54 protein-coding genes, 2 tRNA genes, 1 other RNA gene and 2 pseudogenes (1 of these 59 cut by a window edge) are annotated in these 55882 nt (G+C 71.0%); 33 read left to right on the top strand and 26 right to left on the bottom strand.

All coding sequences use genetic code 11. The features are described 5' to 3' along the window. Positions 1-647 carry the 3' portion of a peptidoglycan recognition protein family protein gene (locus ABD250_RS09755; protein WP_338404192.1) on the top strand. It extends 409 nt beyond the left edge of the window, so the window shows 647 of its 1056 coding nt (coding positions 410-1056); its start codon lies off the left edge, out of view; it ends in the stop codon at positions 645-647. A 138-nt stretch (positions 648-785) separates the two neighbouring features. Here ABD250_RS09755 and ABD250_RS09750 read toward each other — a convergent pair whose 3' ends face one another. The 3 genes from ABD250_RS09750 to ABD250_RS09740 all read right to left on the bottom strand — a co-directional run bounded on the left by ABD250_RS09750 (position 786) and on the right by ABD250_RS09740 (position 3640). After that, positions 786-1217 (bottom strand): phage holin family protein, encoded by a 432-nt coding sequence (locus ABD250_RS09750; RefSeq protein ID WP_182658785.1) that lies wholly within the window; start codon positions 1215-1217, stop codon positions 786-788. A gap of 6 nt (positions 1218-1223) precedes the next feature. Further along, complete coding sequence (locus tag ABD250_RS09745) at positions 1224-2585, bottom strand: aminotransferase class III-fold pyridoxal phosphate-dependent enzyme (RefSeq protein WP_182658786.1); 1362 nt, start codon at positions 2583-2585, stop codon at positions 1224-1226. 113 nt (positions 2586-2698) lie between these two features. Next, positions 2699-3640: an exonuclease domain-containing protein gene (locus ABD250_RS09740; RefSeq protein WP_182658787.1), complete on the bottom strand. Its 942-nt coding sequence runs from the start codon at positions 3638-3640 to the stop codon at positions 2699-2701. Between the two features lie 212 nt (positions 3641-3852). Between ABD250_RS09740 and ABD250_RS09735 the strand changes: the two genes are divergently transcribed. The 3 genes from ABD250_RS09735 to ABD250_RS09725 are packed head-to-tail and all read left to right on the top strand — an operon-like array spanning position 3853 to position 7049. Further along, a complete protein-coding gene (locus ABD250_RS09735) occupies positions 3853-4923 on the top strand; it encodes a serine hydrolase (protein WP_344391992.1) in 1071 nt (356 codons plus the stop codon). Between the two features lie 27 nt (positions 4924-4950). Then, on the top strand, positions 4951-6243 hold the full coding sequence (locus ABD250_RS09730) for a Mur ligase family protein (protein WP_344391990.1): 1293 nt from the start codon (positions 4951-4953) through the stop codon (positions 6241-6243). Next, positions 6240-7049 (top strand): type 1 glutamine amidotransferase, encoded by an 810-nt coding sequence (locus tag ABD250_RS09725; RefSeq protein WP_344391988.1) that lies wholly within the window; start codon positions 6240-6242, stop codon positions 7047-7049. Before ABD250_RS09730 ends, ABD250_RS09725 begins: the two co-directional genes overlap by 4 nt. A gap of 27 nt (positions 7050-7076) precedes the next feature. Here the strand turns inward: ABD250_RS09725 and ABD250_RS09720 are convergent, their stop codons facing one another. After that, a complete protein-coding gene (locus ABD250_RS09720) occupies positions 7077-7235 on the bottom strand; it encodes a hypothetical protein (protein WP_182658683.1) in 159 nt (52 codons plus the stop codon). 74 nt (positions 7236-7309) lie between these two features. Between ABD250_RS09720 and ABD250_RS09715 the strand changes: the two genes are divergently transcribed. Further along, on the top strand, positions 7310-8239 hold the full coding sequence (locus ABD250_RS09715; protein WP_182658682.1) for an amidohydrolase family protein: 930 nt from the start codon (positions 7310-7312) through the stop codon (positions 8237-8239). A gap of 156 nt (positions 8240-8395) precedes the next feature. On the opposite strand, the pseudogene recR reads toward ABD250_RS09715, so the two are convergent. From recR to ffs, 5 genes and pseudogenes are all read right to left on the bottom strand, one after another. Next, positions 8396-9001: pseudogene (gene recR, locus ABD250_RS09710) on the bottom strand (recombination mediator RecR); the annotation flags it as partial. Positions 9002-9083: 82 nt separating this feature from the next. Further along, positions 9084-9419, bottom strand: coding sequence for a YbaB/EbfC family nucleoid-associated protein (locus ABD250_RS09705; protein ID WP_095717156.1), 336 nt, complete (start codon positions 9417-9419; stop codon positions 9084-9086). A gap of 112 nt (positions 9420-9531) precedes the next feature. Next, positions 9532-12144: a DNA polymerase III subunit gamma and tau gene (locus ABD250_RS09700; RefSeq protein WP_344391984.1), complete on the bottom strand. Its 2613-nt coding sequence runs from the start codon at positions 12142-12144 to the stop codon at positions 9532-9534. Between the two features lie 506 nt (positions 12145-12650). After that, positions 12651-13922 (bottom strand): aspartate aminotransferase type Ic, encoded by a 1272-nt coding sequence (locus ABD250_RS09695; RefSeq protein ID WP_182659495.1) that lies wholly within the window; start codon positions 13920-13922, stop codon positions 12651-12653. 47 nt (positions 13923-13969) lie between these two features. Then, positions 13970-14064: signal recognition particle sRNA small type (gene ffs / locus ABD250_RS09690), an RNA gene on the bottom strand. Between the two features lie 106 nt (positions 14065-14170). Between ffs and ABD250_RS09685 the strand changes: the two genes are divergently transcribed. From ABD250_RS09685 to ABD250_RS09605, 17 genes are all read left to right on the top strand, one after another. After that, positions 14171-14258 (top strand) — tRNA-Ser (locus tag ABD250_RS09685). Positions 14259-14374: 116 nt separating this feature from the next. Further along, on the top strand, positions 14375-14788 hold the full coding sequence (locus ABD250_RS09680; protein ID WP_422110541.1) for an Rv3143 family two-component system response regulator: 414 nt from the start codon (positions 14375-14377) through the stop codon (positions 14786-14788). Between the two features lie 247 nt (positions 14789-15035). Then, the gene (locus ABD250_RS09675; RefSeq protein WP_182639554.1) at positions 15036-15395 is read left to right on the top strand and encodes an NADH-quinone oxidoreductase subunit A; all 360 of its coding nucleotides are present in this window, start codon (positions 15036-15038) and stop codon (positions 15393-15395) included. A 25-nt stretch (positions 15396-15420) separates the two neighbouring features. After that, entirely contained in the window at positions 15421-15975 is a 555-nt protein-coding gene (locus tag ABD250_RS09670; protein ID WP_182659493.1) for a NuoB/complex I 20 kDa subunit family protein, read from the top strand. Positions 15976-16121: 146 nt separating this feature from the next. After that, entirely contained in the window at positions 16122-16775 is a 654-nt protein-coding gene (locus tag ABD250_RS09665; protein ID WP_425551893.1) for an NADH-quinone oxidoreductase subunit C, read from the top strand. Further along, positions 16775-18079 (top strand): NADH dehydrogenase (quinone) subunit D, encoded by a 1305-nt coding sequence (gene nuoD, locus ABD250_RS09660; protein WP_182658019.1) that lies wholly within the window; start codon positions 16775-16777, stop codon positions 18077-18079. Before ABD250_RS09665 ends, nuoD begins: the two co-directional genes overlap by 1 nt. Next, complete coding sequence (gene nuoE / locus ABD250_RS09655) at positions 18076-18849, top strand: NADH-quinone oxidoreductase subunit NuoE (RefSeq protein ID WP_344391976.1); 774 nt, start codon at positions 18076-18078, stop codon at positions 18847-18849. Before nuoD ends, nuoE begins: the two co-directional genes overlap by 4 nt. Before the next feature lies 1 nt (position 18850). Further along, positions 18851-20197, top strand: a complete 1347-nt coding sequence (gene nuoF / locus ABD250_RS09650) for an NADH-quinone oxidoreductase subunit NuoF (RefSeq protein WP_182658024.1) — start codon at positions 18851-18853, stop codon at positions 20195-20197. Next, positions 20194-22839, top strand: a complete 2646-nt coding sequence (locus tag ABD250_RS09645; protein ID WP_344391974.1) for an NADH-quinone oxidoreductase subunit G — start codon at positions 20194-20196, stop codon at positions 22837-22839. Before nuoF ends, ABD250_RS09645 begins: the two co-directional genes overlap by 4 nt. Next, positions 22836-24167 carry an NADH-quinone oxidoreductase subunit NuoH gene (gene nuoH, locus ABD250_RS09640; protein WP_182658042.1) on the top strand — a complete coding sequence of 444 codons (1332 nt, stop codon included), beginning with the start codon at positions 22836-22838 and terminating at the stop codon, positions 24165-24167. Before ABD250_RS09645 ends, nuoH begins: the two co-directional genes overlap by 4 nt. Then, positions 24160-24759: an NADH-quinone oxidoreductase subunit NuoI gene (gene nuoI, locus ABD250_RS09635; protein WP_182658043.1), complete on the top strand. Its 600-nt coding sequence runs from the start codon at positions 24160-24162 to the stop codon at positions 24757-24759. Before nuoH ends, nuoI begins: the two co-directional genes overlap by 8 nt. Next, positions 24759-25547, top strand: a complete 789-nt coding sequence (locus ABD250_RS09630) for an NADH-quinone oxidoreductase subunit J (protein ID WP_182658044.1) — start codon at positions 24759-24761, stop codon at positions 25545-25547. Before nuoI ends, ABD250_RS09630 begins: the two co-directional genes overlap by 1 nt. After that, positions 25544-25843: an NADH-quinone oxidoreductase subunit NuoK gene (nuoK, locus tag ABD250_RS09625; protein ID WP_095717142.1), complete on the top strand. Its 300-nt coding sequence runs from the start codon at positions 25544-25546 to the stop codon at positions 25841-25843. Before ABD250_RS09630 ends, nuoK begins: the two co-directional genes overlap by 4 nt. Before the next feature lie 10 nt (positions 25844-25853). Then, the gene (nuoL, locus tag ABD250_RS09620; protein ID WP_344391969.1) at positions 25854-27770 is read left to right on the top strand and encodes an NADH-quinone oxidoreductase subunit L; all 1917 of its coding nucleotides are present in this window, start codon (positions 25854-25856) and stop codon (positions 27768-27770) included. Then, positions 27767-29311 carry an NADH-quinone oxidoreductase subunit M gene (locus ABD250_RS09615; protein WP_182658665.1) on the top strand — a complete coding sequence of 515 codons (1545 nt, stop codon included), beginning with the start codon at positions 27767-27769 and terminating at the stop codon, positions 29309-29311. The genes nuoL and ABD250_RS09615 overlap by 4 nt, the downstream gene beginning before the upstream one ends. Then, positions 29308-30930: an NADH-quinone oxidoreductase subunit NuoN gene (gene nuoN, locus ABD250_RS09610; RefSeq protein WP_182658666.1), complete on the top strand. Its 1623-nt coding sequence runs from the start codon at positions 29308-29310 to the stop codon at positions 30928-30930. Before ABD250_RS09615 ends, nuoN begins: the two co-directional genes overlap by 4 nt. Positions 30931-31022: 92 nt before the next feature. After that, positions 31023-32258: an IS30 family transposase gene (locus ABD250_RS09605; protein ID WP_425551892.1), complete on the top strand. Its 1236-nt coding sequence runs from the start codon at positions 31023-31025 to the stop codon at positions 32256-32258. Between the two features lie 47 nt (positions 32259-32305). Here ABD250_RS09605 and ABD250_RS09600 read toward each other — a convergent pair whose 3' ends face one another. After that, positions 32306-32659: a 4a-hydroxytetrahydrobiopterin dehydratase gene (locus ABD250_RS09600; RefSeq protein WP_344391965.1), complete on the bottom strand. Its 354-nt coding sequence runs from the start codon at positions 32657-32659 to the stop codon at positions 32306-32308. A gap of 83 nt (positions 32660-32742) precedes the next feature. Here ABD250_RS09600 and gluQRS point away from each other — a divergent pair, with 83 nt between their 5' ends. From gluQRS to ABD250_RS09585, 3 genes are all read left to right on the top strand, one after another. Further along, positions 32743-33666, top strand: coding sequence for a tRNA glutamyl-Q(34) synthetase GluQRS (gene gluQRS, locus ABD250_RS09595; protein ID WP_344391963.1), 924 nt, complete (start codon positions 32743-32745; stop codon positions 33664-33666). A 192-nt stretch (positions 33667-33858) separates the two neighbouring features. Next, positions 33859-34668, top strand: a complete 810-nt coding sequence (locus ABD250_RS09590) for a queuosine precursor transporter (RefSeq protein ID WP_095717136.1) — start codon at positions 33859-33861, stop codon at positions 34666-34668. Next, positions 34665-35045: a CHY zinc finger protein gene (locus tag ABD250_RS09585; protein ID WP_017836326.1), complete on the top strand. Its 381-nt coding sequence runs from the start codon at positions 34665-34667 to the stop codon at positions 35043-35045. The genes ABD250_RS09590 and ABD250_RS09585 overlap by 4 nt, the downstream gene beginning before the upstream one ends. A gap of 16 nt (positions 35046-35061) precedes the next feature. Here ABD250_RS09585 and ABD250_RS09580 read toward each other — a convergent pair whose 3' ends face one another. Both ABD250_RS09580 and tgt read right to left on the bottom strand, forming a co-directional pair. Continuing rightward, positions 35062-35685 carry a hypothetical protein gene (locus tag ABD250_RS09580; protein ID WP_179524314.1) on the bottom strand — a complete coding sequence of 208 codons (624 nt, stop codon included), beginning with the start codon at positions 35683-35685 and terminating at the stop codon, positions 35062-35064. A 264-nt stretch (positions 35686-35949) separates the two neighbouring features. Then, complete coding sequence (gene tgt, locus ABD250_RS09575) at positions 35950-37230, bottom strand: tRNA guanosine(34) transglycosylase Tgt (protein ID WP_182657983.1); 1281 nt, start codon at positions 37228-37230, stop codon at positions 35950-35952. A 96-nt stretch (positions 37231-37326) separates the two neighbouring features. Between tgt and ABD250_RS09570 the strand changes: the two genes are divergently transcribed. Continuing rightward, a complete protein-coding gene (locus ABD250_RS09570) occupies positions 37327-37941 on the top strand; it encodes a TetR/AcrR family transcriptional regulator (protein ID WP_182657984.1) in 615 nt (204 codons plus the stop codon). 91 nt (positions 37942-38032) lie between these two features. Here the strand turns inward: ABD250_RS09570 and ABD250_RS09565 are convergent. The 4 genes from ABD250_RS09565 to ABD250_RS09550 form a co-directional block, all read right to left on the bottom strand. Beyond that, positions 38033-38123 (bottom strand) — tRNA-Ser (locus ABD250_RS09565). 59 nt (positions 38124-38182) lie between these two features. Then, positions 38183-38389 (bottom strand): CsbD family protein, encoded by a 207-nt coding sequence (locus tag ABD250_RS09560; RefSeq protein WP_017838254.1) that lies wholly within the window; start codon positions 38387-38389, stop codon positions 38183-38185. Between the two features lie 101 nt (positions 38390-38490). Further along, positions 38491-38961: a nucleoside deaminase gene (locus ABD250_RS09555; protein WP_344391956.1), complete on the bottom strand. Its 471-nt coding sequence runs from the start codon at positions 38959-38961 to the stop codon at positions 38491-38493. Between the two features lie 25 nt (positions 38962-38986). Continuing rightward, complete coding sequence (locus ABD250_RS09550; protein WP_017838256.1) at positions 38987-39511, bottom strand: tRNA adenosine deaminase-associated protein; 525 nt, start codon at positions 39509-39511, stop codon at positions 38987-38989. Positions 39512-39547: 36 nt separating this feature from the next. Here ABD250_RS09550 and ABD250_RS09545 point away from each other — a divergent pair, with 36 nt between their 5' ends. Further along, entirely contained in the window at positions 39548-40495 is a 948-nt protein-coding gene (locus tag ABD250_RS09545) for a prephenate dehydrogenase (RefSeq protein ID WP_344391953.1), read from the top strand. Here the strand turns inward: ABD250_RS09545 and ABD250_RS09540 are convergent. Both ABD250_RS09540 and ABD250_RS09535 read right to left on the bottom strand, forming a co-directional pair. Further along, positions 40479-41090, bottom strand: a complete 612-nt coding sequence (locus ABD250_RS09540; protein WP_344391951.1) for a putative glycolipid-binding domain-containing protein — start codon at positions 41088-41090, stop codon at positions 40479-40481. The genes ABD250_RS09545 and ABD250_RS09540 overlap by 17 nt on opposite strands. Positions 41091-41154: 64 nt before the next feature. Then, positions 41155-42459: a cytochrome P450 gene (locus tag ABD250_RS09535; protein ID WP_338404116.1), complete on the bottom strand. Its 1305-nt coding sequence runs from the start codon at positions 42457-42459 to the stop codon at positions 41155-41157. A 140-nt stretch (positions 42460-42599) separates the two neighbouring features. Between ABD250_RS09535 and ABD250_RS09530 the strand changes: the two genes are divergently transcribed. The 3 genes from ABD250_RS09530 to ABD250_RS09520 all read left to right on the top strand — a co-directional run bounded on the left by ABD250_RS09530 (position 42600) and on the right by ABD250_RS09520 (position 44681). Further along, a complete protein-coding gene (locus ABD250_RS09530; protein ID WP_182657766.1) occupies positions 42600-43229 on the top strand; it encodes a hypothetical protein in 630 nt (209 codons plus the stop codon). A gap of 81 nt (positions 43230-43310) precedes the next feature. Further along, the gene (locus ABD250_RS09525; RefSeq protein ID WP_017838261.1) at positions 43311-44033 is read left to right on the top strand and encodes a VIT1/CCC1 transporter family protein; all 723 of its coding nucleotides are present in this window, start codon (positions 43311-43313) and stop codon (positions 44031-44033) included. Between the two features lie 57 nt (positions 44034-44090). Then, the gene (locus ABD250_RS09520) at positions 44091-44681 is read left to right on the top strand and encodes a PGPGW domain-containing protein (protein ID WP_182657765.1); all 591 of its coding nucleotides are present in this window, start codon (positions 44091-44093) and stop codon (positions 44679-44681) included. Positions 44682-44688: 7 nt separating this feature from the next. Here the strand turns inward: ABD250_RS09520 and ABD250_RS09515 are convergent, their stop codons facing one another. Next, entirely contained in the window at positions 44689-47133 is a 2445-nt protein-coding gene (locus ABD250_RS09515; protein ID WP_182657764.1) for a glycosyl hydrolase family 65 domain-containing protein, read from the bottom strand. Between the two features lie 182 nt (positions 47134-47315). Between ABD250_RS09515 and ABD250_RS09510 the strand changes: the two genes are divergently transcribed. Continuing rightward, positions 47316-47771 (top strand): hypothetical protein, encoded by a 456-nt coding sequence (locus ABD250_RS09510; protein ID WP_241730451.1) that lies wholly within the window; start codon positions 47316-47318, stop codon positions 47769-47771. On the opposite strand, the gene ABD250_RS09505 is transcribed toward ABD250_RS09510, so the two are convergent. Further along, positions 47726-49669 (bottom strand): DUF2339 domain-containing protein, encoded by a 1944-nt coding sequence (locus ABD250_RS09505; RefSeq protein ID WP_344391947.1) that lies wholly within the window; start codon positions 49667-49669, stop codon positions 47726-47728. The genes ABD250_RS09510 and ABD250_RS09505 overlap by 46 nt on opposite strands. Positions 49670-49772: 103 nt before the next feature. Here ABD250_RS09505 and ABD250_RS09500 point away from each other — a divergent pair, with 103 nt between their 5' ends. Next, a complete protein-coding gene (locus ABD250_RS09500; RefSeq protein ID WP_182658734.1) occupies positions 49773-50096 on the top strand; it encodes a hypothetical protein in 324 nt (107 codons plus the stop codon). A gap of 4 nt (positions 50097-50100) precedes the next feature. Here the strand turns inward: ABD250_RS09500 and ABD250_RS09495 are convergent. Continuing rightward, positions 50101-51105: pseudogene (locus tag ABD250_RS09495) on the bottom strand (ADP-ribosylglycohydrolase family protein). Positions 51106-51152: 47 nt separating this feature from the next. After that, complete coding sequence (locus tag ABD250_RS09490) at positions 51153-51965, bottom strand: T3SS (YopN, CesT) and YbjN peptide-binding chaperone 1 (RefSeq protein ID WP_344391944.1); 813 nt, start codon at positions 51963-51965, stop codon at positions 51153-51155. Between the two features lie 113 nt (positions 51966-52078). Here ABD250_RS09490 and ABD250_RS09485 point away from each other — a divergent pair, with 113 nt between their 5' ends. Continuing rightward, entirely contained in the window at positions 52079-52771 is a 693-nt protein-coding gene (locus ABD250_RS09485; RefSeq protein WP_182658573.1) for an NrtR DNA-binding winged helix domain-containing protein, read from the top strand. Here the strand turns inward: ABD250_RS09485 and ABD250_RS09480 are convergent. The 4 genes from ABD250_RS09480 to ABD250_RS09465 all read right to left on the bottom strand — a co-directional run bounded on the left by ABD250_RS09480 (position 52730) and on the right by ABD250_RS09465 (position 55677). Further along, positions 52730-53674, bottom strand: coding sequence for a DMT family transporter (locus ABD250_RS09480; RefSeq protein ID WP_182658572.1), 945 nt, complete (start codon positions 53672-53674; stop codon positions 52730-52732). The genes ABD250_RS09485 and ABD250_RS09480 overlap by 42 nt on opposite strands. Before the next feature lie 478 nt (positions 53675-54152). Further along, complete coding sequence (locus tag ABD250_RS09475) at positions 54153-54821, bottom strand: hypothetical protein (RefSeq protein ID WP_182658571.1); 669 nt, start codon at positions 54819-54821, stop codon at positions 54153-54155. Beyond that, a complete protein-coding gene (locus ABD250_RS09470) occupies positions 54818-55312 on the bottom strand; it encodes a hypothetical protein (protein ID WP_182658570.1) in 495 nt (164 codons plus the stop codon). The genes ABD250_RS09475 and ABD250_RS09470 overlap by 4 nt, the downstream gene beginning before the upstream one ends. Then, positions 55309-55677, bottom strand: coding sequence for a hypothetical protein (locus ABD250_RS09465; protein ID WP_182658569.1), 369 nt, complete (start codon positions 55675-55677; stop codon positions 55309-55311). The genes ABD250_RS09470 and ABD250_RS09465 overlap by 4 nt, the downstream gene beginning before the upstream one ends. Positions 55678-55882 lie beyond the last annotated feature (205 nt).

Raw genomic sequence — 55882 nt, 5'->3', positions numbered from 1 at the left:
TCGGCCTGCCGATCATCCCGCGGGCGGCATGGGGCCCCGGTGACGTCTCGGGGAACCGCTGGGCACCGCAGTTCCACCCGGCGCAGGCGATCACGATCCACCACACGGCCTCGCCCGTGGGACCGGACCGCGCCGCGAGTGTGCGCGCGATCTACAACTACCACGCCAACACGCTGGGCTGGGGCGACGTCGGGTACCACCTGCTCATCGACCCGGAGGGCCGGATCTACCAGGGCCGCGGCGGAACCGTCGGCGGGACCCCGGTCTTCCAGGTGCCTCCGGTCGCCGGCATCGCTCCCCCGGTGGTCACCGCGGGCCACACGGGCGGCGTCAACAACGGCAATATCGGGATCTGCGTGCTGGGCGACTTCACCGGAGCGCCGCCGACCCCCGCTGCCGTGGGCGCGACCATCGACTGCGTTCGTGCCCTCTGTTCGGCCACGGGCATCAACCCGCGCGGCGGCATCACCTACCGCAACCCGCAGGGCGGTGCCACGCGCAACATGCCGGCCGTCTCGGGCCACCGCGACTGGGGCGGGACCGCCTGCCCGGGCAACTCGTTCTACCCGCAGATGCAGTTCATCCGCGACACCGCCGCGCGCGGCTGGTCCCCGAACGCGATCTCCTCGGCCGCCTTCGGCTCCTGAGCGTCGTCTGACGGACCCACCTCTCCCATCGAAAAGAGCGTTCCGCACACCTGCCTCTCGGCGGATGTGTGCGGAACGCTCTTCTCGTGCGGCGGCCGGGCTCGGTGCAGCGGCCGGGCTCGGTGCAGCGGCCGGACCTCAGTCGCGGGCGCGCGTGGGGAGCACCATGCCCAGCACCCAGTTGACCAGGCCGATCACGATCGCCCCGAAGAACGCCGCCCAGAACCCGCTCACCAGGTACTCGGCACCGAACAGCTGGAACGTGGTGGTGACCCAGCTGGTGAGCATGAGCATCAGCGCGTTGATCACCAGCAGGAACAGCCCCAGCGTGAGGATGGTCAGCGGCAGCGACAGCAGCTGCACGATCGGCTTGATCACCGCGTTGATCAGCGTGAACACCACGGCCACGATGAGCAGCGCCGCGATGGTCGGCACGCTCACCTCATTATCGATGGCGCCGGCGTCCATGTCGGCGACACCGGCGGTCTCGTACAGGGAGATCCCCGGCACGATCAGAGTCGCCACCCACAGGGCGACGGCGTTGACGATCAGGCCCAGTATCAGCGCCATGTCCGGTCAGCTCCCCACATAGGAATCGGCCACATCGAGTGCGCGGTCGAAGATATCGAGCCCCGCGTTCGCCTCGTCGGCCGTGATGATGCAGGGCGGAACGATGTGGAATCGGTTGTAGTTCATGAACAACAGCACGCCGTCGGACTTGGCGGCGGCGAAGGTCCTGGCCATGGCCTCCGATGTCCCACCGTAGGGGGCGAGGGGCTCGCGTGTCTCGCGGTCGGCCACCATCTCCACGGCCCAGAACACTCCCAGGCCGCGGACCTCGCCGATCGACGGGTGCGTCCGTGCGAGCTCGCGCAGGCGCGGGCCGATCACGTCCTCGCCGATCGTGCGGGCGTTCTCGACGATCTTCTCGTCACGCATCAGGTTGATCGTGGCCACCACGGAGGCGCAGGCCAGCGGGTGCCCGGCGTAGGTCAGGCCACCGGTGTAGGGGGTGGTCTCGAAGGAGGCGGCGATCCGGTCGTGCAGGATCACCCCGCCCAAGGGGACGTAACCGGAGTTGGAGCCCTTGGCGAAGGTGATGAGGTCGGGGGCCCAGTCGTCGTCTCCGGACCGGAAGTTGTCCAGGGCCAGCCAGGCGCCGGTGCGCCCGAAGCCGGACATGACCTCGTCACAGATCATGACGATCCCGTACTTGTCGCAGATCTCCCGCACACCGCGCAGGTAGTCGGCCGGCGGCACCATGATCCCGACCGTGCCGGGCACCGACTCGATGATCAGGGCCGCGAAGTGGTCCGGACCCTCCAGCGCGATGAGCGAGTCCAGGTGCTCGAGCGCGCGGTCGCACTCCTGCTTCTCGTTCTCCGCGTAAAACTGCGACCGGTACAGGTAGGGCGCGTGGAAGTGCACGGCGCCGGTGTTGCCGTGGTCGTTGGCCCAGCGGCGGGCATCACCGGTGAGGTTCATCGAGGTGGTGGTGGCGCCGTGGTAGCTGCGGAACGCCGAGAGGGTCTTGTGCCGGCCGGTGTGGCGGCGCGCCATGCGGACGGCGTGCTCGACGGCCTCGGTGCCGGCGTTGGTGAAGAACACGCGGTTCATGCCGGCGGGTGCGACCTCGGCGACCAGCCGGGCGGCCTCGGCGCGGGCGGCGTTGGCGTGCGCGGGGTTGATGGTGCACAGCTCGGCGGCCTGGTCCTGGATGGCCTTGACCACCACGGGGTGCTGGTGGCCGATGTTGGTGTTGACCAGCTGGGAGGTGAAGTCGAGCAGGCGGTTGCCGTCGCCGTCGGTGAGGTGGCAGCCCTCTGCGGCGGTGACGACCATCGGGTCGCTGGCGCCCCAGGCGGACCACGGGGTCAGGACGTGGGCCCGCTCCTTCTCGTAGACCTCGCGGGCGGCGGCGTTCTGGGGTGCGGGCACGGGACGGTACTCCTGTTGTCGACGACGTGGGCCGCAGCCCATCATGTCAGTTCCGCGACGCCCACTCGGACCAGCGCCCCACGATGCGGAACACGTGCGTCAGGAGGCGCGTGTCAGAAGAGCGCCTCCTGCGCGCTGTCCACCGCCTGGGCGCCCGCGACGGGCCGCCCGGGCGCCACGTCGGCGAGCATCTCGGAGAACCGGGCGAACGGGACCAGTTCGAGCCCCTTCTTGCGGGCGAACGCCGCGCGGCCCCGGACAGCGCCGGGGGCGTCGCACACGGCCAGCGAGGTGCGGGAGGAGATGCGGTCGGCCAGGTAGAGACCCGAGTCGACGACGAGGCCGGCGATCTCCTCCGGGTCGCGGTCCACGTCCTGCGTGAAGACCACCTCCATGCCCTGCACCAGCCCGCCGCCGCGCTTCAGCCGCCCGGCCGGCCGCCAGAGCCTGGGTGCCGCAAGAGCCTCGGCCCACACGCGGGAGACCAGGAAGCCGGTCTCCGGGTCCGCCAGCATCCCGTCGAGCTCGCGCACCGAGGGCTGCACGTCCTTGGCCGCGGCCACCTGCAGCATCCCTGCGAACACCCCGGCCAGGACCAGCGCGTCATCGTGGGCGTCGTGCGCGGCCCGTTGCTCCACCCCGAAGTGCGCGGCGAGCGTGACCAGCTTGAGGTCGGCGGTGGACAGGTGCAGCCGGCCCGCGAAGTCCAGCGTGCACAGGAACCGCTCCAGCGGCGGCTCGAGTCCGGCCCGTCGCGCCTCGGAGGACAGGAAGGACGCGTCGAACGTGGCGTTGTGGGCCACCACGGTGCGGCCGTCGAGCACCCGGGCCAGGTCCGCGGCCACGTCGGCGTAGCGCGGTTTGCCCGCGAGCAGGGCCGGGGTGAGTCCGTGCACGTGGACCGGCCCCGGGTCGACCCCCGGGTTCAGCAGGGTCGCGAACTCCTCGACCACCTCGCCGTCGTCGTCGATCACCACCGCCGCCACCGACAGCACCCGGTCGACCGACGGCCTCATCCCGGACGTCTCGACGTCCACCACCACCCAGCCGCTCATGTCACCCCGTCTCCCGTGCCGTCAGTGCCGACCACGTCCGCCCGTGCCGCCTATGTTGGCAGACCGCCCCGACATCTCCGGCGTCCGAGCCGCTTTTCCCGCCCCATTCCGTCCATCCGCGCGACTCCCCCGGGTCGCGCGCGCGGACTATCCTCGACGCCGACAGCTCATCGAACCGGCCACCGCCGGTCCGGCCAGATCCAGGAGAGCCCGTGGCGCGGTACCGGTCGGACACCCCCGCCGCTCGCCTGCGGGACGCCCCGGTGCGGGCACGACGACGCACCCGGCGACTGTTCCGGCTGGCCGCGGGCGGGTACGGCGCACTGTGCCTGGCGGCGCTGCTCGGCGTGGCGGTGACCGCTCCCGGGACCGAGCTGGGGAGTCCGGACACGGCGTCGGCCAGCACCCGCCCCGCCTCGGCCCAGCCCTCCACGTCCGTGCCCGACGGCCGGGTGGAGGACGCCGCCCACCGCGTGCGGCCGGTCCCGTCCGGGTGGCGCGAGGTGGGCCCACTGCTGTCCGGGGCCGTCACCGACGCCGAGCTGGCGGGGCACCGGTTGGCGGCGTGCGTCCTGGCGATCGACGCCCCGGACGAGCGCGTCGTCTGCTCGGGCGAGGACGACCCCCGCTACGCCGCGTCGGTGATCAAGGTGGCCTACGCGGTGGCCGCGCTCGAGGCCTGGGACGCCGACCCCTCCGCCGAGACCCCCTACGGCACCCTCGGAGACCTGCTGGAGCAGGCCGTCTCCGTCTCGGACAACGACGCCGCGAACCTGCTCTACGACCTCGCCGTCGAGGGCCCCTCTGCGCCCGATACCGACGACCCGATCGAGGCGATCAACGACGTGGCCGACCGGGTGGGGCTGGCCGAGGAGTTCCACACCGGCGGCGCCTTCCGCTGGGAGTGGACCGGGGACTGGAGCCGGGTCAGCGCTCGCGGAAGCGTGGAGTACCTGACCGAGTTGGTCAGGGCCGCCGACGGGCGCGCGTCCGGCAGCGAGGCCCTCACCTCGCCCGCGGTCGCCCGGATCGTGCTCGACCTGATGAGCGACCAGGAACGGGTGGGGAAGCTCCCGGCCCACCTGCCCGCGGGGTCCACCGCCAACAAGACCGGCGAGACCGACACCGAGGCCCACGACATCGCCGTGGTCAACACCGCCTCCGGCCGGTACGCGATCGCCGTGATCGCCACCGCGGCCGGCTCCGACAACACACCCGACGAGGTGATCGCCGGGCTGGGTCGGGACGTGGCCCGGGCGCTCGGCGGTGCGGCGCGGTTCTGAGCGGGCGCCCCTGCCTAGACTCGTCGCATGAGTTCCCGCGCGCACTCCGCACTGACCCCCCGTGGCCGCGCAGCAGTGGCCGTCTCCCGTCTGGCCACCTGGGCCTCGCGGGTGTCCGGCCGCGGGTCGGGCGGGATGATCGGCGGGCTGGTCGCGCTCAAGCTGGACCCCGGCCTGATGTCCCAGCTCGCCGCCGGGCGCCGGACGGTGCTGGTCACCGGGACCAACGGCAAGTCGACGACGACGAGGATGGTCGCCTCCGCGCTGTCGACGGTCGCTCCGGTGGCCTCCAACGCCAATGGCGACAACATGGACGCCGGGATCGTCTCCGCGCTCGGCGCCGACCGCCGGGCCCCGCTCGCGGCGATCGAGGTGGACGAGCTGCACACCCCCGCGGTCGCGGAGAACACCCACCCCGAGGCGATCGTGCTGCTCAACCTGAGCCGCGATCAACTGGACAGGGTCGGTGAGATCAACTCGATCGAGCGGCGGCTCCGGGCCGGGGTGGCGGCGCAGCCGCAGGCCACGGTGGTGGCCAACTGCGACGACGTGATGATCACCTCCGTCGCCTTCGACAACCCCTCGGTGGTGTGGGTGGCCGCCGGCAACGCCTGGGCCGGCGACTCGGTGAGCTGCCCGCGCACCGGCGAGCCGATCAGCCGCACGGTCGACGAGACCGGCGCCGTGCACTGGCAGGCGAAGGGCACCCTGCCCGACGGTCGGCGGTTCGCGCGGCCCGAGCCCGACTGGTGGGTCACCGAGGACGCGATCCACGGGCCCGACGGCTTCACCGCGCCGATGCGGCTGGCCATCCCGGGGCGGGCCAACCGCGGCAACGCCGCCCAGGCCGTGGCCGCCGCCGTGGCGATGGGCGCCGACCCCGCTGCCGCGGTCCGTGCCGTCGAGGTCGTCGACGACGTGGCGGGCCGCTACTCGACCGTGGACGTGGACGGCCGCGCCGCGCACCTGCTGCTGGCCAAGAACCCGGCCGGCTGGCAGGAGGCGCTCGGCATGATCGACACCTCCGCGGACGGCCTGGTGATCGCGGTCAACGGACAGGTGGCCGACGGCGTGGACCTGTCGTGGTTGTGGGACGTGCGCTTCGAGAGTTTCGAGGGCGTGTCCGTGTACGCCTCCGGTGAGCGCGCCGCGGACCTGTCGGTGCGCCTGAGCTACGCCGGGGTCGAGCACCGGCTCGAGCCCGACCCGTTGACCGCGATCAGGCGGTGCCCACCCGGCCGGGTCGAGGTGCTCGCCAACTACACCGCGTTCCGCGACCTCGGACGCGCGATCGCCGCCCGGAAGGAGCAGCAGCGATGACCGACCGCGACGCCGGGGCCTCCGCCTCACCGCTCGACACCGTCTCCCCCGATTCCCCGCGGCCGACCGAGTCGACCGTGCGCATCGGCCTGGTGCTGCCCGATGTCATGGGCACCTACGGCGACGACGGCAACTCCCTGATCCTGCGCCAGCGCCTGAGGTGGCGCGGGTACGACGCCGAGATCGTCCGCATCACCCTCGACGACGCCGTTCCCGACTCGTGCGACATCTACACGGTGGGCGGGGGCGAGGACACCGCCCAGAAGCTCGCGTCCCGGCACCTGTCCGGCTCGCCCGGGGTGCAGCGGGCCGTCGCGCGCGGGGTGCCGGTGCTGGCCATCTGCGCCGGGATGCAGGTGTTCGGCGAGTGGTTCATGGTCTCCGACGGCTCCCGCGCTCCCGGATTGGGCCTGCTCGACGTGACCACCTCGCCGCAGGCCACGCGCTCGATCGGCGAGCTCGTGGTGGAGCCGCAACTGGCCGGGCTCACCCAGACCCTGACGGGCTTCGAGAACCACATGGGCGCCACCGTCCTGGGCCCGGACGCCGCCCCCCTCGGACGCGCCACCTCGGGCGTGGGCAACGGCGTCCCGGCCGGCGAACCCGCGCGTGCCGGCGGGCGGGTCGAGGGGGTCGTGCAGGGGTCGATGATCGCGACCTACATGCACGGCCCGGTACTCGCCCGGAATCCCGAGCTGGCGGACCTGCTGCTGTGTCGCGCGCTGGGCGTGGACTCGCTGCCGCCCATCGAGGTGCCGGCGGTCGAGCAACTGCGACGCGAACGCCTGGCGGCCGCCCGCCGTTGACGCCTGCCAGCCCGCCGGTGGGGCTTTTCAGCCCGCCGGTGGGGCGGCCGCCGGTGGGAACAGCGAGTCGGTCCAGCGCTGCCACCCGGCGGTGAGCGCGTCGCGGTCGAATCCCTCGCCGAAGTAGTAGTGGACGACGGTGACCATGCCCCATGCCCAGCGGGTGCGTGCTGTCGGAGCTGTCATGACCCGGGGGTGGACGCCCCCGGGTCGCACTCGATCAGTCGGCCGGAGGGCGGCGCTCGCCTACGCTCGGATCCATGTGTATCCACCACGGCACCGCCACCCTCACCGGCTCCGTGACCCCTCCCGATCCCGCGCACGAGGCAGCACAGGTGCGCGCCCTGTGGGAGCCGCTGGGTCTTCCGGGGATCATCGACGTCCACACGCATTTCATGCCCGACCGGGTGATGGCCAAGGTGTGGGACTACTTCGACGCCGCCGGCCCCAAGGTCGGGCGGACGTGGCCGATCACCTATCGGGAGGCCGAGGACGAGCGTGTCGCCCGCCTGAGGTCCTACGGCGTACTGGCGTTCTCGTCGATGCTGTACCCGCACAGGGCGGACATGGGGGCGTGGCTCAACTCGTGGTCGGCGGACTTCGCCTCACGGCACCCCGACTGCCTGCACACCGCGACGTTCTTCCCCGAGCCGACCGCAGGAGACTACGTCCGGGACGCGATCGAGGCCGGGGCCCGGGTGTTCAAGTCGCACATCCAGGTGGGCGAGTACGACCCTCGCGATCCGCTGCTGGACCCGGTGTGGGACCGGCTCTCGGAGGCGCAGGTGCCCACGGTGATCCACTGCGGTAGCGGCCCCGTGGCGGGTCCCTTCACGGGGCCGGAGCCGGTCGCTGACGTGCTCGAGCGGTTCCCGGATCTTCCGCTGATCATCGCCCACATGGGCATGGGCGAGTACTCGGAGTTCCTGGATCTGGCCGAGCGGTACAGCGGCGTCTACCTGGACACGACCATGGCGTTCACCGACTTCGTCGAGGAGATCAGCCCGTTCCCGGCCTCAGAGCGCGGGCGGCTCGCCGATCTGGGGCACAAGATCCTCCTGGGGACCGACTTCCCCAACATCCCCTACCCGTTTGCGCACCAGCTCGACGCCCTGGCGGGACTCGGGATGGGCGATGACTGGCTACGGGCGGTGTGGCACGGGAACGCCGCGAAGCTCTTCGATCTCTGACGGACCGGTCCGGCCCGCCGCGCCACTGTCCCCTCCGGGGATCCGCTGCTCCACCGGCTCGGGGGATGGTTCGGGAGACGGCCGGGGGGTCGGGGGCTCACTCTGCTCCGGACGGAGCACGCCTCCCGACCGCGCGGGCTGGGAGGGGCCACCGGACAGGATGCGGCGGCCGGACAGTGCACTGCCCAGGGTCAGCTCGTCCGCGAACTCGAGATCCGCACCCATGGGCAGGCCCGAGGCGAGGCGGCTCACCACGAGTTCGGGGAACGGCCGCAGCAGCCTGGCCAGGTACGTGGAGGTGGCCTCGCCAGTGGTGTTGGGGTCGGTCGCGATGATGATCTCCGCGATCTCCTCGCCCTCGAACTCCTCCCCGACCCGCCTCATCAAGGCTGCGATGCGCAGTTCGTTGGGCCCGATGCCGTTGATGGGATCGAGCGCGCCACCGAGCACGTGATAGAGCCCGCGGAACTCGCGGGTGCGCTCGATGGCCTCGATGTCCTTGGGCTCCTCGACCACACAGACGAGCGTGGGGTCGCGCCGCGGGTCGGAGCAGATGCGGCAGCGTTCGGCCGCCGACACCGTGCCGCAGACCTCGCAGTACGTGACGCCGTCGACCACCGCCTGCAGCGCGGAACGCAGCCGCTCCACCGACTCCGGCTCCGCCTGCAGGAGGTGGAAGGCCAGCCGCTGCGCGGACTTCGGACCGACGCCCGGCAGTTTGCCGAACTCGTCGATCAGGTTCTGGACTGGTCCCTCGTACATCGCCGTTCCTGTGCTGTGTCGTTCCCGGCGACGGATGCGACGCCGGGTGGCGGGTCCCGGAGCTCCCCGGGTCCCGCCGGGCTCACATGCCCAGGCCGCCCATCATGTCGCCGAGGCCGCCACCGGAGGCCAGCGGGCCGAGCCGCGACTCCGCGAGCTGCTGGACCTTGGTGTGGGCGTCGCCGAACGCGCCGACGAGCAGATCCTGCAGCGTCTCGATGTCCTCGGGGTCCACGACCTTGGGGTCCACCGTGACACCGGTGACCTCACCGGTGCCGCGCATGGTGACGGTGACGAGGCCGCCACCGGCCTGGCCGTCGACCGTGCTCGCGGCGATCTCCTGCTGCGCCTGGGCGAGCTGGGCCTGCATCTGCTGGGCCTGCTCGAGGAGGGCGTTCATGTCGGGTCCGGGCTGCATGGCGGGTCCTTTCGGCTGGTGCCGTTCTGGGCCGGGGCGGCCCCGGTCGGTCGGAACCCAGGGTAACCGCACCATCGGACAGCGTGCCCCGCCGCGCGGCGGGGCGGGCCGCTCAGCGCTCGAGCGGGCGGGCCCCGAGGTGCTCTTTGAGCAACTGGAGCGCGATGTCCTCGCCGGTCCGGTGATCGATGTTCTGCGGCCCACTGCGGGCCTCGTCCACCATCTCCTCCTCGCTCACCGGGGGCGGTGGCGGACCGTCGGGTTCACCGGCCTCCGGCTCGGGCTCCTCGGGCGGCGGCGGGATGTCGTCGTACCCGCCACCGGGCGCACCGCCCTCGCCGGACCGCCCGTATCCCGCACCCTGACCGGCGTCACCCCCACGGAGCCGACGCTGCCACCCCTGGGGTTCGGGCTGCTGCGCGTTCCCGGGCGCATCCGCCGGTGCCGGGGCTGCGCCACGGGCCGGAGCGGGAGCCGGGGCACCGTCTGCGGCGGCGGCCGTGGCTCCACCCGAGGTGCAGCGGATCGTCCAGTCCCCGCCCACCACCTCGGTGACCGAGTCGGTGATCGCGGTGGCGTTGTGCGGCTGGGACAGCCGCTTGGCCAGCGGGGCGTAGTCATGGACGAGGTGGATGACCCGGCCGTCGACCCCGGCGACCGTCGCGCCGGCGAGCATCACCTCGACGGTGCGGGTCCTCCTGCGGACCGCGTCGCGAATCGCGGGCCATGCACGGCGGATGTCCTCGGCCTCCATGCCGGGGGCAGCGGCGGGTTCGGGTTCACGTCCCGGCTCCGGGGCCGCCCCCGGTCGAGCCTCGCTCGTGGGCCGCGCCTGGTCGTGCGCCTGGTCCTGCACATTGTCTTGCGCGCGCCCCTGAGCCACCTGCGGCTCGCGCCACGGGTCCGCCACCGTCTCCGGGGTGGGCTCGCTCTCGGGTGCGGACGCACGCGTGGGTGCGGACGCGGGCGCAGGCGAGGACGCGGGCGCAGGCGAGGACGCGGGCGCAGGCGTGGATGCGGACGCAGGCGCCGGCACGGGCTCAGGCGGAGCCGACCGCGAGGCGGAGGGTCGCGACTCTTCCGGTTCTGCGGGTGCGGCCTGAGGCGGGGTCGCGGGGCCCGCGGCCACGTCGGAGGACACTTCAGCGGCAGGCCCGGGTGCGGCGTCGCGCGGCGCGGGCTCCGGAGCGGGAGCCGAGGGACCGGCCGTTCGCCGGCTCTCCGCCAGTTGCTGCGCGATGGACTCGGCGGGCACGGCCGATCCGTCGGGCGAGGCCTGTACCGGCCGGGCGGCGGGCTCGGGCGCCTGCCCAGCGGGTGCCTGCGGCGCCGTCGCGGGCGCCTGCGCGGCGGGTGCGGGGCCGTCCTGCTCCTGCCGGGCGGCCGGCTGGGCGGGTTGTGCCTGGGATCGGCGCACGAATTTCGGCCGCCCCTCCGCCTGGGCCGGCGACTGCGTGCCGGGTGCGCCGCCCGAGCCGGGGCGCCCCTCGTCGTCGTCCGGCGAAGCCCCACCCCCTCCGGCCGGACCCCCGTCCCGCGCTCGGGCACCACCGGGAGCGGCGGTGCCCGCCGGCGCGGTGCCCGACTCCAGGGCTTCGACCCGCTGCAGCAGCGCGATCATGGAGTCGTCGGCGGAGGGCAGCAGCAGCTTGGCGCAGAGGATCTCCAGCAGCAGCCTGGGAGAGGTAGCGCCACGCATCGACCCCATTCCCTCGTGCACCATGTCCGCGCACCGAGCGAGGGTGGCGGGCCCGATGGTCTCCGCCTGGCGCCGCATGGTGTCGGCCTGCTCGACCGGGGCGTCGACCAGCCCTCGCTCGATGGCCTGGGGCACCGACTGCACCATGATCAGGTCCCGCAGCCGCTGGAGCAGATCCGCGGCGAACCGGCGGGGGTCCAGCCCGGCCTCGATGACCTTGTCGACGGTCCGGAACAGCGTGGCACCGTCCCCCGCGGCGAGCGCGTCCACGGTGTCGTCGATCAGCGCGACCTCGGTGGCCCCCAGCAGGCTCACCGCGCGCGGGTAGGTGATGCCCTCCTCGCCGGCGCCGGCCATCAGCTGATCCAGCACGCTCAAGGTGTCACGCGGCGACCCGCCACCCGCGCGGATGACCAGGGGGAAGACCGTGGGTTCGACCTTCACCCCCTCCTGCTCGCTGATCCGCTCGACCAGCCCGCGCATCGACGACGGCGTGAGCAGGCGGAACGGGTAGTGATGCGTCCGCGAGCGGATGGTCGGCAGCACCTTCTCCGGCTCGGTGGTGGCGAAGATGAAGATGAGGTGCTCCGGCGGCTCCTCCACGATCTTGAGCAACGCGTTGAAGCCCGCATTGGTGACCATGTGCGCCTCGTCGATGATGAGCACCCGGTACCTGGACGACGCCGGCGCGAAGAACGCCCGTTCACGCAGGTCGCGGGTGTCATCCACGCCGCCGTGGCTGGCCGCGTCGAGCTCGGTGACGTCCAGCGTGCCCGTGCCCCCGGGCGCCAGGGCCACGCACGAATCGCACTGCCCGCACGGCGTGGCGGTGGGTCCCTCCACGCAGTTCAGCGACCGGGCGAGGATGCGGGCGGAGGACGTCTTGCCGCACCCGCGCGGGCCGGAGAAGAGATAGGCGTGGTTGATGCGACCGGAGGACAGGGCCACCGAGAGCGGTTCGGTGACGTGCTCCTGGCCCACGACCTCGGCGAAGGAGGCGGGGCGGTACTTCCGATAGAGGGCCACGTGTAGAGGGTACCCAGGGGGTACGACGGCGAGGTCCGCCCTCCGCGTCCCGGGACCCGACCTCCGGAAATGACCGGAGGGGCCGCGTCTCCGCAGCCCCTCCCGACGTCCCTCGCGCGGCGGTGCGGGCCCCCTCAGACCCTCGCGGCGCGGTTCCGGACCAGGATCGGAGCACCGGCCCCTCGCAGCCCCTCAGCCGCACTCCGGTGCCCGATCCCTTATGGGGTCCGGACGTTTCAGATACAACCATGCCGACCTGTGGGGATCAAGGACCTCCCTTCGTTGACTATTGCTCAACTGCGCGGGGACTGACATACGTGCACGTCAGCGCCACCGCCACTGCCCGCACCGGCGCGCCCACCACATGGGAACGTGGTGTAGATCACGGTCGAGCACGTCTCGCAGGTGACAGCGGCGTGGCGAACCGCGTGGGAGGGCGAACGGAGGCGCGCGGCGTACACCGCCCACGCGCGGCAGTGATTAACGAAGGGGGAGGCGCTGTTACATCACTTTCGCGCATCGCGGCACGCGGCGAGCAGCGCGCACAGGCCCACCACGTCCATCGCCTCCTCCACCTCGGCCAGTGGCGGCAACGTGGGGGCCAACCGGATGTGCCGATCGTCGGGATCCTGCCCGTACGGATAAGCCGAACCCGCCGGGGTCAGCGCGACCCCGACCGCCTTGGCCAGACGGACGGTCTCCGTGGCGGTACCGTCCGGCACCTCGAGGTCGATGAAGTACCCGCCCTCGGGACTCGTCCACGTCGCCACCTCGTACCCGCCGAGCCTCCGGCCCAGTGCGGCGGCGGCCGCCTCGAACTTCGGGGCCACGATCTCGCGGTGCTTCTGCATGTGGTCCCGCACCCCGTCGGCGTCACCGAAGAAGCGCGCGTGTGCCAGCTGGTTGACCTTGTTGGGGCCGATCGACCGGATCCCGGTGTGCCCCAGGTACCAGTCGAGGTTCGCCTCGGAGGCGGAGAGGAACGACACCCCCGCCCCGGCGAAGGTGATCTTGGAGGTCGAACACACCTGCAGGAATCGATTGGGGTGACCGGCCTCGGCGGCCAGCGAATCCACATCGGGCACCTTGGGGAAGTCCTCGGTCAGCGTGTGCACCACGTAGGCGTTGTCCCAGATCACCCGGAAGTCCGGGGCGGCCGCGGCCATCCGGGCCAGCCGGGACACGGTGTGGTCGCTGTAGACGGTCCCGGTCGGGTTGGAGTAGATCGGCACACACCACATGCCCTTGATCGACGGGTCCGTGGCGACGAGGTGCTCCACCTCGTCCATGTCCGGGCCGCCCTCCCCCATCGCCACCGGGATCATCTCGATACCGAGGGCTTCGGTGATGCCGAAGTGCCGGTCGTACCCGGGGACCGGGCACAGCCAGCGGAGCTTCGGCTCGTCCTTCCACGGGCGCTCCGAGTCGGGCGTACCGAACAGCATCGAGAACGTCAGCAGGTCGTACATGATCGACAGGCTCGCGTTGTCCTGGGCGATCACGCGGCCGGCGTCCACGCCCAGGAGTTCGGCGATGATCCCGCGGAGCTCCGGCAGACCGGCGCCGCCGCCGTAGTTACGGACGTCGGTCTTGCCGGCCGTGTGGTCGCCCTCCCCCGGAAGCGCCAGCAGTCGCTCGGAGAGGTCCAACTGCTCGGGTGACGGCTTCCCGCGGGTCAGGTCCAGGGACAGTCCCCGGTCGGCGAGCGAGTCGTACTCGGACGACAACTCGGACTCGAGTCGGGTGAGTTCGTCGGCGGAGAGATCGGACAGCGCCATAGTGGCCTCCGGGAGGTCGACATCGTCGGTGGTGTGTGTACCCAGACGTAAAGGGACCCCGCGCACCCGCCAGAGCCCGCTGACCCTTGCTGCCTTCCGGCCCTGGGGGAGTTCACAGGATGGACGCCGCGCGGGGTCCGGTGACGAGTCTAGCCGTGCCGCCTCCGCCGCTGCACGCAGCCCGGGATGTGGCCGGTGATTCCCGGATGGTTTGCCAGTGGTTGGCCGCGCTGGGTACTCTCGTCCACGGAGGATTCGCCTAGTGGCCTATGGCGCTCGCCTGGAACGCGGGTTGGGGTTTATAGCCCCTCAGGGGTTCAAATCCCCTATCCTCCGCCGCAGACGCGGCCCGGTGCTCTCGAGCCCGGGCCGCGTCTCTCATTTCCCGGCCCTCACCGCACCACGAGTCGCGTCCACCGCAACCCGCACCGCCACCGAGCCCGCTCGGTAGCATCGCGAACGTGACCGAGATCACCAGTCCGGACGTCGAGCTACGGGTGCTCGTCTACAGCCACGACGCCGCGACCCGCAGCCGCGTCATGTCCGCGCTGGGCACGCGACCGCACCCCGACCTCCCCCGACTGCACTACACCGAGGTCGCCACGGCGCCGGTGGTGATCGAGCACATGGACGCCGGGGGGATCGGTCTCGCGATCCTCGACGGTGAAGCCGCCCCCACCGGCGGGCTTGGCCTGGCCAAGCAACTGCGCGACGAGCTCGACCACACCCCGCCGATCCTCGTGCTCATCGGACGAGCGGACGACCGGTGGCTGGCCGACTGGTCCCGGGCCGACGCGTCGGTCCCGCACCCGATCGACCCGCTGCGTCTGCGGGACACCGTCACCTCGCTCCTCGCGCCGTCCTGAGATCGCGCCGCCGGCCGCCACGGGCAGCCGCTGCAGTCGTCCGCCACAGACCGCCGAAAATCCGTCTGCCGAAACCCCAGACACGCGTCAAAGCAATGTGAGTAGAGTCACAGTCGAGGAACACCCCGATCCGACAGGGAGACGGCGGGCCGTGACCCCACCACAGCCGGTCGCCGGCGATCCCATGCGGTTGCAGGAGAAGTGCGCCCACAGGTGACTTCTCGAGGAACACGCGAGGAGTGACGCGATGAACGAGTACGTGCCGATCCTGGCCCTCGGGGCCGTCGCCGTCGCCTTTGCCGTCTTCTCCTCGCTGGTCTCCTCGCTGGCCGGTCCGAGCCGGTTCAACAGGTCGAAACTCGAGGCCTACGAGTGCGGCATCCAGCCCACCCCGCAACCGGTCGGTGGCGGGCGATTCCCGGTGAAGTACTACCTCACCGCGATGCTGTTCATCATCTTCGGCATCGAGATCCTCTTCCTCTATCCGTGGGCCGTCCACTTCGACAACCTCGGGTTGTTCGGGCTGGCCGCGATGGCCCTGTTCGTCGTCAACGTCTCCGTCGCCTACGCCTACGAGTGGCGTCGGGGCGGACTGAGCTGGGACTGACCGGGACCGGGAGGAGGAGACAGTCATGGGACTGGAAGAGAAACTGCCGAGCGGGTTCCTGCTGACCACGGTCGAGCAGCTCGCGGGCTACATGCGCAAGGGCTCGCTCTGGCCCGCGACCTTCGGACTGGCGTGCTGCGCCATCGAGATGATGGCCACCAGCGGCGGCCGCTACGACCTGGCCCGGTTCGGGACCGAGGTGTTCCGGGCCTCCCCCCGCCAGGCCGATCTGATGATCGTCGCCGGCCGCGTCAGCCAGAAGATGGCCCCGGTCCTGCGCCAGGTGTACGACCAGATGGCCGAGCCCAAGTGGGTGCTGGCGATGGGCGTGTGCGCGTCCTCGGGCGGGATGTTCAACAACTACGCGATCGTCCAGGGCGTCGACCACGTCGTCCCCGTGGACATCTACCTGCCCGGATGCCCGCCGCGGCCCGAGATGCTCATGCACGCGATCATCACCCTGCACGACAAGATCCAGCACCTGCCCCTCGGCGCCAACCGGGCCGAGGCCGTCCGCGCGGCGGAGCAGGCGGCCCTGGACCAGCGCCCGCTCATCCCCGTCGAGGGGATGTTCCGGTGACCGGCCGTCCGACCTCCGGCGCCCCCGACGACCGCGACCGGGCCCCCGGCGCTCCCGACGCCACAGACCGCCGGGACGTCGCCGACCAACGGGTCCCGGCCGATGCCCCTGACCCCGCGGGCCCGGACGGCGGCGCTACGACCACCATCGGGGTCCGCCACGGCATGTTCGGGGTGCGCGGCTCCGGGGACACCTCCGGGTTCGGCGGGCTCGTGCGCCCCGTCGACATGCCGGGCGGTACCCGGCCGCCCGACGGGGGGGACGACGACGAGGTGGTCGCCGCGCTCGCCGCCGCACTGGCATCGCGGGGCGGAACGACCTTCGACGAGGCGGTGGAGAGCGTGGTGGTGCACGGAGGGCAGCTGACCCTGCACGTCCGGCGCCGACATCTGCCGGTGGTCGCGCTGACGCTCCGGGACGACCCCACTCTCCGCTTCGAGATGTCACTCGGGGCGAGCGGGGTCCACTACCCCGAGGCCGCGGGCCACGAACTCCACGTGGTCTACCCGCTCCAGTCGATCACCCACAACCGCCGGCTGCTCCTGGAGGTGTCGGCCCCCGACTCCGACCCGCACATCCCGACCCTGACCAGGATCTACCCGACCACCGACTGGCACGAGCGGGAGACCTACGACTTCTTCGGCGTCCACTTCGACGGACACCCCTCGCTCACCCGTATCCAGATGCCGGACGACTGGGAGGGCCACCCGCAGCGCAAGGACTATCCGCTCGGCGGTATCCCCGTGCAGTACAAGGGCGCGACCATCCCGCCCCCGGACCAGCGGAGGGCCTACAGCTGATGGCCGACAGAACCGACTCGGACACCGTCCTCACCGCGACCGGGCAGGACTGGGAGGCGATCAGCGACGCGGCACGGAACGCCGACGACGACCGCATCGTCGTCAACATGGGCCCCCAGCACCCGTCCACGCACGGGGTGCTGCGGCTCATCCTCGAGATCGAGGGCGAGACCGTCACCCGCGCGAGCTGCGGCATCGGCTACCTCCACACCGGCATCGAGAAGAACCTCGAGTACCGCTACTGGACCCAGGGCGTCACCTTCGTCACCCGGATGGACTACCTCTCGCCGTTCTTCAACGAGGTCGCCTACTGCCTCGGGGTGGAGCGGTTGCTCGGGATCACCGACCAGATCCCGGAGCGGGCGTCGGTCATCCGGGTGATGCTCATGGAGCTCAACCGGATCTCCTCGCACATGGTCGCGCTCGCCACCGGCGCCCTGGAGCTCGGCGCCAGTACCCCCATGCTGTTCGGGTTCCGCGAGCGGGAGATGGTCCTGGACGTCTTCGAGATCATCACCGGACTGCGGATGAACCACGCCTATGTCCGGCCCGGCGGGGTGGTCCAGGACCTACCGGACGAGGCCGTGCCCAAGGTCCGCGAGCTACTGGAGGTGATGCCCGGTCGCATCCGCGAGATGGAGCTCCTCTTGCGCCAGAACCCGATCTGGAAGATGCGGCTCGAGGGCGTGGGCTACCTCGACCTCACCGGATGCATCGCCCTCGGGGTGACCGGACCGGTGCTGCGGGCCAGCGGGCTACCCCACGACGTGCGCCGGACCGATCCGTACTGCGGGTACGAGACCTACGAGTTCGACGTGGTGACCGGGTCGGGCAGCGACTGCTACGACCGGTTCGTCATCCGGGTGGACGAGATGAAGGAGTCGCTGAGGATCGTCGAACAGTGCCTGGACCGGCTCGAGCCCGGCCCCGTGATGGTCGACGACCCCAAGATCGCGTGGCCCGCCCAGCTCAAGGTCGGCCCCGACGGCCTGGGCAACTCCGCCGAGCACGTCCGCCACATCATGGACAGCTCGATGGAGGCCCTGATACATCACTTCAAGCTGGTCACCGAGGGGTTCGCGGTGCCCCCGGGTCAGGTGTACGTGCCGGTCGAGTCGCCCCGCGGCGAGCTGGGAGTGCACATGGTCTCGGACGGCGGCACCCGCCCGTACCGAGTCCACTACCGCGATCCGTCGTTCACCAACCTGCAGGCTGTGGCCGCGATGTGCGAGGGCGGGATGCTCGCCGACGTGATCGCCGCCGTCGCCAGCATCGACCCGGTGATGGGGGGTGTCGACCGATGAGCGGCGAGCCGGTCTTCCTCCAGTTCGGTCAGAAGCCCGACGAGACGGGCGCGATCGTCCGCCCGGGCGCCCGGCGGACGTATCCGGACGAGGTCCTGGAGCGGCTGGCCACCGATGCCGCCGTGATCGTCTCCCGCTACCCGCAGGCCAGGTCGGCGCTGCTCCCGCTGCTGCACCTCGTGCAGGCGGAGGACGGGCACATCACCCCGGCCGGCATCGAGTTCTGCGCCCGGGTGCTCGACCTGACCGCGGCCGAGGTGATGGCGGTGGCGACGTTCTACTCGATGTATCGCCGGACGCCGACGGGCGACTACCTGGTGGGGGTGTGCACCAACACGCTCTGCGCGGTGATGGGCGGCGACGAGATCCTGGCCTCCCTCGCCGAGCACCTGGACCTCGACGGCCCCGGCACCACGGACGACGGCCGGGTGACCCTGGAGCACATCGAGTGCAACGCCGCCTGCGACTACGCCCCGGTGGTCATGGTCAACTGGGAGTTCTTCGACGACCAGACCCCGGCCTCGGCCCGGCGGGTGGTCGACGACCTGCGGGCCGGGCGGCCGGTGACCCCCACCCGTGGTGCCCCGCTGTGCACCTTCCGCGAGACGGCCCGCATCCTCGCGGGCTTCCCCGACCCGCGCCCCGGCGCCAATGACGGCGCGCCGGGTGGGCCCACCCTGACCGGTCTCCGTGCCGCGAGGGCGGCCGGGATGCAGGCGACCGACGCGCCGGGGCCCCAGCCCTCCGCTCCCACCGACGAGGAGGCCTGACATGCCGCTCGCGCCGTACCTCAGCCGATACTGGGACGCCCCGGAGAGCTGGACACTCGAGACCTACCTGGCCAACGACGGTTACGTGGGCCTGCGACAGGCCCTGGCCACCGGCCCGGACGAGGTGATCTCCACCGTCCTCGACGCGGGTCTGCGAGGCCGGGGCGGGGCTGGCTTCCCCACCGGCCGCAAGTGGGGCTTCATCCCGCAGGCCCCCGGCCCCGACGCGCCCGAGGATCCCGAGGCCAGCGACCCCGCCGCCAAGCCCCACTACCTGGTGATCAACGCCGACGAGTCCGAGCCCGGCACCTGCAAGGACATGCCCCTCATGCTGGCCACGCCCCACGTGCTGATCGAGGGCATGGTGATCGCGGCGTACGCCATCCGCGCCTCCCACGCGTTCATCTACCTGCGCGGCGAGGTGGTACCGGTGCTGAGGCGACTGCAGACCGCGGTCGCCGAGGCGTACGAGGCCGGGTTCCTGGGGCGCGACATCCTGGGCAGCGGGTTCGACCTGGACATCGTGGTCCACGCGGGCGCCGGCGCCTACATCTGTGGTGAGGAGACCGCGCTCCTCGATTCCCTCGAGGGCCGTCGAGGGCAGCCCCGGCTCCGTCCCCCGTTCCCGGCCGTCGCCGGCCTCTACGCCTGTCCCACCGTGGTCAACAACGTCGAGTCCATCGCGAGCGTCCCGTCGATCCTCCAGCACGGGCCCGAGTGGTTCCGCTCGATGGGATCGGAGAAGTCCCCCGGCTTCACGCTGTACTCGCTGTCCGGCCACGTCGCCCGGCCCGGCCAGTACGAGGCGCCCCTCGGCATCACCCTGCGTGAACTGCTGGATCACGCCGGCGGCATCCGGGAGGGGCACACCCTCAAGTTCTGGACCCCCGGCGGTTCCTCCACCCCGATCCTCACCGACGCCCAGCTGGACATGCCCCTGGACTACGAGGGATGCGCGGCCGAGGGCTCCATGCTCGGCACCAAGGCGCTGCAGATCTTCGACGACACGACCTGCGTGGTGCGGGCCGTGTTGCGCTGGTCGGAGTTCTACGCCCACGAGTCCTGCGGCAAGTGCACACCCTGCCGCGAGGGCACGTTCTGGCTGGTGCAGATCATGCGCAGGCTCGAGGACGGCACCGCCACGGAGAGCGATCTGGACCGGCTGCTCGACATCTCGGACAACATCGTCGGCAAGTCGTTCTGCGCACTCGGCGACGCCGCCGGCGCTCCCATCATGTCGTCCATCGCGCTCTTCCGGGACGAGTACCTGGCCCACATCCCCGACGGCTGTCCCTTCGACCACAGCCGCTCGACCGTCTTCGCCCGGACCGAGGAGGTGGCCCGATGACCACCGGCGACCCCGCACCCGACCGCGCCAGCGCCCCCTCGGACAGCGCCACCGGTGACCCGGTGCCCAACAAGCTCACCCCGCGCGCCGACGACACCGTGGCCGATCTGACGCCCGACGGGGACGAGGATCTGGTCACCCTCACCGTGGACGGTCGCCGGGTCTCCGTGCCCGCAGGCACGCTGGTGATCCGCGCCGCCGAACGCCTCGGGGTGCAGATCCCGCGGTTCTGTGACCATCCGCTGCTCGAGCCGGCCGGCGCGTGCCGCCAGTGCATCGTCGAGGTCGAGGGCGCCCCCAAACCCGTGACCTCCTGCACCACCCCGGTCACCGAGGACATGGTGGTGCGCACCCAGTTCACCTCCGAGATCGCGGACAAGGCCCAGCGCGGGGTCATGGAGCTCCTGCTGATCAACCACCCGCTGGACTGCCCAGTCTGCGACAAGGGCGGCGAGTGTCCACTCCAGAACCAGGCACTCTCCAGCAACCACGGCCACTCCCGGTTCACCGAGGTCAAGCGCACGTTCCCCAAGCCCATCGCGATCTCGTCGCAGGTCCTGCTCGACCGCGAGCGGTGCGTGATGTGCGCGCGGTGCACCCGGTTCTCGGACCAGATCGCGGGCGACCCGTTCATCGACCTGATGGAACGGGGCTCCCAGCAACAGGTGGGCGTCTACGGGGACGAGCCCTTCGAGTCGTACTTCTCCGGCAACACCGTCCAGATCTGCCCGGTCGGGGCCCTCACAGGCGCCGCGTACCGCTTCCGGGCGCGCCCGTTCGACCTGGTCTCGAGCCCCGGCGTCTGCGAGCACTGTGCCAGCGGCTGTGGGCAGCGGACCGACCACCGCCGCGGGAAGGTCCTGCGCAGGCTGGCCGGTGACGACCCGGACGTCAACGAGGAGTGGAACTGCGACAAGGGCCGGTGGGCCTTCGCCTACGCCACGCAGCCCGACCGCCTCACCACCCCGATGATCCGCGGCCGCGACGGGGGCCTGGTGCCGGTCCCGTGGAGCACCGCGCTCGCCACGGCCGCCGCGGGACTGTCCGCCGCACGCGGTCGCACGGGCGTCCTGACCGGCGGGCGGCTGACCCGGGAGGACGCGTACGCCTACGCGAAGTTCGCCCGCGCGGTCCTGGGGACCGACGACGTCGACTTCCGAGCGCGCCATCAGTCGTCCGAGGAGGCGGATTTCCTCGCCCGGCACGTGGTCGGCCGCCACCCGGGTGGGGCCGAGGCGGTCACCTACGCCGATCTCGAGACCGCCCCGGTGGTCGTGCTCGTGGGCTTCGACCCCGAGGAGGAGTCGCCGATAGTCTTCCTCCGCCTGCGTCGGGCCGCGCGCGACCTCGGGGTGCGGGTCGTCTCGGTGGCCCCGTTCGCCTCGCCGTCGGTGCGCAAGACAGGCGCCACACTCGTGCCGACGGTGCCGGGAGACGAGCCGGAGGTCCTCGCCGCGTTGGCCCGGGTGGCGGGTTCGACCGGGCCCTCGCTGGCCGAGCTGCCCGGCATGTCCGACCTGTCTGACGAGACTGGCCTGGCCGACCTGCCCGCACTCCTGCGCGCTCCCGGCGCCGTCATCCTGGCCGGCGAGCGACTGGGCGCGGTCCCCGGGGGACTGTCGGCGGCGGAGGCACTCGCCGAGACCACCGGGGCGCGCCTGGCATGGATCCCGCGGCGAGCCGGCGAGCGGGGGGCCCTCGAGGCGGGATGTTTGCCCGGCCTGCTGCCCGGGGGCCGACCCGTCTCCGACGAGGGTGCCCGCCGCGCGCTGGCCGAACTGTGGCGCTCGGAGCCGCTGCCCGACACACCCGGCCGGTCCACCGACGACCAGCTCCGCGCCGTCGCCTCGGGGGACCTCACCGCGCTGCTGGTGGGCGGGGTCGAGGCCGCGGACCTGGCCGACCCCCGCGCGGCCCTCGCCGCGATCGACGCGGCCGGGTTCGTGGTGAGCATCGAGCTGCGCCGGAGCGAGATCAGCGACCGCGCCGACGTGGTCCTGCCGGTCGCGCCCGTGGCCGAGAAGGCCGGCACCTTCCTCACCTGGGAGGGCCGCGAGCGACCCTTCGCCGCCGCGCTGACCCGCAGTGACGCCCTCCCCGACCACCGGGTCCTGAACGCTCTCGCCGAGGAGATGGGCGCCTGGTTCGGCCTCACCGACGTCGAGTCCGTCCGGCGAGAACTGGCGACCGTGAGCGAGACCCTGGGCCCGCGGGCGCCCGTCGGTGGGACGGTCGGGGGGGCGCGCGAGGAGGAGGCCACGACCGCGACGACGACGAGGTCGGCTCGCCCGGACCGGGACCGGATCCCCGAGCCCGCCGCCGGGCAGGCCGTCCTGGCCACCTGGCGGATGCTGCTGGACTCGGGGCGGATGCAGGACGGCGAACCGCACCTGGCCGGGACGGCCAGGACCCCCGTGGCCAGGCTCTCCGCGGCCACAGTCCTCGAGGTCGGCGCCTCGGACGGCGAACCGGTGACGGTCTCCACGGACAGCGGGTCCATCACGCTGCCCTGCGCGGTCACCGAGATGCCCGATCGCGTGGTGTGGCTACCGCAGAACTCACCCGGGTCGACCGTCAACGCCACGCTCGCCGCGGCTGCGGGGGACGTCGTCCGGATCGGCGCCGGGGAGGTGGCCCCGTGACCTCGGACGGATACTCGGACCTGTCCGCCTTCGGCATCGACCCCTGGTGGCTGATGCTGATCAAGGTGCTCGCCGTCTTCGTGTTCCTCGTGGTGACGGTGCTCGCCGCGATCTACCTCGAGCGCAAGGTCATCGCCTGGATGCAGATGCGCGTCGGACCCAACCGGGTCGGTCCGCTGGGCATGCTGCAGAGCCTCGCCGACGGCGTCAAGATCGCCCTCAAGGAGGGACTGATCCCCGCGGGGGTCGACAAGCCGATCTTTCTGCTCGCCCCGGTCATCGCGGTGATCCCGGCGTTCATGGCGTTCGCCGTGATCCCCTTCGGGCCCGAGGTCTCGATCTTCGGGTACCGGACGCCGCTGCAACTCACCGACCTGAACGTGGGAGTGCTCTACATCCTGGCCGTCACCTCGATCGGCGTGTACGGCATCGTGCTGGCCGGGTGGTCCTCCGGCTCCACCTATCCCCTGCTCGGTGGGCTGCGGTCCACGGCGCAGGTGATCAGCTACGAGATCGCCATGGCCCTGTCCTTCGTCGGTGTGTTCCTGTTCGCCGGGACCATGTCGACCTCGGGGATCGTCGCCGCTCAGTCCGAGGTCTGGTTCGTGTTCCTACTGGCGCCCTCGTTCCTCATCTATGTGATCTCCATGGTCGGCGAGACCAACCGGGCGCCCTTCGACCTCCCCGAGGCCGAGGGCGAACTGGTCGGGGGATTCCACACCGAGTACTCGTCGCTGCGGTTCGCCATGTTCATGCTGGCCGAGTACGTCAACATGACCACGGTCTCGGCCCTGGCGGCCACCCTGTTCCTCGGCGGCTGGCAGGCCCCGCTGCCGTTCTCCCTGATCGACGGCGCGGACTCCGGGTGGTGGGCGCTGTTGTGGTTCGTGATCAAGGTGTGGGGCTTCATGTTCCTGTTCATCTGGCTGCGCGCCACCCTGCCGAGGCTGCGCTACGACCAGTTCATGGGCTTCGGCTGGAAGGTGCTCATCCCCGTCTCCCTGGCATGGGTGATGGCCGTCGCGAGCATCCGGGCGTTCTCGAACGCCGGCTACGACGGTCTGACCATCGCGCTGGTGACCGCCGGCGTGATCGCCGCTGCCGTGATCGTGATCGCGCTGCGCGCCCGGATCGGTCCCCGCCCCCGCCGCGAGGACGCCCTCGACCCGGCGCCCTTCGACCCGGTGGCGGGCGGGTTCCCCGTCCCGCCGCTGCCCCACCAGCGCGCGGCGTTGGCCCGGCCCACTGCACCACCCCGGCGCACGCCCTCGCCCGAGAACACCGCATCACCCCAGCGCACCGCATCGGAGGAGGGCCGCAATGCCTAGGGTTCCGAGGATCCTCGAGCCGATCGCCGGGTTCGGTGTGACGTTCGCGACGATGTTCCGCAAGAAGCACACCGAGCAGTACCCGGAGGAGAGGGTCCCCACCGCTCCCCGCTACCACGGCCGCCACCAGCTCAACCGTTATGCCGACGGCCTCGAGAAGTGCATCGGTTGCGAGCTGTGCGCGTGGGCCTGCCCGGCGGACGCGATCTTCGTGGAGGGCGCCGACAACACCGAGGACGAGCGCTACTCCCCGGGCGAGCGCTACGGGCGGATCTACCAGATCAACTACCTGCGCTGCATCGGGTGCGGCCTCTGCGTGGAGGCCTGCCCGACCCGCGCGCTGACCATGACCAACGAGTACGAGATGGTCGGCGACGACCGGGCCGGACTCATCTACGAGAAGCAGGACCTGCTGGGGCCGATGCTCGACGGGATGGTCCCCGCCCCGCACGACATGGCCCCGGGCACGACGCACGCCGACTACTACCGCGGCGACGTCCTCCGCGCGGCGCAGAGCGCACCCCACGGGGCGGCACCGGGCGAGGCCGCCCCGCCGACCCAGGGTGCGCCCACACACGGGGACGGGTCCTGATGGCCGGGGCGCCGGTGTCCACCGGGGAGTCGGTCCTGTTCTGGGTGCTGGCGGTCGTCGTCGTCGTCGGCGCACTCGGGGTGGTCTCCGCCAAGAAGGCGGTCTACTCCGCCTTGTGCCTGGCCATGACGATGGTCGCCCTGGCCGTGCTGTACATGGCGCAGGGTGCGGTGTTCCTGGGCGTCGGCCAGATCGTCGTCTACACCGGCGCGGTGATGATGCTGTTCCTGTTCGTGGTGATGCTCATCGGCGTGGAGTCCTCGGAGTCCCTGGTGGAGCGGATCCGCGGACACCGCGTGGCCGCGATCGTCGCCGGTCTCGGCTTCGGGGTCCTCCTGGCGACCGGCCTCGCCCGCGCGGAGCTGCCCCCCTTCACCGGCTTCGGCGCCGACCACAACGACGTGCCCGCCCTGGCCGAGCTGCTGTTCACCCGCCACGTGTGGGCGTTCGAACTCACCGGGGTGCTGCTGATCATCGCCACCCTGGGCGCCATGGTGCTGGCGCACCGCGAACGATTCTCCGGCCGCCGGACCCAGCGCGAGATGTCCGAGCAGCGCTTCCTGGACTGGCAGCACGACGGCCACGCCCGCGTGACGCCGCTGCCCAGCCCCGGCGTGTACGCGCGGCGCAACTCCGCCGACATGCCGGCCCGGCTGCCCGACGGCTCGGACTCCACCGACTCGGTGAGCGAGGTCCTTCGCCGGCACGGCGGCGGCAGGGAACTGGGACCCGGAGACGATCCGGGGGCCGGCGGTACGGCGGGACCTGCCGAGGGGGGACGACCGTGAACCCGGAGAACTACCTCTACCTCTCGGCCGTACTGTTCACCATCGGCGCGGCCGGGTTCCTGCTGCGGCGCAACGCGATCGTGGTGTTCATGTGCATCGAGCTCATGCTCAACGCCACCAACCTGGCCCTGGTGACGTTCGCCCGGATGCACGGCGACGTGGGCGGTCACGTGTTCGCGTTCTTCGTCATGGTGGTGGCCGCGGCCGAGGTCGTGATCGGCCTGGCGATCATCATGGCCATCTACCGTTCCCGCCGATCGGCCTCGATCGACGACGCCAGTCTGCTCAGGTATTGAGGACGCGCGGATGACTCCTGATGTGACGTTGTGGCTGATCCCCGGCCTGCCGCTGCTCGGCGCCGCCCTCCTGCTGCTCCTGGGCCGCCGCAGCGACCCGTGGGGACACCTGCTGGGCTGCGCCACCGCTCTCGCCGCCTTCGGCGCGGCCGCCTGGCAGTTCGCCGCCATGGCCGGCCGCGAGGCCGTCGACCGGACCCTGCAACAGACGCTGTTCACCTGGATCTCGGTGGGCGACCTCCACGTGGACATGGGCCTGCGACTGGACCAGCTCTCCATGGTGTTCGTGCTGCTGATCACCGGCGTCGGCCTGCTCATCCACGTGTACTCGACCGGGTACATGGCCGCCGACCCCGCGCGACGCAAGTTCTTCGCCTACCTCAACCTGTTCCTGGCCGCGATGCTGCTGCTGGTGATGGCCGACGACTTCCTGGTGCTCTACCTGGGGTGGGAGGGCGTGGGCCTGGTCTCCTACCTGCTCATCGGGTTCTGGCAGCACAAGCCGTCCGCGGCCACGGCGGCCAAGAAGGCGTTCCTGGTCAACCGCGTCGGGGACATCGGGCTCGCCGTGGCCCTGATGGTGATGGTCACGCAGCTGGGGACCCTGTCCTTCGACGGCGTCTTCGCCGCCATCAGCGGCACTGACGGTGCCGAGCCCGGGGTCGGCACCGGCCTGGTCACCGCGCTCGGCCTGCTGTTGCTGCTGGGCGCCTGCGCCAAGTCCGCCCAGGTGCCGCTGCAGTCGTGGCTCGGAGACGCCATGGAGGGCCCAACCCCGGTCTCGGCGCTGATCCACGCGGCCACCATGGTCACCGCCGGCGTCTACCTGATCACCCGGGCCAACCCGATCTTCGACGCGGCCCCGGCGGCGCGGACGGCGGTGATCGCGGTCGGCGCGGTGACACTGCTGTTCGGCGCCGTGATCGGCTGCGCCAAGGACGACATCAAGAAGGTGCTCGCCGCCTCCACCATGAGCCAGGTGGGATACATGGTCATGGCCGCCGGGTTCGGCCCCGCCGGATACGCCCTGGCGATCATGCACCTGCTCACCCACGGCTTCTTCAAGGCCGGCCTCTTCCTCGGAGCGGGATCGGTGATGCACGGGCTGGACGACGAGGTCGACATGCGGCGCTACGGTGCCCTGCGCGCGGTCATGCCGGTCACCTTTGTCACCTTCGGACTCGGCTACCTCGCGATCATCGGCGTCCCACCGTTCTCCGGCTTCTACTCCAAGGAGGGCATCATCTCCGCGGCGTTCGACGTGGGCGGCGGCGGGGCGGCCGGATACCTGCTCGGCGCGGTGGCGCTCCTCGGAGCCGGCCTGACCGCCTTCTACATGACGCGGGTGATGATCCTGACCTTCTTCGGCCGACAGCGATGGCGCGAGGGAGCCCATCCCCACGAGTCGCCGGTGTCCATGACGGCGCCGATGATCCTCATCGCGGTCGGCTCCGTACTCTCCGGGGCCCTGCTCGCGATCGGCGGGCGGCTCGAGGGCTGGCTCGCCCCGGTCGTGGGCGAGCACAGCGCCGAGCACGTGGTGCCGGTGTGGCTGGTCACCACCGCTTCGCTGGTGGTCGTGGCCGCCGGGGTGGCGGTCGCCGTGCGACGGTACGGCCGCGCAAACATCCCGGAGCGGGCGCCCTCGCAGGTCTCCGCGCTCACCCGCGCCGCCCGCCGCGACCTCTACGCCGACGCCGTCAACGAGGGTGTGCTGATGCGGCCGGGGCAGGCCCTGGTCGCGGGCACCGCGGTGGTCGACCGCAGGGTCGTGGGCGGCGCGACCGGCGGTGTCGCGGCGGCGATCGGGCTCCTGTCCGCCCGCGGCCGACTCCTGCAATCCGGACTCACCCGCTCCTACGCGCTGTACATGCTCCTCGGCGCGGCCCTGATGATCGCCGCCATGTCGGCCGGAGGTGTGCTGTGAACGGGCTCGGTCTGCTCTCCGCGCTGTGGCTCACGCCGCTGATCGGCGCCCTCGTCGTCGTCATCCTCCCCTCCGGCGCGCGACGCGCGGCCAGGCCCCTCGCCCTGGCCACCTCCCTCGTCGTGCTGGCGGTGGCGGTCGCGCTCGCGGTGGGGTTCGACCCCGGCGGCGAGACCCACCAGTTCGTCGAGTCCCGCCCGTGGATCCCCGCCTTCGGCGCCTCCTACACGCTCGGACTCGACGGGATCGCGCTGGTGCTGGTCCTGCTCACGGCCGCCCTCATGCCACTGCTCCTGCTGGCCGGGTGGCACGACGTCGCCGCGTCCGACAGCCGCCGCGCGCAGGCGTACCCGGCGCTGATGCTGGCCACGCAGGGGTTGGCGCTGGTGGCGTTCACCAGTCTGGACGTGCTGCTGTTCTACGTCGCGTTCGAGGCGATGCTCATCCCGCTGTACTTCCTCATCGGCGGCTTCGGCCGCAGCGATTCCAGCGGGGCCGACCGGGCGGCGGCGGCCGTGCGGTTCCTCATCTACAACCTCCTCGGCGGCCTGGTCATGCTCGTCGCGGTGATCGGGCTGTACGTGCTCACCGCCCGTGCCGGAATCGGGCCCGACAACGGTGGGACGTTCGACTACCGCCTCATCACCGCGGCCGTGGCGGACGGCCGGCTCGAGTTCACGACCGGCGTGGCGCTGCTGATGTTCGCGGCCTTCACCCTGGCCTTCGCGATCAAGGCGCCGCTGTGGCCGTTCCACACCTGGCTGCCCGGCGCGGCCGTGGCCGCGACGCCCGCCTCCGCGGTGCTGATGATGGCGGTCGTGGACAAGGTCGGCACGTTCGCGATGCTGCGCTACAGCCTGCCGCTGTTCCCGGACGCGGCCGCCACGGCGGCGCCGGTGCTCGTCACGCTGGCGGTGATCAGCATCGTCTACGGCGGCGTGATGGCCATCGCCCAGACCGACCTGCTCCGGTTGATCGCCTACGCCTCCATCTCCCACTTCGGGTTCATCATCCTGGGGATCTTCGCGCGCACGGAGCAGTCCGCGGCCGGGTCGGCGCTCTACATGGTCAACCACGGCGTCGCCACGGCCGCACTGTTCCTGGTGGCCGGGTTCCTCGTCCGCCGGCACCGCATCCGCGAGATCGGCTACTACGGCGGCGTACAGCAGGTCGCGCCCGTGATGGCCGGGACGTTCCTCATCGCCGGCCTGGCCACGCTCTCGCTGCCCGGGCTGGCCCCGTTCGTCAGCGAGTTCCTGGTGTTCGTCGGGACCTTCGGCCCGTACCCGGTGGCCGCCGTGCTCGCCACGAGCACCTTCGTCCTGGCGGCGATCTACATCCTCTGGACCTACCAGCGGGTGATGGGCGGACCCCCGGCACCCGGGCTCGCGCGGACATCGGATCTCGACGCCCGGGAACTCGTGGTGGTGATCCCGCTGGTGGTGGCGCTGATCGTGCTGGGCTTCTACCCGCAGCCGGCGTTGGACGTGATCGAACCGGCGGTCGCCCACACCGTCGCACTGGTGGGAGGAACCCGATGACCCCGGAGATCGCGTACGGATCGCTCGCGCCGCTGCTCGTGGTGTTCGGCGCGGGGATCGTCAGCGTGCTGGTGGAGGCGTTCGTCCCCGCCCGGCGCCGCTATGCCACACAGATGGTCGTCTACCTGGGCGGTCTCGCCGCCGCGCTCGCCTCGGTGGTCCTCCTGGCCGGGACCAGGATCGTCACGGCCGAGGGGGCGGTCGCCGTCGACGGCCCGGCGCTGTTCCTGCAGGGCCTCACGGTGCTCGTCGCCCTCGGCGCCGGCCTGCTGATCGGTGAGCGCACCGTCATCCCGTCCGCCTCCCGCAGGAAGGTGCTCGCGGGCTTCGCCCCCCAGGCCGCCGTGGCCCCCGGCGGCTCGGGCGAACGCGACGCCGAACGCGCCGGGTTCACCCAGACCGAGGTCTTCCCGCTCGCGCTGTTCGCCACGGGTGGCCTCATGCTGTTCCCCGCGGCGAACGACCTGATCACGCTGTTCATCGCGCTGGAGGTGCTCTCCCTGCCGCTGTATGTGCTGTGCGGGATGGCCCGGCGACGGCGGTTGCTCTCGCAGGAGGCCGCGGTCAAGTACTTCCTCCTGGGCGCGTTCTCCTCGGCGTTCTTCGTCTATGGCGTCGCGCTGGTGTACGGGTACGCCGGGACCGTGGACTTCCGAGGGATAGCCGACGTCGTGGAGGCCGAGGGCGCCAGCCCGCTGATCCTCATCGGCGTGGCCATGATGTCGGTGGGCCTGCTGTTCAAGGTCGGCGCCGTGCCGTTCCACACCTGGACGCCCGACGTCTACCAGGGCGCGCCCACCGCGATCACCGCGTTCATGGCCGCCGGCACCAAGGTCGCCGCGTTCGGCGCGATCCTGCGCTTCTTCCACACCGCGGTGCCGGGGCTCGAGGCGGACTGGGCGCCCGTGCTGTGGGTGATCGCGGCGCTGACGATGATCGTCGGGACGATCGTGGGCGTCGCGCAGAACGACGTCAAGCGGCTCCTGGCCTACTCCTCCATCGCCCACGCCGGGTTCCTGCTCACCGGGGTGATCGCGGTCCAGGCCGCCGGGGCGACCGCGATGCTGTTCTACCTCGCGGCGTACGCCGTCAGCACGGTGGGCGTGTTCGCGGTGGCCGGGCTGGTCCGGGACGCCGACGGCGCCGAGATCAGCGACCTGCGGGCCTGGTCCGGACTCGGTCGGCGTCAGCCGCTGGTGGCGGGCGCGTTCGCGGTGCTGCTGCTGGCCCTGGCGGGGATCCCGCTGACCAGCGGGTTCATCGCCAAGTTCGCCGTGTTCTCGGCGGCCGTGGCCGGGGGCGCGGTGACCCTGGTGGTGATAGGCGTGCTCGCCAGCGCGATCGCGGCCTCGTTCTACGTGCGCGTGATCGTGATGATGTTCTTCCGCGACGCCGATTCCGGCGGCTCGGGCGAGGGCGGCTCGGGCTCTGGGGGCTCGGGTGGCGCTGGCTCGGGGGGCTCGGGGGGCTCGGCTGGCGCCGGCTCGGGCGTGGCGTTCGCCCGCCAACCGGTGACCCTGGCCGTGGTCGCGACCGCCGCGGTGCTCACGCTGGCACTGGGGATCGCCCCACAGCCGCTTCTCGATCTGGCAGAGGCCGCCTCGGCGTTCGCCTGGTGAGCCTCAGTCCTCGTCGAGAAGAGCGTTCCGCCCGCATCTGCCGAGGTGGTCTCCAGGAGCTAGCGCAACACCCTGACTGATCGGGGTGTGTGGTGGCTCAAGAGTTGGACTGGAGACTGCGGGCGGGGGTGTGTCGGTCCCTGCTCGAGGGAAGTAGCGGGCGTGATGCCGCGGCGCAGTGGGGTGTCAGCGTGGCTACGGCGTGGAGGTGGGCCAAGCTGGCGGGCATGACGTTTGACTTGGGCCGGCACGGTGGCGTGGGCGTGGATCCCGGGACGGCCGGGACCCAGCGACCCTTGGAGAAGTTGGCGAGTTATCGCCGGTTGAGCTTGTTCGACCGGGTCTATATCCAGGCCATGTTCGAGCTGCCGACTCCGGCCGGTGTGCGGGCGATCGCTCGGGGTCTGGGGGTGGCCGCCTCGACGATTTGCCGGGAGCTTGCTGCCCACTCGTTCGAGCACTGGGGCAAGCGACGCTACGACGCCCGGTTGGCCCACCTGCTGGCCCTGGGCAAGCGCGCACGCTGCCGGCCGGGCAAGCTGGAGACCGCGCAGCTGCGCGGCGAGGTCATCGCCCGGTTGAACCAACGGTTCTCACCTGAGCAGGTCGCCGGCCAGCTGCGGTTGATGTTCCCCGAGCAGCCGGAGATGCACGTGTCCCACGAGACGATCTACCAGGCCTTATATGTCCAGGGCAAGGGTGCGCTGCGGCAGGAGCTCAAGGTCGAAAAGGCGCTGCGATCGGGGCGCAAGGGCCGCGTTCCCGCCTCCCAGCTGCCACCGCGCACCTCCCGCCCGTGGCTGCAGGGGGCACGGCTTTCCGACCGGCCGGCCGAGGTAGAGGACCGGGCCGTTCCCGGGCACTGGGAGGGCGATCTGGTGGTGGGGCCGAACAACTCCGGCATCGTCACCCTGGTCGAGCGCCAGACCCGGTACGTGCTGATCGGCAGGCTTCCCGGCTGCCGGGACAGCGCCACCGTCACCGACGTTCTGGCGCAGATGATCGCGGCGTTGCCCTCCCGGTTGGTGGCCACGATCACCTGGGACCAGGGCACCGAGATGGCAGCGCACGCCGCGTTCACCGTCAAGACCGGCTGCCCGGTCTTCTTCTGCGATCCGCACTCGCCCTGGCAGCGCGGATCCAACGAGAACACCAACGGCCTGATCCGGGACTTCTACCCCAAGGGCACCGACTTCAACACCCTCAGCGACGCCGACATCGCCGAGACCGAGCGCCTTCTCAACATCCGCCCCCGAGAAACCCTCGGCTTCCACAGTCCCCATGCGAAGATGACCGAACTAATCGACGGTGTTGCGCTAGCTACCTGAGACTGCCCGAGAGCAAGTGTGCGGAACGCTCTTCTCGATGGGGTAGGTCAGTCCATGCCCAGCGGCGTGGCGTCGAACTCCCCGGACAACGCCGAGACCGACCGGGCCAGCCGCAGGTCCCGCCGGGTCACGCCGTCGACGTCGTGGCTGCGCAGGTCCAGGGTCACCTCGTCGTAACTCCACAGCAGGTCCGGGTGATGATCCTGCGAATTGGCGGCCTGCCCGATCGCGGCGACCAGATTGATCGCGGCCTGCGGGGTCTCGCACACCGCGGTGTAGGTCAGCGAGCCCTCGGACAGCGCCCAGCCGGGAAGGTCCGCCAGGACCTCGACGATCTGCTCCTCGGTCAGGCGGGTCCGGTCGTCGGCGTCGGGGCGTGCGTTGTCGGCGTCTGCGCTCATACCGCCCAGTCTGGCACCTCTCGCCGCGCCCGGCACGTCCCGCCGCGTCCGGCCTCCCCGGGCGCGCGGCCTACCCTGAGGACGTGGACTCCCCCGCCAGCAACCCTCCCCGCGGCGCCGGCCGGTACGCCCCCAGCCCATCGGGTGACCTGCACCTGGGCAACCTGCGCACCGCGGTGGTGGCATGGGTGCTGGCCCGCGATTCGGGTCGCGCGTTCCGGATGCGCGTCGACGACCTCGACACCGCGCGCGCCCGCCCCGGCGTGGCCGAGCGGCAGCTCGAGGACCTGGCCTCGATCGGGATCGACTGGGACGGCGAGATCATGTGGGAGTCCGAGCGCGCGGAGGCCTACGCCGCCGCCGCCGGCCGCCTCACCGACAGCGGCCTGGTCTACGAGTGCTACTGCTCGCGCCGCGAGATCGCCGAGGCACCGCGTGCCCCCCACTCCCCGCCCGGCGCGTACCCGGGCACCTGCCGAAACCTGACCGAGGCCGAGCGGGCAGCCCGACGAGAAGCACTCGGTCCGGGCCGCGTGCCCGCCCTGCGGCTGCGTGCCGGTCTCCCCGAGCTCACCGTCGACGATCTCGTCCACGGCCCCTATACAGGCGTTGTGGACGACGTGGTGCTGCGACGCGGCGACGGCGTGTGGGCGTACAACCTCGCCGTCGTCGTCGACGACTCCGACCAGGGCGTGGACCAGGTCGTCCGCGGCGAGGACCTCCTGCCCTCCACCCCCCGCCAGGCCTATCTGGCCGACCTCCTCGGCCTGCGCCGGCCGGAGTACGTCCACGTCCCGCTCGCGGTCAACGCCGCCGGCGAGCGCCTGGCCAAGCGGGACGGGGCGGTGACCCTGGCCGACCTGGCGCTGGAGGGGACGACGACGAGGGCGGCCGTCGCCCGGATCGTGGCGTCACTCGGTGGACCGCCCGGCGCGGACTCGATCGACGCCCTGCGAGGGGTGGTCTCTCCCGCATCGCTGCGATCCGGCCCCTGGGTCGTCGCCTGACCGTCGGGCCCGGACGTTCGCAGAGGTGGACGTCGCGCGATCGGTGGATTCGCCGGTCGGGCGCGTCTGCGCGGATAATCGACGCCCGTGACCACTTCATCGAAGCAGAACCCTGATCCTCGCGGGCCTGGGCGGCCGGACGGGACCATTCCCGAGCCGGCGCGCAGCACCCGGGACTCCTCCGACCCGACCATGTCCGACCCGACCCCCACCAGCCCCGCCCCCGACGCCCGGGACGACCGCAGCGGCACCGACCGCGCGGTCTTCGCCACCGTCGCCAGCCCGTACTACGGCTACCTGATCGCCTTGTTCGTGGGCGTCATGCTCATCAGCAACGTCACCGGCACCAAGGGCGTCCTGCTCTTCCCCGACCTGAGCTTCGAACTCGGGTTCCTCAGCCTCGACGGTCTCGTCACCGACGGCGCCTTCCTGCTCTTCCCGCTGGCGTACGTGCTGGGCGACGTGATCAGCGAGGTGTACGGCTTCAAGGCGATGCGCCGTGTCGTCCTCTCGGGCTTCGCCGTCCTGGCGCTGGCGGCGCTGAGCTTCACGTTCACCGTCCATCTGCCGCCGGCCCCGTTCTACGAGAACCAGGACGCGTTCGAGGCCGTCGCCGGCGTGATCCCGCAGTTCTTCCTGGCCGGCCTGGCCGGCTACGTGGTGGGCGAGCTGCTCAACAGCTACGTCCTGGTGTGGATGAAGCGCCGCACCGGTGAGAAGACCCTGTGGGCCAGGCTGCTCGGCTCAACCGTGGTCGGCCAGCTCGCGGACACCATCGTCTTCTGCACCATCGCGGCACCCGCCCTGGGCATGGTCCTCGGGTCGGGCGACTACTGGAACTACGTGGTGATCGGGTTCGTCTGGAAGACCCTCGTCGAGGCGGTCCTGCTGCCGGTGACGTACGTCGTGATCGCGTGGATCAAGAAGCGCGAGCCCAGCTATCAGACCGCCCTGGCCGGATCGACCGTGGCGCGATCGCCCCTGGCAGACTCGAGGGCATGACCTCCCACGACGAGGGCGCGGGTGGCGGCGGCTCGGGCGTCGGGCGCGACGGGAGCGGCGCATCGATACGGGTGCTCGGCGCCACCGTCGACGACCAGACCCGCTGCGTCCACTACCGCGGGCCCCTCGACGTGGTGGCGATCCGCTTCCACTGCTGCCGGGAGTTCTACCCGTGCTTCCGCTGCCACGCCGATGCCGCTGACCACGCGGTCTCGGCGTGGCCGCGGGCCGAGTTCGACGCCCCGGCGATCCTGTGCGGTGTCTGCCGGACCACGCTGTCGATCACCGAGTACCTGAACGCACACGGGTGCCCGGCCTGCAGGGCGCCGTTCAACCCGGGCTGCTCATTGCATCACTCGATCTACTTCGACGGCTGACTCTCTTACCCCGGGCTCAGTACTCCCCGTAGAACGTCTCGAGGAGTAGTGCAGACACGCGGCACGCGGCGGCGATCGAGTCCAGCCGCTGCTGGGTCGTGGCGTCGCCTGGAAGCTCGCGGTGGTACTCCCCCCGCGGCAGGAGTTCGAGCACCTCGCGCAGTCGCCCCACTTGGTGGCGATCGATCCCGTACTCGCCCGCGACCGTCAGGATCTCACGCATTACCTCACGCAGTGCCTCACCCTCTCCTGGGCTCAACCGGCCCTTGATCTCCCGGATACCCAGGTGGACCTCGATCGGGGGTTCATTCCCCTCGTCGTCAAACTCGAACTCGGCGAGCAACTCCGAATGGTCCGCGATGAGGTTGTAGAGCAAATCCGCGGCCACCTCGGGTCCCGGCCACACCCCCTCGTGGTCATCGAACGGGATCTCGGCCGCGCGTCCCATCAGTCGCTCCGCCGCGTCCTGCTCGCCGCTCCCCATCCGGTCTAGGGCTTTGACCAGGAGATTCTCGGCGGCCTGCATCGCCGCCTGACTGAAGGGTCCCAGAGGAGCTGTGGGCGCCATCGGATTGGTTCCGAAAGCGGTTCGCTGAGCGTATATCGCATCGATCTCGTCCAGAGTCTCGCCAAGGTCCATGCCGACAGCTTTCCACGCATCTGCGCGACTGCGCGACTGCGCGACTGCGCGACTGCGCGACTGCGACCGACACTGACGCCTCACCCGAGGTGCGCGTCCGGAATGGTCCAGAGACGGCGCGCACCCCTTCCGGCGGCTGACAGGGGGGCCGCATAAGCCGAAGAGGGCGCGTACGTCATCGGCGCGGACGGGCCCCGCGGGACGTCCCCCGAGGAAGGCGCGCACGGGCCCGGCGGACGCCGACCGGGTAAGGCGCGGGCGGTGCTACGTCGAGTAGTACCGCCCCAGGAACTGGGACTTGTACGCCAGGTACTCCTCGGGCCCGGCGTCCATCGCGGCGCGCACCTCGTCGACCAACCGCACCACGAACGCCAGGTTGTGCAGCGTGAGCAGGGTCGAACCGAGGAACTCCTTGGCCTTGAACAGGTGGTGCAGGTAGGCGCGGCTGTACTCGCGCGAGACCTCGGACGGCCCCTCGGGGTCGAGCGGGGTGTGGTCGTGCCGGAACTGGGCGCGGGTGATGTTGACCCGCCCGTCGAGGGTGTAGATCCCGCCGTGGCGCGCGAGCCGGGTGGGCGCCACGCAGTCGAAGGTGTCGGCGCCGTTCTCGACGGCGGTGAAGATGTCGTCGGGCTCGCTGATCCCCAGCAGGTGCCGCGGTCGGTCCTCGGGCAGCTCCTCGGTGCACCACCCCACGATGGTGCCGAGGTTCTCCTTCTCCAACGCGCCACCGATGCCGTAGCCGCCGAACCCTCGTCGCCCCTCGGCCTCGGCGCGGTCGCTCATCTCCACCAGCCCGCGCACGGCCCGGCGCCGCAGATCCTCGAACTGCGCGCCCTGGACCACGCCCCACAGCGACTGGCCGGGCCGGTGTCCACGTTCCAGCGACAGCCGCTCGTGCTCGTCGAGGCAGCGCTGCGCCCAGCGACGGGTGCGCTCGACCGACCGCTCCTGGTACTCGCGGGTGTTCATGAGCGTGGTGAGCTCGTCGAAGGCGAAGAGGATGTCGGCGCCCAGACCGTGCTGGATCCGCATCGACACCTCCGGGGAGAAGCGGTGCGGTGAGCCGTCGAGGTGAGAGGTGAAGGTGACGCCGTCCTCGTCGACCTTCGCCAGCCTTCCCTGGCCCTTGTTGGTGGCGGAGTCGTCCGGGGTCTTGGTTGCGCCCGCCGACATCTCGATCACCTTCTTGAAGCCCACCCCCAGGCTCATCACCTGGAAGCCGCCGGAATCGGTGTAGGTGGGCCCGGGCCAGCGCATGAACTCACCGAGCCCGCCGGCGGCGTCCACCACGTCGTGGCCGGGCTGCAGGTAGAGGTGGTAAGCGTTGGCGAGGACCGCCTGCGCGCCGGTGGAGCGGACCTGCTCGGGCGTCAGGGTCTTGACGGTCGCCTTGGTGCCGACCGGGATGAACGCCGGGGTGGCGATGTCGCCGTGCGGGGTGTGGATGACGCCGGTGCGACCCCCCGCGGTGCCGTCGAGGACCATCCGCGAGCCCACGTCGAAGGTGGTCGCGCGTGGGGTGGGGGGCGTGTGATCCGACATGGTCCCATCGTGGCACGACGGTCCGGAGGCCCGGCCCCGGCCCTACGATGGGGGAATCGACGGCGGCAGGACACGACGACGACGACGAGGTGAGCGATGCCCGGCACGAGCGGTCGACGGCTCTCCCGACACGAGCGCCGCGACCAACTGGTGGTCCTGGGGGTGAGGCTCCTGGAGACGGTGCCGTTCCACGCGCTCTCGATGGACGACGTGGCCGAGCGGGCCGGGGTCTCGCGCAGCCTGCTGTTCCACTACTTCCCCACCAAGCTGAACTACCTCACGGCCGTGGTCAACGCGGCGGCCGACCACGTCCTGTCGCTCACCGAGGTGCCGGAGGGGGCCAGCGCGGAGGACCGCACCCGCGCGATCATCACCGCGCTGGTGCGCTACATCCAGCGGCGTCGCGACAACTACGTGGCGGTCCTACGGTCGGGCAGGTCCGTGGACCCGGTCCTCGAGCAGGTCGTGGACGGCATGCACCGCACCATCAGCCTGCGCATCCTCCACAGCATCGGGGTCATCCGACCCGGCCCGATGGCCCTGGTGCTCACCCGCGCCTGGTTGGCAGGTGTCGAGGAGTTGGCGCTGCTGGGCGAGGAGTCCGGGCTGCCCCGGGAGACGGTGATCGACTCCGCGATCACCACGCTCCGCGCGGTCGCCGCACTGCCGGACTTCGTCGCCGACGTCTTCCCGGGTCACAACGCGGACTGAGATGAGCCCCGGAATGAGATGAGTCCCGAAGTGAGAACGATCCCGAAATGAGGAGAGTCCCGGAACTCCGATGAGTTCCGGGACTCTCCCGTGGCGGTGGCGGTGGGATTTGAACCCACGGTTGGGGGTTACCCAACACAGCATTTCGAGTGCTGCACCTTCGGCCGCTCGGACACGCCACCGCCGATCAGGCTACTTCACGAGCGGCCGCAGGCGGAAATCGCCTGCTCGCCGCGGCGAATCAGGCCTTGTCGTTGCCGGTGAGCTTGCTCGCGGCCTCGTTGGCCTTGTCCTTGAGCTTCTCGGCGCCCTGCTTGATGCCGGCCTTGCCCTGGTCCGCCTGGCCCTCGGCCTGGAGGTCGCGGTCGCCGGTCGCTGCGCCGGCCGACTCCTTGGCGCGGCCACCGAGCTCCTCGGCCTTGTTCGAGAACTTGTCTCCCACACCCATGTGGTGCTCCTCTCGATCACGGCGCCGGTGCCCGGCGCCTCTCCTCACCCACCGTACGGAGATGTGCGCCGGGCCTCCACCGGACCGCGGTCACGATCCCGTCACCGCCGAGCGCGAAAGAACTCTTCGAGCAGCGCGGCGCACTCGGTCTCGAGCACCCCGCCCCGGACCTCGGGGCGGTGGACGAGCCGACGGTCGCGGACCACGTCCCACAGCGATCCGCAGGCCCCGGTGCGGGGCTCCCACGCGCCGAAGACGATGCGGCCCACGCGCGCGGCGACCGCGGCGCCCGCGCACATCGTGCACGGCTCGAGGGTCACGACGAGGGTGCAGTCCTCCAGGCGCCACCCGTCACCCAGCACCCGGGCCGCCTCGCGCAGGGCAAGGATCTCGGCGTGGGCGAAGGGGTCACCGTCGACCTCACGCCGGTTGGTGGCGGCCGCCAGTTCCCGGCCGTCCGGGCCCACCACGATCGCGCCGACCGGCACATCACCGTCGGGGGTCTCACCGGCGACCGCCAGGGCCCGCCGTACCCACCGCTCGTCCGCGGACCGGGGTGACGTCAGTGGCATGGGCGACGTCACGGGCACGACCGCCTCACGAGTCGGGCAGGTGCCGCTCGAGCTCCTCACCGAAGCCCATCCGCTCGGCGAGCGACTGCAGCTGCTCGTCGGCGTAGAGGTCGGTCTCGGACACGATGATCTCCAGCACCCCCGGTGGCAACCCCACGTCCTCGAGGATCGCCATGTCACCCTCGCCCCAGGGGTCGGCGTCCTCGAGATCCTCGTCCGGAAGGTCCACGTTGAGCTCGTCGAGCACGTCGGCCGCGAGGTCGTAGTCCAGGGACGCGGTCGCATCGGAGAGCATGAGGCGCATCCCGGACGGGCCGGGGCGCAGGATCACGAAGAACTCGTGATCGACGTCGACGAGACCGAACGACGCACCCTCGGTGCGCAGGGAACGAACCTGCCGCGCGGCGTCGTCGAGACTGGTGAGCGCGGAATCATCGAGTCTGGTGATCTGCCACGAACCGCCCGCCTGCAACACCCCGAGAGCGGAACCGGTGACGGCGTCGTCGTTGCTGTCGCTGTCGCGGGTACTTCGGTCGGAGGTGCTGGCCATGGGCCCAACCGTAGTCGGCTGTGAGAACCTTGTCAGGTGGCGGCGGTGACGGACGTGTGCGTGCTCGGGGCGGGCCTGATCGGCGGTTCGCTGCTGCGGGTCCTGGGCCCGGATCGGGCGTTCGGGTGGAACCGCTCGACCCCCGGTGCGGAGGCGGCGGCGGCTGCCGGCTTCCACGTCTCGACGGATCTGGCCCACACGCTCCGCCGTGCCGCGCGGACGGACGCCCTCGTCGTCGTCGGCGTCCCCCTCCCCGCCCTCGGCGCGGTCCTCGATGCGGTGGCCGACCACGCACCCGGGGTCGCCCTGACGGACGTGGTGAGCGTCAAGGGGCCGGTCCTGGCCGCGGTGCGCGACCGGGGGCTGGGCGCGCGGTTCGTGGGCGGCCACCCCATGGCGGGGACGGCGGACTCCGGGTGGGCTGCCACCGATCCGGACCTCTTCCGTGGTGCGACCTGGCTCGTGGCCGCGGACGACGACGCCGATCCCGACACCTGGTCCCGCGTGGCCCGGATGGCGGTGGACTGTGGCGCCCGGGTGGTCTCGTCCTCCTCCGCCGACCACGACGCGGCCGTGGCGAGGATCTCCCACCTGGGTCACGTGGTGGCCGAGGCGCTGGCCTCGGCCGGGGGCCGGGGCGGGGAGCTCGCCCTCGCCCTGGCCGCGGGGTCGTTCCGCGACGGCACCCGCGTGGCGGGCACCGCGCCCGACCTCGTGCGGGCGATCTGCGAACCCAACCGGGACGCCCTGCTGTCCGTCCTCGACGAATGCCTGGCAGATCTGACGTCCGCCCGCGACTCGCTGGCGGGCGAGGGGACGCTGGGGCCGCTGGTCGACGAGGGACACCGCGCGCGTCGGGCCTACGAGGAGGCGCAGGCGGTGCGCGCGGGCACGGCCGTATCCGTGACCCCGGGGGCGCCGGGCTGGCTCGCGGACCTCCGCGCCGCCGGAGCCGCCGGGCTGGAGGTCAGACCCTCCGGCTGAGCCCGGTGACGTCGACGATGAACCCGTCGGGGTCGACGGTCGCGCTCGTGGCCGCGGTGGCCGTGATCCCGTGGACCATCTCGTCGTCACTGGAGAAGGTGACGGAGTCCTCGGTGACGTCGAGCGTCAGGGAGTCCACCGAGAGGACCCGCTGCTCGACCGAACCGGGCTGCGCGTGCAGCCCGAGCCGTCGGGTGATGATGCTGGCGAAGAACACGCTGAACGTCACATCGACGTCGACCACTCCGTCGCCGCCCACGCGGGAGCGGGTGTCGGAGGGGTCGTCCAGCAGCCAGGAACCGTCGGCGTCGCAGACCAGGTCGATCGTGCGCTCGTACTCCTCGGTGGAGACGGTCAGCTGCACCCGGTGAGGGGCCAGGTCCGATCCGATCTCGACCTGGTACTCCAGCGTGAACGCCTGGTGGTCGGGGTGCGCCGCGGAGACGATCCGGCCCCGGGCGCGGGAGGAATCGCCCTTGCGGACGATCCTCACCTGCTCGATCACCCTGCCGGTCTCGGAGATCCACGTGTACATACGGGGGGCCGAGGCGCGAGGCGCTTCGACCTGCGGCGAGGGCGACTGGGAAGCGTTCACCCCTCCTACGGTAGGAAAATCTCCACCGAAAAGCACATCACCGGCCCGGTGTGGCGACCCGGGGTCACCTCGGGCGGAGCTCCACCCGCGCCCGTCTCCACGGATAGAGCGTCACGTTCCGCGCCCTGGGCCACTCCCGGCCACTGCCCACTCGGTCGAGCCGGTACCGCTCCAGCACCTTCCGCAGGATCACCTCGCCCTCCATCATCGCGAAGGACGCACCGATGCACCGGCGGGCGCCGCCGCCGAAGGGCAGCCACGTGGTGGGGGTCGGGACGTCGTCGAGGAAGCGGCCGGGGTCGAACTCCTTGGGCGCGGGATAGGCGGCCGGCGAGCGGTGGGCCAGGATGATCGACGGCGAGATGGTCATCCCCCGCGGGTAGGTGCGGCCGCCGACGGTGGCGGGTTCCTGCAGCTCCCGCATCACCATCGGGACGACGGGGTGCAGTCTCAGGGACTCCTTGAGCACGGCGTCCAGGTACTCCGTGCCGCCGGCGGCGATCTCGGACACACATCGATCCTGGATCCCGGGATGCCGGGCCAGCTCGAGCACCGACCACGCCATGGCGGTGGCCGTGGTCTCGTGTCCTGCGGCCACCAGGGTCATCAGCTGGTCGCGCAACTCCTCGTCGGACAACCCCTGCGCGTCCTGGGCGGACGCCCGCACCAGCAGTGCCAGCAGATCCCGTCGCCCGGACAGGGCCGGGTCCCGGCGGGTCGTCTCGATCTCCTCATGCAGGAAGGCGTGGATGGTCGCGAGGTCCCGGACCTGTCGGCTCCACGGCCGGAACCGGCGCAGCGGCAGGATGCCCATGCCGATCATCACCACCGGCCCGGCGTCCACCGCCCGCGCCACGATCGGCCTCATCCGGTCGAGGCGGGCCGAGTCCGTCACCCCGAACACCACGCGGAGGATCACCTCGAGCGTGAGCTCGCTGAACAGGACGTGCGCACGGACCCGGCCCGATCGCGGCCAGCGATCCAACTGCTCGGTCGTGACCTCCTCGACCAGCGAGCGGTACCCCTCGATCTCGCGGCGCCCGAACGCCGGCGCGAGGAGCCGGCGGGCGCGCGCGTGCTCGTCGCCGTCCTGGAGGAGGAGAGAGTGTTCCCCCAACAGCGGCCGCAGCAGTTCGTTGCCCTTGCCCGCGTGGAAGACCGACGGCGAGCCGGCGAAGACGTCCTTGATGTCGGCGGGATCGGCGACGGCGACCACCGTCCGCCCCTTGGGCATCAGGTCGAGCTTGAACGGCACCCCGTACCGCCTGGCGGCCGCCGGGAATACGGCCGCGGGGGCCGAGAGTGCGAGCAGGGCCTGCACCAGGCCGGGTAGGCGTGGGCCGGGGGGAACGCCGTCGTCTGAGGTCACACTGTCCATGGTGACACCGTAGGAGTCGACAGGTGTCGCCGCAGCCGGACCGGCGAACACCAGGGCTGGACACCGAGGGGTCGCCTGACGTTCACCGCGATCGTCACCTCGCCGTGGCGGTCACCGACTACCGTGAGCCCATGGCCCTGCTCCCCGTGGACCTGGACTCGACGCCCGACGACATCGCCTCCCTCCTCGCCGTGGACGCCGCCGTGCGCGCCGCGGTGGGCCTGGAACACTCCCCGCCCACACCTTCGGCCCTGCACTGGGTCGGCGCGGAAGGGATGTGGATGGCCCTCGTCCGGCCCGGCGAGGGGCGCGCTCTCCTGGCCGGCTGGCACCACGAGTTCTCCCTCACGGAGGGCAGCGGGCGTGCCGGAGAGGCCGGGACGGACCTCGTCGGCGACGCCCCGGGGTGGTGGCGACGCGGGGTCGAGCACGCCCGGTCCAAGGGCCTCTACCTGGGCTTCCTGTACGGCTGGGACGGGGCCGCGTGGTGGCGGCTGGACCAGCCGACCGACGACGGCTTCGACCCGGAGATCTACCCGGTGACCGCGACGGCCGTGCGGGACATCGTCGACGAGCTGGCCGACGACACCCTCCTCGACGCCCCCCCGACCGGAACGGTCTACGCGCTCCTGTCGGCCGGTGCGCGGTTGTCCGCCCGGGACCTGGCGGCCGTCCTCCACTCCCCCGACGGCTGGCCCGAGGTCGACCTCGAGGCGGGCGTCCGAGCGGCCCGGGCGTTCGGTTCCCCGGTCCCGGCCTGAGCGCGTCGAGGAGCAAGAAGTGCTGGTAAGGATAGGCTTTCGACGCTTGTGACTCCGCGCGCCGACTCCTAGCGTGGACACATGGACACCCCTCGCTCCACCCGCCACGACGCCGTCGAACCGCACGACGCCTCGGTCGGCGACAGACTCAACTGGCTTCGTGCCGCCGTCCTCGGGGCGAACGACGGCCTGCTCTCGACCGCCGGGCTCGTGATGGGCGTCGCTGCGGCCACCACCGACCGATCCGCCCTGATGGTCGCGGGGATCGCCGGCTTGTCCGCCGGCGCGTTCTCGATGGCCGTCGGCGAATACGTGTCGGTGAGCACCCAGCGGGATACGGAACGTGCGCTCATCTCCAAGGAGATCGGCGAACTCGACCGCGAGCCCGAGGCCGAGTTCGAAGAACTCGTCGGGCTCTACACCGCCAAGGGGCTCAGTGTGGACACCGCCCGGCTGGTCGCCACCGAACTCCACGCCGTCGATCCACTCTCCGCCCACCTCGACGCCGAACTGGGCATCGATCAGGAGGCACTGACCAACCCGATGCACGCAGCCGTCTCCTCCGCGATCGCCTTCACCCTCGGGGCGATCATCCCTCTGCTCGCCATCCTCGCCCCCGCCAGCCTGAGAGTGCCCACGATCGCGGTGCTCACCATGGTCGGTCTGGCGCTCGCGGGATACGTCTCCGCGCGTCTGGGAGACGCGGATCGGGGCAAGGCCGTGCGCCGGCTACTCCTCGGTGGTCTCGCGGCCATGGCAGCGACCTACGGGATCGGCTCGATCCTGGGAACCGCCGTCGCCTGACCGGGGACGGGTTGCTCGCTACTGCACCGGTGAGCCGATCTCTGCCACCATGGTCTGGTGAGAAGACTCGGTTACGTCGCGGCCAAGCGCCTCGCACTCGAGACACTCGGGTGGACGCTCGTCGTGCTGGGTATCGCCGCTCTGTTCCTCCCCGGCCCCGGGCTGCTCACTCTCTTCGCGGGCATGGTCGTGCTCTCCCAGCAGTACGAGTGGTTCGAGAAGCGGGTCGACCCCGTCAAGCGCGTGGCCCTCGAGGGCGCGTCCCGAGGGGTGCAGACCTGGCCGAGGATCACCGCGTCGGTGCTCGGCGTGGCGTGGCTGGTCGGACTCGGGATCTACTGGGGCCAGCACCCCCCGGCACCACAGTGGTGGCCCCTCGATCCAGCCTGGTGGTTCATCGGCGGGTGGGTTACCGGCGGAAGCCTGATCGGCTCCGGCCTGATCGGCCTCGTCCTCATCGTCTACTCGATCCGTCGATTCCGGGGGAACCCGTACGACCACGAGGTGGAGACCGAGCGCGAGAGGGAACGCCACGCCGCCCGCCACCGGGAGAGAGAGGAACGGCGACGGGCGCGGCACGACGTCACATCGGGCCGGAGGCCGCACCCGGCCGCGTCTCCCACCGGGCCGGGCGTCGCGTCGGACTGATCGGGCGTCACGTCAGGCTGAACGTCTCCTCGCCACCCACCGCGACCATGCGCTCCTGTCCGGCCACGCACACGTGGACCGGGGTCGAGTCGATCACACCGTCTCTGTGATGCACCGTGACGCTGTCCTGCATCACCGTCACCGTGAGCGGGGACCGCAGGTAGGTCATGTTGAAAGAGACCCCGTCGATATCCCGGGGCAGGTTGGGGTGGATCTGCAGCATCCCGTTCTCCACCCGCATCCCCGCGTAGAACCGCTGGATCAGGTCGACCGTCCCGGACATGACACCCATGTGGATACCCTCGCGGGTCGTTCCTCCCTGGATGTCGTTGACGTCGCTGCCCAGCGCCACCTTGAAACGATCCCAGGAACTGTCCGGGTCGAAGCGGGCGAGGACCCCGGCATGCGTGATGTAGGACAGGGTCGACCCGTGTGACGTGCGCTGGTCGTAGTAGTCGATGGTGCGCTGTGCGGCATCGTCCGCGAACCCATAGCCGAGTCTGGTGAAGACCCGCCGCAGTTCGTCGTCGCTGAACAGGAAGAACAGCATCACGGCGTCGGCCTGCTTCGCCAGCTTGTAGCGATCCGGGGTGTCCCCCTCGGCCTTGAGGATCCTGTCCAGTCGCTGGATGTTGCCGTATTCGGCACGGTAGGAGTTCCAGTCCAGCTCGTCGAGGTCCTCGTACCCCTCGAACTGGCTGATGATCCCGTCGTGGAACGGCACGAACATCCTGCGGCTCATGTCCTTCCACCGCTCGATCTCGTCGTCACGCAGTTCGAGCCGGGCGCGGACGGCGCCGGCCTGGGGCGCCGGCAGCAGGTCGAGCAGGTGGGCGGCGATGTCGCAGATCCACGCCACGAAGACGTTGGTGTAGGCGTTGTTGCGCAGCCCGCCCTCGGACGCGCCCGGGTACTTCTCGTGGTACTCGTCGGGCCCCATCACGCCGTGGATCTCGTAGCGCTGCCGCTCCGGTGAGTAGTGCGCGATGGACGACCAGAACCGCGCGATGCCGAGCATCATCTCCGCACCCCGGAACTCGAGGAACATCGTGTCCTCGGTGAGGGTGATGTACTGCCAGACGTTGTAGAAGATCGCCGCGCTGACGTGGCGCTGGTTGTGCGACAGGTCGATGTCCCACCGCCCCGACATCGGGTTGAGGTGGAGTTCCTGGGTCTGCTCCGTGCCGAGCGATCCGCTCTGCCACGGGAACATGAACCCCTCGTACCCGGCCGTCGCCGCCGCCACCCGCGCCTCGGACTGTCTCCGGTAGCGGTACATGAGCAGGCTGCGGGTGACGGCCGGGAGCCGGAAGGTCAGGAACGGGAAGACGAACAACTCGTCCCAGAACACGTGGCCCCGGTAGGCCTCGCCGTTGATCCCGCGGGCGGGCACGCCGGCGTCGAGGTCGGCGGTGTTGTGCGAGCACGTCTGCAGGATGTGACTGATGTGCACCCGCAGCAGGTGCTGGGCCTCGTCGTCGCCGAACACGTGGAGGTCGCACGCCTGCCACAACCGCTCCCAGGACTCGCGGTGGTGCGCGTACGCCGCACCGAACGGGCGCGACCGGGCGGCCGACCGGGAGGCGCGCAGGAGCGTGTCCCCCGTGGCCGGGTCACGCGAGGTGAACAGCGCCACCGACTTCTCGATCGTGGTGGGGACGTCGCGCTCCAGCTCCACGTGGAGGGTCTGCTGGATGTAGTCCGCCATCCGGAAGTCGGAGCGGGGCACGTCTCGTTTCCGACCGCCGGTCGAGACGAGGGTCCGTGCCGCGACACCGATGTTCACCTCGGACTGCCGGGTGCGCACCTTCAGCGCCATCACCTCGGGGTGCGGGAACACCGTGCTGCCCGGCCGGAGGTGGTCGCTCTCGAGTTGCCGGTATCGCGGTACGCCGTCGTTGGTGACGCGTCCGTCGAGCGCGCTCACGACCTCAGCCTGGCCGGACCAGTTCAGCGGCGTGATCGTCCACTCCATGTAGGCGTGGTGCATGCTGGCCATCGACGCGAAGCGCCGGCTCACCAACTCGGTCTCCCGCCCCTCCCGGTCGCGGAAGCGGATCTGGCGGGTCATCAGCGCCGAGCGCAGATCCACTCGGTGGCTGTACTCGAGGATCTCCACTTCTGCGAGCCGGAGCACCTCCGCCCCGCCGATCCTGAGCTTGAGCGGCAACCAGTTGGGCAGGTTGACCAGGTCCTCGTTGTGCACCGGGACGCCGCCGAGCATGGTGGTCGCGCGGTTGTACAGGCCGTGGACGTACGTCCCGGGGTAGTGGACCCCGTCGGCGTCCTCCCATTCGGCCGCGCCGCGCGTGCAGAGGTAACCGTTGCCCGTCGAGGTGAGCGTCTCTCGCAGCCCCTCCTCGCCGGGATCGAACTCGGAGTAGGACAGCGTGAAGGCGTCGGTCCGCCCCGTCGTGGTGTCGTCGGAGGGCCCGGTGTGCAGAGTGGTCACACAGTCGACCCTATCCCCTGACCTGCGGTTCCGACGGGGTCCCACGTGCTTGTTTCCGGGATCGTCATCTGGCCGAGACTTGTCGGCCACTGACGTATTGTATGATCTACGTCACAGCCGGGACGGCCCGGGCCGCGCCGCGGGGCCCACCATCGACCGTCGCGCGGGAACAGGGGCTCACCATGACCGTTCAGTTCATCGAGATCACGGAGGACGTGGCCGACAGGCTCCACGTCCTCACCACACCGACGGCCTGCCAGGTCGGCGATGCGCGCATGATCATCGTCGATCTGCTCGGTTCCGGTCCGTCGTGGCCACTGTCCGTCCTCGTCGACCACGTGTGCACCGCATACGAGGCTCCCGACGGGGAACGTCTCATGGTCGACCTCCGGGAGGGCATGGCCGAGGACGATCTCCGCGACGAGCCGGCACTCCGGCACGTGACGTGGGTGCGCGCCACGCGCCTCGCGCTGAGGGAACTCACCGACTCCGGTGAAGTGGTCTGGAGTCTGCCCTCGGATGATCCTGACGAGGTCGACCACCCCGAGGTCGAGGTCCTGATGTCCGGCGCGGAACCGCGCGCCTTCCGCGTCTACGTGGGGGATCCGCTCCCGGACGGTTCGGTGTCCCTGCGGTAGCGGACGGCCACGGCCAACATCACCGCGCCCACCGCGATGAAGGACAGCACCCGGAACAGGCCGGGCAGCGTGGCCAGGTCGAGGAACAGCAACTTGGCGAGCGCGAGTGACCCCAGGACGAAGCCCATCCTGCGGGCGTCCGAGAGCCGGGGACTCGGCGTGAGGATCAACCAGGCCGCGCAGCTGATCCACAGCACGGTGACCACCAGATGAGCCACGAGGAAGCCGTTGCGCGCCGCGCCCGCCAGGTCGCCGATCACCACTCCGGCCGCCACCACCATCACCGAGAAGGTCAGCAACGCCACCACGGCACCCGCCATCACCACCCTGGACGCCTGTCGGGGCACCCGCCGGGAGGCCCACCACGTCGCGGCGACGGCGAGCGCCGTGACCGCGAACGCCGCCACCACGTCCCAGTAGGTCAGCTCGCGGACCGCCAGACGCTCGTCGAGCGCGAGGAACGGCTCGTTGACGACCACGTACACGGCCAGCGCGATGGCGGCGCCGACGCCGGCCACCCAGTCCACCCAGCGGCGACCCCACAGGCCCGCTGCCACGAGGTAGCCGGTGGCGCTGAGGGTGAGGGCGAGGCTCGTCATCTCCCGTCCGCCCAGTTCCACCCAGGCGCCGAACAGCAGGGCACTGCCCACGACCCCCGCGACGGCGGACAGCAGGACCGGTCCCGGCTCCTGGGCTCGACGTCCGGCCACCACGGCGACCGTGAGGTAGGCGGCGGCCAGGACCACCCCGACCGGCCAACCCGGCCGCAGGAGGACGAGTCCGGAGAGGAGGAGCAGGGGGACGGCGGTGGGGACGACGACGAGGGCCGCGTTCTCCGGAGCCGGGCGACGGCGCACGGAGTCGGCCCAGGCGACACCGACCCCCACGGCGGCGAAGACCAGGGCCGCCACGATGAGCGCGATCTGTTCGCCCCGGTCGTGGAGGTGGGTCTGCGTGAGGTAGCCCGCGAGGACCGGTGCCGGGAAGACCGACCACACCACCCTGACCGCGATCCCGAGTTCGGCGCCGAGTACGGCGGTCGCGATGGCCAGGATCACCAGGAAGACAGGGAGCTCGACGCCCGTGGAGATGAACGGGGCCAGCACCATCGTGCCGGCCGAGACCAGGCAGGCGAGTAGTCCCGAGGACCATCGTTGCGCCAGAGCCATCCCGGCGAGCGCCAACCCGCCGACGAACATGTACGCCGCCGGGACGGGGATCCACTGGTAGAGGGTGGTGCAGGCGATCACGTCGAGCATGGCCGCAGCCAGACCGGTGCCGACCAGGGCCAACGCGCCGGGGTTGATCGGGCGCTCGGGCGTGGCCTCGTGCCGGGACTGCAACCACAGCCCGAGCCCCACCAGCACCAGCGCCAGCACCGCCGCAGCGACGACCCGCGCGATCGGCGGGAAGAGCCCGGCCTGGATCGCGACCACCAGGAGGAACGCGATCCCGGCCAGCATCACGGAGCCGCCGATCGCGGCGATGACGGTGGCGGCGGTGATGCGGGGCCTCCGTCGTGGCACCTCTCGCGACGCCACCTCCCCGGGCTGCTGCCACGGACGGCCGGGGTGCGCCCGGCCCCCGGGCGGCGCGGGTGCCACGTACTGCCCGGGGGACTCGTACCGCCCCGGCGGACGCCACGGTCCGCCCGGGTGTGGCGGGGCGGGCGTCCCCTGCGACGGTGCGCCCGCCCGCCACGGCGATTCCCCCGGCGGCGACTGTGGAACCGCCGCGGGGCCGGCCTGCCGACCGAGCGCCGACAGCCCGGCCCGGACCTCCGCGACCTCCGCGGTGATGCGTCCGAGCCGTGCATCGAGGTCGTCGAGAGCACGCTGCAGGTCTGGCTGCTGGGGGTCCACCTGGAAATCATCCCCCGCTGCGTTGCCTGCGTCCATGCCCCTCCCCTGGCCACATCGCGGGAAGAACGCAGTGCCGCACTAACGACCCCGGTCCCCGGGCCGATAGACAGAGCACGACACGAGCTCGGACGGAGCACGCATGAGTGAGCACATCATCCCCGTTGAGGGGGCGACCCCGATGCACTTCGTCTCCGAGGGCGACACCCTCTCCTGGCACCACCAGTCGGTCGAGACCGAGGAGACCACCGAGTGGTGCGGTGAGGTCGTCGACATCCCCACCGACAGGGTCACACAGTGGGATCCGCTCTCCATCAGGGGTGCCCTGTCCTGCCCCAGGTGCGGCCTGGTCGGAGGAGTCCTCGACGGCACCTTCATCCGGGTGTTCCAACGGAGACCGGGCCAGACCGAGGCAGAGGCACGTTCCGCCTACTACAGATACCGTTACAGGCACCATGGGGAGTGAGTCCCTACCCGGTCGGCCCACGCGGCCGGCGCACGCCGGGCAGTGACGGGGAGGGGGCCGACGCCGTCGACTCACCATCGAACCACCGCGGGCCCGAGAGGAAGGCCTCCACGGCGAGGCGCTCCAGCTCGTATGAGCCGATACCCGGGTAGCCGTGGCACATGCTCCGCCATGTCGCGGGCACGGCCGTCGCACCCCACCGCGCGCCCAGCAGACCGCCGGCGATCGCGGCGACCGTGTCCGTGTCCCCGCCGATCTCGATCGCCACGACCAACGAGTCAGCGAGGTGCCGCCGCGGATCGGCTTCGGGGACCGGGGTGTGGTGGATCGCCGACCACGACGCCTGCAACGCGCCCACCACCCAGCCGTTGATCGGGAACCGAGAGGGCGGCCCCTGTTCGGCCTCGTCGATGCGGGCCTCCTAGAACTCACGGTCCGGCTCGTCGAGGCGCGCCAGCCCGCTACGGAGGTCCAGGACCTGCTCCCGCACCGCGCGGTCGATGGCCAGAGACCACAGCACGCACGCCTGGCCGGTCCGCGGATCGGAGTGGGTCAGGTCGCTCACGGCGGTGGCGGCCCGGACGATCGCCCCGGTGTCACCGAGGTGTGCCAGCGCCACGGGGGCGGTGCGCATGAGGGAGCCGTTGCCGGCCGAGTGGTGACTCCGCCGGAAGTGCTCCCCGGCCGCCTCCCGGGCCGCGGCCGCCGTCGGTGCGGGACCCGCGGCACGCAACACGGCGGCAGTCTGGTAGCCGATGTCCGGCGGACCGGAGTCGTACCAGCGGCCGAAGTTCCGGGCCACCTCGGTCAGTGCCTCGTCGGCGAGCAGACCGCGCCCGCGGGCGGCCACCTCGAGAACGCACCACGCCATGGCGGTGTCGTCGGTCCACTGGCCAGGAGCGAATCCACCCAGCCCACCGCCGATCATCTGCGGGCCGTCGGGCCCGAGGCGAGCCGAGCCGTATTCGTACCCGGCGCCCAGGGCATCTCCGACCGCGGTGCCGAGCATGACGCCCGCCACCCGGTCGGCTCGTGTTCCGTACTCGCTGTCGCGTCTCATGACGCCACCCCTCCCAGGCGATACGCCAGTTCGTCCCGGTTCCGCTCGAGCTCGAACGAGAAGGCGCGGAGAATCTCGTCGACGTTCTCCACGGACAGTGGCCGCGCCGGAATCCTGATCCTCTGGAACACCTCGCGGTCGGTCATGTACCAGGTGCTCCACGTCCCTTTCCGGTTGAGGAGGTCCAATTCGACGGCGGTGTTACGCCGACTGTAGACACGGCGCACGACCATGGCGAAGACCTCGATCGCGGCCCCGTCCGGACGGAAGATCACGAACACCGTGGTCCCGGCGACATGGAATCGGAGGTCACCGTCGGAATCGACGTCCGGGTCCTGCCCGGTGAGGTTCCGGATCACCCCCGCCACCAGTGGACGCAGGGCGTCCGGGCCGCCGAGGGCCGCGTCCTCCCCGCGTGACGGGGCTTCCTCCACCGCACCGGCGTCTGCGAGCCCGAGTGCGTCCGCCACCGCCGCGGCGCCCGGCCCGGTGGCGCGGGCCGTGAACAACTGCGGGTGCGGCAGCAGCAGGTCCCCGCGTGCCACCCGGACGATCGCGTCCGCCAGCGTGAACGCGCCGTCCTCACCGACGCGCGCGACCATGTCCTCCGCGGCGGTGCTGCCGCGGATTCCCCGCGTCACCCACATCCACCCGCGCCGGCGATCGGCGCGGATCACCAGTTGCGACGCCCACTCCTGCCGGCCCGAGGGCGCGATCAGCGCCAACGTCTCACCATCCCGGATATCGCCGAGTCGGCAGATCAGCGTGTCGAGAAACACGCCCCACGCGCACTCGGTGCCATCCCTCATGCCGTCGTCTCGCCGTCCCATGTCTTCCCGTTCCATGTCACGCCCCTTCCGACCCCGATTTAGCACTCCCAACGCGCTAAACATTAGCACGCTTATCGCGCTAATGTGAGGGCATGTCCGATCTCGAACGATTCCCCCGTCCCGCCGTGGCAGTGGACCTGGCGATCCTCACCGTGACGGGAGCCGGCGGCACCGACCCCGAGCTACGGATATTCACCCAATCGCGGACCGATCCCGACGGTCGCGCACTGCCCGGCGCCTTCCTCCGCGAACGCACGAGGGTCTCCGAGACCGCCGATTACGTGCTCCGCGAGAAGGTGGGGATCGCACCCCACGAGACCATCCGTCCGCGCCTGTTACGACTCTTCGACGACCCGGAGCGCGACGGACGGACGTGGGCCGTCTCCGCCGCGCATGCGCTCCCCCTCCCCGAATCAGCACTGTCCGGAGCGAATGGTGATCTCACGAGGGTCACCATCGACGGTCGACTCGAGGGCGTCGACTCACTTCTGTTCGACCACGACTCGATAGTGGACGCCGCGATCCGGGACGTCCGGGAGCGCTACGAGATCCGCCTGCGCTACGTCGACGTCGGCCCGGACCCCGATGGCTTCCTGGCCGAGCCGTTCACGCTCCTCCAACTGCGCCGGGTGCACGAGGCCGTCATCGGTGAGGCGTTGCACAAGGACAACTTCGCCAGGCGGATGCGGCCGCACCTGGAATCGGTCGTGGATGACGACGGCGAGGTGGCCCTCTCCACGGCGCTACGCGGTCGCCCGGCCGCGCTGTTCCGGCGTGCGCGCTGACTTGTGTTGCGCCGACCGGGACCGCAGCACCAGGATCACGCCGACCGCGCTGACCGCCATACCGACCACCGCGAGAACAGTGATCGGCACCCCGAACATCAGCCACACCCAGACCATGGTGGTGGGCGGGGTCAGATAGAGCAGGACGCTGGCCACCGTCGCGCCCCGGGTGCGGGTGACGAACACGTAGAGGACGTACCCGCAGAGCGTGGACAGGAACACCAGCCAGGCCACCGCCACCCAGAACTCGGGCTCGGCCGGCACCGCGCCCTGTCCGACCAGCAGCATCGCGGCGACCAGTGCCACCGCTGCGACGACCGACTGCATGGTGATGGACTGGAGCAGGGTCTCCGTGGGCCTGAGGCGTTGGGTGAGGACCGTCCCCGTGGCCAGACTCAGCATCCCGGCCACCGGGAACAGGTACGCCCACCACGGGGCGCTGCCGGCACCCAGGCCGCCCGAGACCACCACCACGACGCCCGCCATCCCGAGCAGCATGCCGATCCACATGACCGGTGTGGTCCGTTCCCCGAGGAACCTGCCCGCGACGGTCGCCACGAGGAGCGGCTGCAGCGCCGCGATCAGCGCCGCCGTCCCGCCGTCGACGCCGCGGGCGACACCCTCGAAGATCATGAACAGGAACACGGCCTGACTGAACAGACCCAGCACCGCCTGCCGCGCCCACGCCCTCCGGTCGGTCAACCGCACCCGGAGCACGAGGCAGACCGAGAGCAGCAGGAGCCCGAGGATCGAGAACCGCCAGCCGAGCAGCTGCAGCGAGGTCCCACCGGTCCGGGTCCCGAGCTCCGCGCCGACATAGCCCGAACTCCACATGATCACCAGGGCCACCGACGCCAGATGGCCGGCGTTGCGGCGGAGCGCATCTCGAGCGGGCTGGGGCATCGGCCCAGCCTACGAAGCGGCCGGTCTCGTCGTCGTCGTACCGTCCGCCCCACCCCCGGCCCCCGGCGCACGACCTCGGCCATATGAGTCACCGGCGGAGGGACGAACGACGAACGCCCCCGTCCGCGTGGACGAGGGCGCTGCCGGTACCGCTGTTGTGCGCCCGAAGGGACTCGAACCCCTAACCTCTTGTAATCGGGTCACTCTCGGCGGGGTCATTCCATGAGATTCGTTTACGGCTGCCGACGTGGGGATATGCACCCTGCCCGCATACCTTGGACGCTGCCGGGATTCGTCTAGGTTTCAATCAATGTGCTGGATAAAACATGGACGGGGTATAAACCTCCAGCACTCTCGCGCGCGGGGATTCGACAAATGCACGACACCCCCAACACCGGATGGTGCTGGGGGCGCTGCCACGCCGGTCACCAGGACCTGTGGGGCGCGGCATCCGACCACGAGGGCCGGGGGTCTTGGGTTACGCGGCGAGGTTCGCCACGTCCTCACCGGCAGCGGAGACGGACACCGTAGCCACACCACCGGGAGTCGGATCGGATGCGTTCGGATCAGTCACAGCGGCCTGTACGAACTTGAGCTTCTCGGCGATGACGTGGCGGGTGGACTCGGCGCGGCCTGCGGTCGACGCGGCGGCTGCGTACTCGGGCGAGCGCTGCTGGAGCGCGTGGTCGATCATCGCCATACCAGCCTCTCCTGCCTGCCCTCCCCTCACCGAGTAGTAGTCAACAGCGTGCTCGTGCAGGAGCGGAAGGTCGGCCTGGTCCGCATTGACGATGAGTTCGACCAATGCGCCTGCGCCGGCCTCCAGAGCGGCGGACACACGCTGCGCCCGACGCTGGTGGCGTAGTTCGGCGAGGAGCTGCTCTTCGGTGGTCCCGGTCGGGGTGACCATCGCGGACTTCAACTCGTCGCGCTGGCGGGAAGCATTGTCGATTGCGGCGGACGCGGCGGCGGCAAGCTCCGCCACCTTGTCGTCCCAGGCGTTGTGCTGCCGGTACCGGTCGAACGTGTCCGCGATGCCCTGGGGCGTGTAGTCGCCACTGGACCGCAGGCGGGTTGCGGTGGCTCGGGCCTCGGTACGGATGGCGTCGAGTTCAGTCTCGATCTGGTGCAAGGTCTTACGGGTCATCGGGTGTTCCCTTCGATGGTGATGGGTCGGTCGTGGTCGTCGTGGTCGGTGGTGTTGGCTACGTGCTCCGCCCATGAGGCGAACCCCGATGCGAGCGTGTCGAGCAGCGAGTCGCCCCGGTCGTCGTGGTCGGTCGTGGACACCCGGTCCGCGATGATGAGCAACTTCCCCGCCGGCAGATCCGCAGCCGATGAGAGTGCGCGAATTAACGCCGGGTCCGGGCTCTCCGATTGCAGCTCCACAAGCAAGCGTCGAGCGGCGAGGCTGGCGGTCTCCGAAAACATCGCGGACAGTTCGTGCTGTGAATCGGCCACGAGTGCAGCGGTCGCCTGCCGGGTGTGCTCCCGGGACCACTCCACGCCCGCTTCGACGGCGGCCGCGTCAACCGCCCGCCGGGAGATCCCTAGTTCACGGGCGCAAGCGTTCCTGCCGTATCCCTGCTCTGCCAGCTCCCTTACGCGCGCGGGCGCGGGTCCGGCACTCCCGGTCATGCGGCATCCTCGGTCTGTTCGTCGTCCCGGCGGCGGGGGTCATGGTGTGCGATTGCATCCGAGACGGCGGCGATCATCGGGCGTATCGCTTGCGGGTTCTCGATGAGACAGTCAGCGAGGGCGCGGCGGGTGCGGTCGGCTACGGCCTCGGCTTTGGCTTGCGGGGTGTCGGCGTCGGGATTGAGCGGGAACTTCCACCGGGGGTCCACGCTCGTGACGGCGGCGAACAGCAGCACCTTGGCGTCATCCTCGGAGAGCTGCCGGACTATACGGGCGGCGGTGGTCGAACGGGCGTCGATGAGGGCGTCGAGGCGGTCCTGCACGAGGCTCGTGCGGGCGAGCATGAGGGTCAACTTCAAAGCCACGAGGGGCCTCCAGTCAGTCGGGATGGTGGGGGGTTAGTCGGTGCGCCGGCGGGGGCTGTAGAGGTCGCGAATGTATTTGTCTTGGCGTGCGAGGTGGGCTACTCGGTCGCCTCGGCGGACGTTGCACCGCTCCCCGGCTGGAGTGTTCCCGCTAAAGTGGCCACTGCAATTAAGCGGCGAGTTCGTATATGTCTCTGAATCCTAG

This window comes from Dietzia cercidiphylli (genome assembly GCF_039531545.1).
GTDB classification, from domain to species: domain Bacteria; phylum Actinomycetota; class Actinomycetes; order Mycobacteriales; family Mycobacteriaceae; genus Dietzia; species Dietzia natronolimnaea.
The sequence above is the reverse complement of the archived record's forward strand: the minus strand, read 5'-3'. Positions and strand labels throughout refer to the sequence as shown.

What these genes read in the sequence shown, in the direction of transcription:
- tgt (WP_182657983.1), bottom strand. Translation starts at nt 37,230, where the DNA reads ATGTCGGATCACACGCCCCCCACCCCACGCGCGACCACCTTCGACGTG.
- ABD250_RS09645 (WP_344391974.1), top strand. Translation starts at nt 20,194, where the DNA reads ATGACCACCGGCGACCCCGCACCCGACCGCGCCAGCGCCCCCTCGGAC.
- ABD250_RS09560 (WP_017838254.1), bottom strand. Translation starts at nt 38,389, where the DNA reads ATGGGTGTGGGAGACAAGTTCTCGAACAAGGCCGAGGAGCTCGGTGGC.
- nuoF (WP_182658024.1), top strand. Translation starts at nt 18,851, where the DNA reads ATGCCGCTCGCGCCGTACCTCAGCCGATACTGGGACGCCCCGGAGAGC.
- ABD250_RS09585 (WP_017836326.1), top strand. Translation starts at nt 34,665, where the DNA reads ATGACCTCCCACGACGAGGGCGCGGGTGGCGGCGGCTCGGGCGTCGGG.
- ABD250_RS09485 (WP_182658573.1), top strand. Translation starts at nt 52,079, where the DNA reads ATGTCCGATCTCGAACGATTCCCCCGTCCCGCCGTGGCAGTGGACCTG.
- ABD250_RS09500 (WP_182658734.1), top strand. Translation starts at nt 49,773, where the DNA reads ATGAGTGAGCACATCATCCCCGTTGAGGGGGCGACCCCGATGCACTTC.
- ABD250_RS09695 (WP_182659495.1), bottom strand. Translation starts at nt 13,922, where the DNA reads ATGGCGCTGTCCGATCTCTCCGCCGACGAACTCACCCGACTCGAGTCC.
- nuoN (WP_182658666.1), top strand. Translation starts at nt 29,308, where the DNA reads ATGACCCCGGAGATCGCGTACGGATCGCTCGCGCCGCTGCTCGTGGTG.
- ABD250_RS09705 (WP_095717156.1), bottom strand. Translation starts at nt 9,419, where the DNA reads ATGCAGCCCGGACCCGACATGAACGCCCTCCTCGAGCAGGCCCAGCAG.
- ABD250_RS09740 (WP_182658787.1), bottom strand. Translation starts at nt 3,640, where the DNA reads ATGAGCGGCTGGGTGGTGGTGGACGTCGAGACGTCCGGGATGAGGCCG.
- ABD250_RS09630 (WP_182658044.1), top strand. Translation starts at nt 24,759, where the DNA reads ATGGCCGGGGCGCCGGTGTCCACCGGGGAGTCGGTCCTGTTCTGGGTG.
- ABD250_RS09720 (WP_182658683.1), bottom strand. Translation starts at nt 7,235, where the DNA reads ATGACAGCTCCGACAGCACGCACCCGCTGGGCATGGGGCATGGTCACC.
- ABD250_RS09480 (WP_182658572.1), bottom strand. Translation starts at nt 53,674, where the DNA reads ATGCCCCAGCCCGCTCGAGATGCGCTCCGCCGCAACGCCGGCCATCTG.
- ABD250_RS09725 (WP_344391988.1), top strand. Translation starts at nt 6,240, where the DNA reads ATGACCGACCGCGACGCCGGGGCCTCCGCCTCACCGCTCGACACCGTC.
- nuoL (WP_344391969.1), top strand. Translation starts at nt 25,854, where the DNA reads ATGACTCCTGATGTGACGTTGTGGCTGATCCCCGGCCTGCCGCTGCTC.
- ABD250_RS09475 (WP_182658571.1), bottom strand. Translation starts at nt 54,821, where the DNA reads ATGACCCGTAAGACCTTGCACCAGATCGAGACTGAACTCGACGCCATC.
- nuoE (WP_344391976.1), top strand. Translation starts at nt 18,076, where the DNA reads ATGAGCGGCGAGCCGGTCTTCCTCCAGTTCGGTCAGAAGCCCGACGAG.
- ABD250_RS09470 (WP_182658570.1), bottom strand. Translation starts at nt 55,312, where the DNA reads ATGACCGGGAGTGCCGGACCCGCGCCCGCGCGCGTAAGGGAGCTGGCA.
- ABD250_RS09570 (WP_182657984.1), top strand. Translation starts at nt 37,327, where the DNA reads ATGCCCGGCACGAGCGGTCGACGGCTCTCCCGACACGAGCGCCGCGAC.
- nuoI (WP_182658043.1), top strand. Translation starts at nt 24,160, where the DNA reads ATGCCTAGGGTTCCGAGGATCCTCGAGCCGATCGCCGGGTTCGGTGTG.
- ABD250_RS09670 (WP_182659493.1), top strand. Translation starts at nt 15,421, where the DNA reads ATGGGACTGGAAGAGAAACTGCCGAGCGGGTTCCTGCTGACCACGGTC.
- ABD250_RS09490 (WP_344391944.1), bottom strand. Translation starts at nt 51,965, where the DNA reads ATGAGGGATGGCACCGAGTGCGCGTGGGGCGTGTTTCTCGACACGCTG.
- ABD250_RS09590 (WP_095717136.1), top strand. Translation starts at nt 33,859, where the DNA reads ATGTCCGACCCGACCCCCACCAGCCCCGCCCCCGACGCCCGGGACGAC.
- nuoD (WP_182658019.1), top strand. Translation starts at nt 16,775, where the DNA reads ATGGCCGACAGAACCGACTCGGACACCGTCCTCACCGCGACCGGGCAG.
- ABD250_RS09525 (WP_017838261.1), top strand. Translation starts at nt 43,311, where the DNA reads ATGGACACCCCTCGCTCCACCCGCCACGACGCCGTCGAACCGCACGAC.
- ABD250_RS09530 (WP_182657766.1), top strand. Translation starts at nt 42,600, where the DNA reads ATGGCCCTGCTCCCCGTGGACCTGGACTCGACGCCCGACGACATCGCC.
- ABD250_RS09550 (WP_017838256.1), bottom strand. Translation starts at nt 39,511, where the DNA reads ATGGCCAGCACCTCCGACCGAAGTACCCGCGACAGCGACAGCAACGAC.
- ABD250_RS09715 (WP_182658682.1), top strand. Translation starts at nt 7,310, where the DNA reads ATGTGTATCCACCACGGCACCGCCACCCTCACCGGCTCCGTGACCCCT.
- ABD250_RS09505 (WP_344391947.1), bottom strand. Translation starts at nt 49,669, where the DNA reads ATGGACGCAGGCAACGCAGCGGGGGATGATTTCCAGGTGGACCCCCAG.
- ABD250_RS09600 (WP_344391965.1), bottom strand. Translation starts at nt 32,659, where the DNA reads ATGAGCGCAGACGCCGACAACGCACGCCCCGACGCCGACGACCGGACC.
- ABD250_RS09675 (WP_182639554.1), top strand. Translation starts at nt 15,036, where the DNA reads ATGAACGAGTACGTGCCGATCCTGGCCCTCGGGGCCGTCGCCGTCGCC.
- ABD250_RS09555 (WP_344391956.1), bottom strand. Translation starts at nt 38,961, where the DNA reads ATGCCACTGACGTCACCCCGGTCCGCGGACGAGCGGTGGGTACGGCGG.
- ABD250_RS09510 (WP_241730451.1), top strand. Translation starts at nt 47,316, where the DNA reads ATGACCGTTCAGTTCATCGAGATCACGGAGGACGTGGCCGACAGGCTC.
- ABD250_RS09580 (WP_179524314.1), bottom strand. Translation starts at nt 35,685, where the DNA reads ATGGACCTTGGCGAGACTCTGGACGAGATCGATGCGATATACGCTCAG.
- ABD250_RS09730 (WP_344391990.1), top strand. Translation starts at nt 4,951, where the DNA reads ATGAGTTCCCGCGCGCACTCCGCACTGACCCCCCGTGGCCGCGCAGCA.
- ABD250_RS09750 (WP_182658785.1), bottom strand. Translation starts at nt 1,217, where the DNA reads ATGGCGCTGATACTGGGCCTGATCGTCAACGCCGTCGCCCTGTGGGTG.